We start from the raw sequence: 57,671 nt of genomic DNA on the forward strand, positions 1-57,671 counted from the left end.
CCCGATGATATTTATGCCCATCCACACCTGGCCAGTTGATGCCCGCCCGCCACACACCGGGCTCATTACATACAAGCATCGGACGGATATCGCGGATCGTCTGATCGGCGATACCGATGTCACGCACAATCACCTGACCGCACAGAATGCGACCGGGCAAAAGATAGTGCCCCGGTTTCGGACGGCCGAATGTCACGGTGACGTTCGCCTTGACGGAAATACCGCGAACTTCGCCGGAATTGCCATCAACCCCGCTTGGCACATCAACCGCAACAACCGGCACGCCGGAATCGTTTACAGCCTGCACCAGACTGGCAAGATCACCCTCAATTGGCCGCGCAAGCCCCGCGCCAAACAGACAATCAACCACCAGATCGGCCCCGACCAGCAATGCAGGCGAAAGCCGCTCGACCGCCCCTTCCCAGCGTCCCGCATTCAGGGCGGCATCCCCGGTCAGCTTTTCAACATCGCCAAGCAGCCCCAACCGTACCGACCACCCGGCATTGCGTAAAAGGCGGGCAATAACAAAGCCATCGCCGCCATTGTTCCCCGGCCCGCATAACACCGTTGCGGCACGCGTCGTCCACCGCGACACGATTTCGGCAACAACAGACGCACCGGCATTTTCCATCAAAACGTCGCCAGATGTGCCAGCTTCAATGGTTTTGCGGTCGGCTTCGTACATCTGTTCAGTGGTGAGGACTTCGAACATTTTCACCTGTCACATTCGGTACCCGGAAAACGAACAGACACCGGTAGCTATTTGTTTTCCCGATCAGTATATTGCAAACGCAATCGCGAGTCAGAGACTAACGCGTACTTAACGATCCGTAACGAGGCTTTTCCTGTATGCATGTTGTCGTGATGGGCGCTGGCGTCATTGGGACGACGGCGGCCTGGTATCTTTTGGAAAACGGCCATCAGGTTACGGTCATTGACCGACAGCACGCCGCAGGTCAGGAAACCAGCTTTGCCAATGGTGGCCAGATTTCCGCCTGCCATGCCACTCCGTGGGCAAATGAACATACCCCCGCGCAGATACTGAAATGGCTTGGCCGCGAAGAAGCGCCGCTGTTGTTCCGGATGCGCTGGGATCCGCAACTGTTTTCATGGGGCCTCCGGTTCCTGCGCAACTGCACCGATAAACGGGCACGCGTGAACCTTGAAAAGGCACTGCGCGTTGCGACATACAGCCGCGCCTGCCTAAAAGACCTGCGCAGCAGCCTTGGCCTTGAATATGACCATCTCGAACAGGGTATTCTTCACGTCTGTCGAAACGAAGACGAACTGGCAACGGTCGAAAAGGCAACCCGCCAGATGCAGGAATTTGGCCTGAACCGTCGCATGGTCAGTGCCACCGAATGCCTTGAAATCGAACCAGCCTTGCGCGACAGCAATGCCAAAATCATCGGCGGCAGCTTTACCCCCGATGATGAAAGCGGGGATGCGCGAAAATTTACCGAACTTCTGGCAGACCGCTGCCGTGCACGCGGTGCCATCTTCAGGCTCGGCACCACCATCACCGGACTTAAACAGGATCAGGGCCGCATTGCCGCCGTCAGCACCGATCAGGGCGATATTTCCGGTGATCGTTATCTGATGTGTCTGGGCAGTTACAGCCCGCTTCTGTTAAAGCCGCTTGGCATCCATTTGCCGGTTTACCCGTGCAAGGGATATTCGATCAGCATCGATACCACTGGCCATAACGGCGCCCCCCGGGTGGCCCTGATTGATGACAGTGTGAAGATGGTCTATTCGCGGCTTGGAAACCGGCTCCGCGTCGCGGGAACGGCGGAACTGGACGGCTATAATCTTAGAATGTCGGAACGACGCCAAAAAATGATTGCCGACAAGGCATTCGAATTGTTTCCAAATTCCGGTGATCGTTCAACAATCGAGTTCTGGTCGGGACTTCGTCCTGTAACACCTGATTCTGCCCCTGTTATTAGTGATACCAAATATGATAATCTGTATCTTAATACGGGGCACGGGACTTTGGGGTGGACGATGAGTTGTGGTTCTGGAAAGGCTGTTGCCGATCTCATTGACGGACGCAAACCCGATATCTCGCTTCTTGGACTGGGTATCGACCGTTTTTAAACGATTGATTGCTGGATAACGATGGGACCAGGGGCCGACATGACCACAGACTCCCCGATTGACGCGGAAACCGCGCCATTGGCAGATCAAGTCGTTCTGAACGCACTGCCCTATGCCGCCGTCATCTGCGAGCGTAGCGGCAAGGTTTTGCAGTGCAATGACGCCATGGCGAACCTGATCGGTGTTGCCCGCGACCGAATGATAGGGCGCAAGGCGGGCTTTCTGTCTGCCGGACTTCTCAATGACATTGATGATGTCTTTGCATCCGGTCGGACATGGCGCGGCGATATCGTGCTGGTCAATGCCAGCGATGAAAGCCACATGTGCGATCTGTCCATCGCCCCGCTGGAATATTTCCGCGAAAACGAAACACGCACAGCTGTCCTGATGACACTGCTTGAAAATGACAGGCAGCAACAGGCCGAGCGCACCTTGATGGAACAGAATCGCGAACGCTCGGACGCCAATGCATCAAAATCCGACTTCATTGCCAATATGGGGCATGAACTGCGCACCCCGCTTAATGCGATTATCGGCAATTCCGAATTGATCGCCGAAGGCGTGCTGGGCGATATTTCCGACAGCTATCGTGACTGCGCTCGCGACGTGTACGAGGCTGGAACGCATCTGCTTGAACTCGTGAACAATGTTCTTGATGTCTCGAAGCTTTCGAATGGCTCGATGGCTTTGCAACTGGCAGAAGACGATATTGTTTCTGTAACGCAGGAAGCAACAAAACTAGTCAGCGACGACATCAAAAAACGGCATCACAAACTGATCCTAAATTTGCCGCAAAAACCATTGGTGATGCCATGTGATCGCCTGAAGCTGAAGCAAATCCTGATAAATATCCTCAGCAACGCCGCCAAGTTCACCCCCGACAAGGGAGAGATTTCCGTAACATTGACGGTCTTGGACGACGAAATCTGTTTTGCCATTCAAGATAATGGTGTCGGCATGAGTCCGAACGACATTCCACGTGCGCTTGCCCGGTTCTCCCAATTGCACCCATCAGGGGTCAAGGAAAGTGCCGGAACGGGACTTGGTTTGCCGCTGGCCAAGCTTTTGGTTGAATTGCACGGTGGACGACTAAGCATCGAAAGCGACCTTGGCAAGGGCACAACAGTACGAATCACCCTGCCCCGCGTTTAGGTTTTATGTCGTAAAAACATGAAGGCCCGGCAGAACATTGCCAGGCCTTGTGCTTTATTGGTCGGCCGACTTGTTCATCTGATCGTGACGCATCTGGATTTCTTTGGGCCAGCGGCTTTTGATATAGGACAGGGATGCTATGATTTCCTCATCCGTCAGAACTTTTTCAAAGCCGGGCATCGCAGACTGATAACCATCACCGATCATTTTCGCCGGACCATATTTGGTCAATGCAAACAGCAAATCATCCGGGTGATGCCAGGTATGGCCGGTTTCATCATGAGGAGGTGCAGGCAGCAAACCATCGTCGCGTCGTTCGCGCCAGTTTGCTTCCCCTTTAAAATCACGACCGTGGCAGGACGCACAATTGGCGTCATAGATTTTCTTGCCCATTGCAACCAGTTGCAAATTATCGGGTTGCAAGCGAACCTGCGCCGCATCTTTTTTAGGGTAGGCACCTGAAAAGACAACAGCAATCACCACGATTGCGGACACGGCCACAGCTCCGCCGAGGGCAAAAATCGTTTTCTTCTTCAACGAATGTCTTCCTTCTTCAGATTTAAGCAGGCTATCCCGCGAGATCGTTGATGATAGGACAATGAGGACGATGATCGCCTTGGCATTCGTCAACCAGATGCGACAAGGTCTTTTGCAGACTTTGCAGTTCTGCGATCTTGCGTTCGATTTCGATCAGATGTGTTTTGGCAATCTGCTTCACATCTGCCGAAGCACGGTTTCGATCCTCGTAGAGCGACAGTAACACCCGGCAATCCTCTACCGAAAAGCCAAGCCCCCGGGAACGCTGCAAAAAGCGCAATTTGTGCAAGTCATCGTCGCTGTAGTCCCGGTAGCCGTTTTCAAGCCGACCGGGCTTTACCAGTCCGATATCCTCGTAATAACGGATGGTTTTCGCCGGAAGACCGCTGTCGCGGGATGCATCGGAAATATTCATGGTTTTTCTCCGCGGACTTTCCAACCGCGCAGCAACAGCGAGTTGCTGACGACCGAAACCGAACTCAACGCCATCGCAGCCCCCGCAATCGCGGGGCTCAGGATACCGAACGCCGCCAACGGCACGCCGATCACGTTATAACCAAACGCCCAGAACAGGTTTTGGGCGATCTTGCGCCGTGTTGCGATCGACACATCAATTGCCCCCTCGACAAGTGCCGGGTCAGACCGCATCAGGGTAATGCCCGCCGTCTCCATGGCCACATCGGTACCGCCCCCCATCGCAATACCGACATCCGCCGCCGCCAAGGCTGGCGCATCATTGATACCATCGCCGACCATGGCAACATGACGGCCAGCCTTGCGCAGTTTTTCGACCTCGCGCGCCTTGTCCTGCGGCCGGATACGACCGCGGCCTTCTTCAAGACCAAGCTGCTCTGCAACATAGGAAGCAACATCTTCACCGTCTCCAGACAACATGATGCTGTTGATCCCACGCGCTTTCAGATCGGCTATCGCCTGCTTTGCCGACACACGAATCCGATCTTCCAGCGTGATGAACCCGGCGAACCTGCCGTCAATCGCAACCAGAATGACGGTCTGGCCGCGCCCTTCGTAATCGGCAATCTGGCTGCCAAGATCACCATCTGGCAATCCAATACCAAGATCGGCAAGCATTGCCTCATTGCCTATAACGACATTGAGGTCTTCAACCTTTGCCTGAACACCGGCACCGGTTTTGCTGCTAAAATCAGTGATGTCAGGAATTTTAATTTCCTGTTTGCGTGCGGCATTGACGATTGCACGCGCCAGCGGATGTTCGCTTGCGGCCTGCACGGCGGCAACCATACGCAGCAGTTCGGCTTCATCTGTGCCCTCTGCGGGTTTGATGTCTCGAACTGTTGACTTGCCTTCGGTCAGGGTACCGGTTTTATCAAAAATGACGGTATCAACATTGTGTGCCTGTTCCAGCGCATCGAAGTTCCGGATCAGGATACCGCTTTTCGCCGCGGCCCCCGTGCCCGCCACCAGTGCGGTTGGTGTCGCAAGCCCCAATGCACAGGGGCAGGCAATAACAAGAACCGAAACAGCGGCCACAATCGATGCTTCCATCGTGGCACCGAATAAAAGCCATCCGCCAAAGGTAACCATGGCAATCAAGACGACCACGGGCACAAAAATCCCGGAAACTTTATCGACCAGTTTCTGAACCGGTGCCTTTCCGGTCTGGGCATGTTCAACCAGCCGAATGATCCGCGACAGTGTTGTATCTTCGCCGATTGCGGTGACTTCGACATCAAGCCGCCCGGTACCATTGACCGCACCACCAACGACCATATCCCCTGCCACACGCGCGACCGGGCGTGTTTCTCCGGTGATCAGGCTTTCATCAAGCTCACTTTCACCTGCTGAAACCTTGCCATCAACGGGAACACGTTCACCTGGCAAAACCCTGACGGTGTCACCGATAACAAGCTGGGCGATATCGATTTCAATTTCGCCTTTGGTTTCGTCAAGTTTACGCGCACGGCGCGGACGTAGCGCCATCAGTTCACGAATAGCCGCCGACGCACCGCGTTTGGCGCGTTCTTCCATGATTTTACCGGCAAGGATCAGGGTGATGATCGCGGCGGATGCCTCGAAATAAAGATGCGTCTGCCCGTCATGATCAGCCACAATCATGTTATAAAGGCTCAGGAAATAGGCGGCCGACGTGCCAATTGCGACCAGCACGTCCATATTGGCACTGGCGTTACGCAACGCCATCCAGGCGCCGCGATAGAACCGCCAACCGATCAGGAACTGCACCGGGGTCGCCAGCGCCAGTTCGACCCAAGGGCTCAAATGAAAATCGACCCCCAGATACATCCAGATCATCTGGGCCACCAGCGGCGCGGTCAGGACAATCGAAGCCGCCAGCCACCAAAGCGACTTGTCGGAATTCTTTTGGTCTGCGGGATCCTGCCCGTTTTCCTGACCGGATTTGCCTCGTGAAACAGCGTGATAACCGGCCTTTTCAACAGCCGCGATGACATCGGCGTCACAAACCTGTCCCGGTAAGGTATGAATATCGGCCCGCTCCAGTGCGAAATTGACACTGGCTTCCGTAACGCCGGGCAGTTTGCTCAATGCCTTTTCGACGCGAAGCGCGCAATTGGCGCAGGTCATGCCATCAATATCAAAAGACCGGCTTTCATCGGCAACAGAATAGCCCGCAGAACGGATGGTATCGGCCAGTTTGCTAACTGATGTCTGATCACGATCAAAGGTGACATGGGCAGAATTCAGCGCAAGGTTCACCTCGGACGATACACCGGGCAGCTTGCCCAATGCCTTTTCAATCCGACCGGTACAGGATGAACAAGTCATCCCGCCGATTTGCAGGGTCACTTCGCCACGCGCCCCTTCGTCCGTCGGTTTTTTCAAACCGGGGGCACCATTGCCACGAATTTCAGGGATGTCGGGTTCTGATCGCCTGTCCATTTAGGTCACCATTCCATGATCAATAACTTGATATGGGCGACCATAGAGGTTCCAGCAACTGGAAGGTCAAGCATAAAACGGGCGGATTGATTTTGCGTTATCAATTCACCCGCAAATATCTGATAAAAATAAAAAAACCCCGGACAATACCGGGGTTTTCAAATGACATTTGGCAACCTTAACCGTGCGGGTTCGGCTCGCCAACAGCGCGGAACTGGATATAGTTCGGCAAGCCCATCATATCGATCAGACGGATCTGCTGTTCAAGCCAATATGCATGGTCCTCTTCGCTGTCATCCAGCAGCGTGGTCAGCATATTGCGCGTCTGATAATCTTCTTCCTTCTCGGCAAGTTTAATCGCCTTTTTCAGAAGATCGATCACATGATATTCGTGTTCGAGATCGTTTTTCATCATCTCGGGCACGGTTTTGCCGATCTTGATCGGACTGCGCGACGCGGTATCGGGCACCCCTTCAAGGAACAGAATACGTTCGATCAGGCGTTTTGCATGTTCGAGTTCTTCGTCCTTTTCATGATGCATACGAGCATAAAGTGCATGCAAACCCCAATCGAGATACATCTCGGCATGGGTGTTGTACTGGTCGGCGGCGGACAATTCAGCCGTAAGCTGCTTGTTCAGCGCGTCGATAACCTTCTTGTTACCCTTCATGGCGTTTAAGCTCCTGATGTGTTAGTCGCCGTCGCCAGAACGGCTTTGAATATAATTCTGCATACCGACATTTTCGATCTGCCACTGCTCCGTTTCCAGCCAGTCGACATGTTCTTCCTGATCTTCAAGGAATTTGACCAGCAGATCGCGGGTTACAAAGTCTTCGGCCTTTTCGCAGGCGCTAATCGCCTCGCGCAGAAGCGGCAGGCTTGCCAACTCGAACTTCATGTCGCAGGAAACGATTTCCTCGACATTCTCGCCGATCATAAGCTTGTTCAAATTCTGAAGATTGGGCAGACCTTCAAGGAACAGAATGCGCTCGATGGTGTCATCGGCACGTTTCATTTCCTTGATCGAAAGTTTGTATTCGTACTCGCCCATTTCTTCCACGCCCCAGTCGCGGAGCATACGGGCATGCAGGAAATACTGGTTAATCGCCGTTAACTGGTTGGTCAGCACGCGATTAAGATAACTGATGATCTTGGGATCACCCTTCATGGTGGCACTCCTGATGATTGGGCTGTCCAAATAGTGGGATCGACCATTCCCCTTTTCAAGGGAAAACCGCGCCTTTGATTACCATTATCAATAATTTAGCCGATTTTTTTGCAAATTTTCAGATCATGGCACACAAGTAAAAATCATTCGCGCAGCAACCATTGCGAATGAAAATCGGTCCGCCCGTTTTCGGTTGTTTTTGTTTGCTTCAACCAATCTCTGGGACCTTTTTTCACGTACGAGTCGGAAATATGATTTTCGCTGCCGGAGGTCGCCCGTTAAATGTCTGCCATCAAATCAATCCGTTTCATACTTGGTGATCAGCTGTCTGTTTCACTGGCAAGTTTAAGGGATGCCGATCCTGATCACGACTTGATTGTAATGGCGGAACCGAACAGCGAGGCAAACTATGTCGCCCATCACAGGCAGAAAATTGTCTTCATTCTGTCTGCGATGCGCCATTTCGCTCATGAATTACGTGAAAAGGGTTTCGCGGTTTGTTATTTCGATTATGAGAACCAGCCGACCAATAGCTTTAGCGATGCCCTGAAACTGGCATTGAAAAATCATCCGGTAAAACAGGTAATCAGTACAGAGCCCGGCGAATGGCGGATACGCACGGAAATCGAAACATGGGCGGACAAGTTCGGTATCGTCCTTGATGTTCGCGACGATGATCGTTTCTTTGCCCCACTTTCGGTATTTGCGGAATTTGCTGAAAACCGCAAGGAACTCCGTATGGAGTATTTCTATCGGCAACTGCGACGTACAACCGGTATCCTGATGGAACCGGATGGCAAACCGGTTGGCGGTCAGTGGAATTTTGATCACGATAATCGCAAACGCCTTCCCGATGATCGCAGGCCGCCAAGCCCCCTGACTTTCAAACCGGATAGCATCACGCAGGCATTGCTCAACCGGGTTAAACAGGATTTCCCGAATGCCTGCGGGGATCACGAAAGTTTCGGCTGGGCGGTTACCCGACGCGATGCGCTTACAGTCCTTGATCACTTTATAGAACATCGATTGCCGCTATTTGGTGACTATCAGGATGCGATGACTGTAAAAAGCAGCACTGTTTATCACTCTCTTCTAAGCGGCTATATCAATGTCGGCCTTTTGCTCCCCGATGAAGTATGCCGTGCCGCTGAAAATGCCTATCGCGTCGGCAAGATACCAATCAACGCCGCCGAGGGCTTTATTCGTCAGATCCTTGGCTGGCGCGAATATGTGCGCGGGCTTTACTGGCATATGGGGCCCGATTACGGAAAAGGCAGTTATTTCGATGCCAGACGCCCCCTACCCGCCTTTTTCTGGGATGGGAATGTTGGGATGAACTGCCTGCATCACGCCATCACCGAAACGCTGGACAATGCCTACGCGCATCACATTCAGCGATTGATGGTGATTGGCAACTTTGCGCTTCTATCCGGTCTGGATCCAAAGGAAGTCTGTGAATGGTATCTGGCAGTTTATATCGACGCATTTGAGTGGGTGGAACTTCCCAACACCTTTGGCATGGCACTTTATGCCGACGGGGGAAAAATGGCGTCCAAGCCCTATGCTGCGAGTGGAAAATACATCAACCGGATGTCTGATTACTGTACGGCTTGCCAATACAGTCCCAATAAGAACACAGGGCCCGATGCATGCCCCTTTAATGCACTTTACTGGCACTTCCTGGATCGTAACGTCGATAAACTCGGCAAAAATCCGCGCCTTGCTATGCCATATCGCAATTGGTCGCGTATGAATGGGAACAGTAAAACGGCACTAATCGAACAGGCCGAGCATTTCCTGACACAGATGGATACCGGAAAAATCCCAAAGCCATCACATCAGGCAAGCCTGTGGTAGCCGGGATCATCTGAAATACAGCGGCGTATTCAGAAGACAGAAAAACAAAAAGCCGGACGAAATGTCCGGCTTCTGCTTACACAGCTGCCTACAAACTGGCGCTGTCGAAATTCAGTCTGGCTTAAGCGATCACGTCACGAGCAGCTTTGCGCGCTACGTCTTTGATCTGCCAGTGGGAAATCCCGACATCATCCAGATCACGCTTGTCGAGATTGTAGAGTTCGTTCGCGACAGAGCGTGCATAGGCCCAACGGCGAACAGCAACGAGAATACTGGACAGGAACATGTTGAACCTCCTTGGTTTAAGAATAAGAACGCTAGCCTGCGGGTCTTCCGCTTTTGGTCGGCGCGTTCATCACTTCGCTTTCTGCAATGCAATATGCTCCCAAGTGCCATATATCTCAACCGCCAAAGATTGCACATCATCTATTCCAAAACGTCACAATTGAATGGGTTCAATTGTGAAACTTGTAGCCTTCATCACAGGAAAAATTGAAATGAATCATATATTTCAGCCTTCGCCCCCATGCGGCAACGCAACATAGCCACGCACGGCAAAAATCTCATTTCGCCATTCCCGCGGCAACCACACATTTATCACCCGCTAGCTGATCACGTACCCCCATTGCCAATTCAAAGAACTGTTCCCGCACGGCACCGGCATAGGGGTTCTCGTTTTCAATCGCCCAGAAAACGCTGGGCGCGTCGTAGCGCACCATTTCGGTGGCCTTGACCAGCAAGTCAAAGCTTGCTGTTGTCATGCGCACAGGCAATGGATCCATCCGGGCAAGAACCTTGGCAATGAGATGCGTTACACCCTGCACGACCGCGGCCTCGCGGTCATGGACCTCCGGAGTAACAACAAAAACCTTGAGCCGCAGAACAAGGCGCAGGAACGCGGCAATCCGGCGAAATTTGTATCCCCGCACAGGGCATATCGCAATTTTGAGCCCGGAAATACCGTCCCGCGCACTTTGCGGACCAAACAACGGATGGGTACCGATGATCTCGACATGATCGGGAAGCCCTTCAAGCATTGCCTGCGCTGGTTCCATTTTCACGGACCCGACATCCGGAACAATCGCCCCCTTACGCAAATATGGTGAAATCGTCGCGATCACAGATCTCATTTCCGTAACGGGGACGGCCAGAATGACGATATCGCATTTCGCCACGCTTAGAATATCAGCCGCCCGAATGTTTCCATGCGCTGCTTCCGACACGTATGCCGAAACCGCATCAGGATTAACATCATGTACCAAAACCGGAAAATGATCTGCCAGATGCCGGGCGGTCAAACAACCAAAGGCGCCGAACCCGAAAATCCCGATGGTCGGGTGATCTGGAAATAAAAAAGGCATCGTCTGTCTCCGAAGAGCTGCGATGCCGGTGCCTGCCTTATAAATCAACCGCCGACGACGCAGCGGTTGAACATAGAAAAACGCTCCCGCCTTATGTGGCAGGGCCGTAATAGAAATCAGCAAACAGGCAAATAACGTTTTTCATGGCGGCGATTAATAATGCCAAACCGCTCCATGTCAAGGCATCTTGGCATCTCTGGCACGATGCCAAGAGCAGCACAGTATCAATACTAAAGTCCCTCACCCTCTCGCAGAGCTTTTCCCGCCTTCTCCGGAGGACGCATGCTGAATTCAAATTGCACCGGCACGCCTTTTCCAAGCTGTTACAAATACGGACACATTTCATTCAGTTGTGCATCATTGGAATAACTGTCTTGCGGCGAAGTACGCTAATTTTTCTTGCTGCCATGCAATATAATTCAGGACTATCATGCTATTTTTGTAACAGTTTGTTTCAGTTCGCATTCTGGAAACGCCCTGTTACAGTTTTGTGAGTGCAAAGGGTCCCCCTTGGCAGCATGTTGTCGCTGCAATTGGTTTAAAGCCAGGGAGGAAACCTAAATGAATCTGCGCAAAACCATTCTCGCCACCGGTGTGGCGTTCTCTGCTCTCGCGACTGCAAGCTTCGCACATGCCGAACCGACTGCCGAAGTCCTGCATTGGTGGACCTCGGGCGGTGAAGCCAAAGCGGTCTCTGCCCTGAAAGAAGATTTCGAAGCACGTGGTGGCAAATGGGTTGATAGCCCGGTTGCCGGTGGTGGCGGTGACGCAGCTATGACCGTACTGCGTTCGCGCGTTCTGTCGGGCGATGCCCCGGCCGCTGTTCAGCTTAAAGGCCCGGCTATCCAGGACTGGGCAGAACAGGGTGCACTTGCCGATCTGAATGACGTTGCCGAAGCAGAAGGCTGGGACAAAGTCATTCCGCCAGCTATTCAGAGCGTCATGAAGTATGAAGGCGATTATGTTGCCGTTCCTGTAAACATTCACCGTGTTGACTGGATTTGGGCAAACCCGGAATTGCTGGCCAAAGTTGGTGCCACCGAAGCGCCGAAAACCTGGGACGAATTCAACGCCCTTGCTGACAAGCTCAAAGCGGCCGGCATCACGCCTGTCGCCCATGGTGGTCAGCCGTGGCAGGATGCAACTGTCTTTGAAACCGTCGTTCTTGGGCTTGGCGGCCCGGAATTCTACCAGCAAGCCCTGGTTGATCTCGACGAAGACGCGCTGAAATCCGACACGATGAAAGCCGTGTTCGACCAGATGCGCAAAATCCGCGGTTATGTCGATGCCGACTTCCCGGGCCGTGACTGGAACCTTGCAACAGCTATGGTCATGAATGGCGATGCCGCCATGCAGATCATGGGGGACTGGGCAAAAGGCGAATTCCTTGCTGCGGGCAAAGTCCCGGGCAAAGACTTCATCTGTTCGGCAACCCCGTCCGAACACGGTTACCTGTTCAACGTTGACAGCTTTGCGATGTTCAATGTTTCGGGCGATGACAAGGTAGAAGGCCAGAAACTGCTTGCAGAACTGATCGTTGGCCAGAAATTCCAGGAAACCTTCAACCTTCTCAAAGGCTCGATCCCGGCACGTCTTGGCGTTCCGCTCGACAAATTTGACGATTGTGCGAAGAAATCCGAGGCTGACCTTCTGGCTGCCCAGGACGCAGGCGGGTTCCTTCCGTCGATGGCACACGGCATGGCTCTTCGCGGTCATCTTTCGGGTGCGATCATTGACGTCGTAACCGCACATTTCAACTCCGACATGTCGTCTGACGAAGCCGTCTCGCGGCTGGTCGAAGCTGTTGAACTGGCCAAAGACTAATCTCATCTGACCTGTACAGTCACATTGACTGACGACGCACCGGCCCCGGACATTTCCGGGGCCGGATTCCCGCTACTTTAATTGTTTGAGGCAAAGGGTATGGGGGCTTCTTCAAGCACCGAAAGCAACCTGACGGCCAGCATCCAGCGTCATCTTTCCAAGATCGTTGTTGCACCGTCCTTTGCTGCGTCCCTGTTTTTCGTCTACGGGTTCATCCTGTGGACAGGCTATATGGCGTTTTCGAAATCGCGCATGCTTCCGGTCTGGGATTGGGCCGGTCTGCGGCAATACGAACGTCTGTGGCAAATGGAACGCTGGCATGTTGCCATCGAGAACCTGCTGATTTTCGGCGGTCTCTTTATTGTTATCTGCCTGTTTCTTGGCTGCCTGCTTGCAGTTCTTCTTGATCAGCGCATCCGCGCCGAAGGCGTCCTTCGCACAATTTTCCTGTATCCGATGGCCCTGTCCTTCATCGTGACGGGCACCGTCTGGAAATGGCTTCTCAATCCGGGCCTTGGCCTGGAAAGCATGATGCATGACCTTGGCTGGACCAGTTTCAAATTCGACTGGCTGGTCAATTCGGACATGGCGATCTACACGGTCGTGATCGCAGCCGTCTGGCAGGCATCGGGTTTTGTTATGGCAATGTTCCTTGCGGCATTGCGCGGCGTCGATCAGGACATCATTCGCGCAGCCTATATGGATGGTGCCAGCCTGCCCCGCATCTATTTCGGCATTATCATCCCGTCGATCCGTCCGGTTTTCCTCAGTGCGATCGTCGTTCTGGCCCATCTGGCCGTTAAAAGCTTCGACCTCGTCATTGCACTTACCGGCGGCGGCCCCGGCTATTCGTCCGATCTTCCGGCAACCTTCATGTACACGATGGCCTTCCAGCGCAACCAGCTGGGCGTTGGTGCAGCAAGTGCCATGATGATGCTGGCGACCGTGATGGCGATCATTGTGCCGTATCTGTATTCCGAACTGCGCGGAGGCAAGAAAAATGGCTGATATTCAGCATTACAGCCACGACGCAGGCTGGAAACATACCATACTGCGCGGGTTGCTATATCTCGTTCTGATCCTGTTCGCAGCCTACTATCTGTTCCCGCTTTTCGTGATGATTTCGACCTCGTTGAAGTCGCTCGATGAAATCCGGGAAGGCTCACTCATTTCGCTGCCGCGCGTCATCACGTTCGATGCCTGGAACTATGCGTGGAATGAAGCCTGTGTCGGCGTTGAATGTTCAGGCATCAAAATTTACTTCTGGAATTCGGTCAAAATGGCGGTTCCGGCGGTTCTGATTTCGACATTCCTTGGTGCGATCAACGGATATGCCCTGACCAAATGGCGTTTTAAAGGGGCTAATATCGTCTTTGCCCTGCTGCTGTTTGGTTGCTTCATTCCGTTCCAGGTTGTGCTGCTGCCGATGTCACAGGTTCTGGGGTCACTTGGCCTTGCCAGCTCGACCACCGGTCTTGTTCTTGTGCATGTCGTTTACGGCCTGTGCTTCACCACCCTGTTCTTCCGCAATTACTATGTTTCGATCCCGGATGAACTGGTGAAGGCAGCCACCATCGACGGCGCAGGTTTCTTCACCATTTTCTGGCGTATCATTCTGCCGATTTCGACACCGATCATCGTCGTGTCGGTCATCTGGCAGTTTACCCAGATCTGGAATGACTTCCTTTTCGGTGCTTCCTTCGCCTCTGGCGATAATGCGCCGATGACTGTCGCACTCAACAATATCGTCAACACCACGACCGGCGTGAAACAGTACAATGTCGATATGGCCACAGCCCTGCTGACCGGCCTGCCGACCCTGCTTGTTTATATTCTGGCCGGAAAATACTTCGTCCGCGGCCTGACCGCCGGTTCGGTGAAGGGATAAGCAAATGGCATCACTCACCCTTGATAAAGTTCGCAAGGCCTTCGGTCCTGTCGAGGTTCTCAAAGAAATCAATATTGCTATTGAAGACGGCGAGTTCCTGGTTCTGGTCGGCCCGTCGGGTTGCGGCAAATCGACCCTTCTTAACCTGATCGCAGGTCTTGAAGGTTCCAGCGACGGGGAAATCCGCATCGGTGATCGCGTGATCAACGATGTCCACCCCAAGGACCGAAACATCGCCATGGTGTTCCAGTCCTACGCGCTTTATCCGAATATGACGGTTCGCAAGAACATCACCTTCGGTCTTGAAATCCGTGGTGTTTCGGCAGCAGAACGTGACAAGGCTGTCGCCGACGTCGCCAAACTGCTACAGATCGAAGCCCTGCTGGATCGCAAACCATCCCAGCTTTCGGGGGGACAGCGCCAGCGCGTTGCGATGGGCCGTGCACTGGTTCGCGATCCGGACATCTTCCTGTTTGACGAACCTTTGTCGAACCTTGATGCCAAGCTGCGCGTCGATATGCGTACCGAAATCAAGAAACTGCATCAGCGTCTGGGTGCCACCATCGTTTACGTGACCCACGACCAGATCGAAGCCATGACCCTTGCCTCGCGCATTGCTGTCATGAAAGACGGCATCCTGCAGCAGTTCGATACGCCGCAGAACATCTATGAACGCCCAAACAACATCTTTGTTGCTGGCTTTATCGGTTCGCCGTCGATGAACTTCATCAACGCAACCCTGATCAATGACAATGGCAATCTGGCCGTATCGATCAAACGCGATAACGACCCGATCATTCTGCCGCTGAAAGATGCGCCGGAAAGCTATCAGAGCTATGTCGGGAAAGATGTCGTTTTCGGCATCCGTCCGGAAGGTTTGACGCACAAGCGTACCGGTTCTGATGAACCGGGCAGCCAGTATGTCAATTTCGACTGCAAGGTCGAGGTTATTGAACCGACCGGTGCTGACACCATGACCGTTGTCGAAATCGGCGGAAAGGAAATCGTTGCACGTGTCCGGCCTGACCGGGCACCGCAACCGGGCGAGATGATGACATTCTCGGCCGACATGTCTCAGATCAGTCTGTTTGATCCGGTAACGGAACTTCGGATCTGATCTGATCGGCGGGCGGTTCTGGGGGCCGTCCGCCGTTCTTGTCTTTATAGGATTCTTAAAAACGGCCCGGAATTCCCGGGTCGTTTTGTTTTCAACCTTTGTCGACGCGCCGCGGCAAAGCAATCGTGACCTCCAACCCACGTCGGGGCAGATTGCGTAATCGTATCGTCCCGTCATGGGCATCGATGACCGTTTTTACAATCGACAGACCAAGGCCGCTGCCACCGGTGGTGCGTGCCCGTGATCCTTCTACACGGAAGAACGGCAGAAAGACATCCTCCTGATGTTCCGCGGCGATTCCCGGTCCTTCGTCCCGAATGGACACCAGCACCGTGTCGGCCGTCGCATCCAGACTGACATAAGCGCGATAGCCATATTTCAGCGCATTCTCGATCAGATTGGTGAAGGCACGTTTTAATGTTCCGGGTCGGCAGGTCAGACGGATGCTGCGCTTGTCACCAAACGAATGCGCCTCGTCCCCGCCGCCAAATACGGTGTGAACCGAACTGAAACGAAGCGGCTGCGGTCCCTCGAAACTTACCGGACGGCCAAGATCGGCATAATCGTCACAAATCGCTTCGAGAACCGATGTGAAGTCAACTGTGCGCTCTTCTTCCTTGCTAATCCAGTCACCAAGGAAATCGAGTGCATCGTTGAGAAGCCCGTCCATTTCGTCAAGATCGCGCAACACGGTTTCACGCAATTCTTCATTTTCGATAAATTCTGCACGCAGGCGCAGGCGCGTGCTGGGCGTGCGCAAATCGTGTGAAATTGCGGCCAGCATACGGGTTCTGTCACCCAGCATCCGTGAAATCCGTTCCCGCAATCCATTATATGCTGCGGCCATTGACCGGGCTTCGGTCGGGCCCCGCTCCTCCACCGGGGGGCCTTCAACTTCATCCCCCTGGCGAATGATCGCCTCGGTCAAATTCTTGAAGGGACCGGCCAGAAGATCGGCCAAAGCGGCAAACACCGCCAACACGGCAACAACCCCGACCAGAAAGATCAGAAAAACCATGGATGGCGATGCATAGTCGGACCACAGCACCGGATGAGACAGCAGCATTCGCATGCCGGATGGCAACATGATTTCAACGCGAGCCTCAAGTCCCTGACGCGCTATTTCGCGCGATAGGCCGGCAAAAAACAGACTGGGATTTTCGGCGGTTTCAATCAGGTGGCGCTGTTCCGCGCCAAGACGCCCGCGCCGAAAATGGACCTTTACCGATGTCGGCCAGCCCGTATCGGCCAGACGTGCGGGCATTGCGATATGTTGTGCCGGGCGCGAAAACAGAAGAATTGTACCAATATCGTCAGATGGCAGAACACGAACAGAAAGCCCGTCACGCGCGGCTATATCAACGATATTTCCCTGTAACTCCGGACTTTCGGCAATCAGGATCAATTCGCGAATGGTAAAGCCCAAAGTATAGGCTCGGCTGATCCGCTCGCTCCGTTCGATGATGTATTTCGATGCGATTGAACTGATACCCGCGATGATGACACCGCCGACCATCATGATCATAAAAATGCGTCCGCCTAGCGTGCGGGGCTTGAAACGCCGCATATATTCGGAAAACGCACCAATCTGAACTGCCATCGATCGAATTCCTAGACGGTCCTCGTATCGGCACAGAACTGATAGCCAATGCCGCGCACGGTTTTGATCAGCTTGGGGTTTTTGGCATCTTTTTCAATTTTGCGGCGCAGGCGACTGATCTGGATATCGATACTGCGGTCAAACGGGATCGAGCTCTGACCGCGCACGATATCGACAAGCTGTTCACGCGACAGCGCACGCTTGTTATGCTTGACCAGCGCCAGCAACAGCGAAAATTCCCCGGTCGACAAATGCACCGCCACATCATCAAGATCGCGCAATTCGCGTGATCCGATATCGAGCGTCCAGTCAGCAAACAGGATTTTCTGGGTTTTGGTTTCTTCGTGATGAACCTGTGTCACGGTACCGGTTTCAAAACGGCGGAACACGGCACGAATACGGGCCAGCAATTCACGCGGATTGAACGGCTTTGTCAGATAGTCATCTGCACCCAGTTCAAGACCAAGAATACGATCTGTATCCTCGCCCACCGCAGTCAGCATGACAATCGGTACCTTGGAATTGCGGCGCACATCCCGGCAGAGCGCAAAACCATCTTCGCCAGGCAACATGATATCAAGGATCACCAGATCGATATTCCAGTCACGAAGCGCACGATGCATCTCCGCCCCGTCGGAAACGGTGGTGATACGAAACCCGTGCTGGAGCAGGAATTTTTTCAGGAGCTTCTGGATTTCCTGATCGTCATCGACAACCAGAATATGGGGTTCACGTCGCGTACTCAGTCTCCGCCTCCCTTCGGTCGACAAGCCCGAAACCGGACCGTGGCGCGGAGTTTAGTGCATAACGTTACAGGATTGAACCATTTTACCAAGCACCGGACACAATTGAAAAAGCCGAGGACAAAATCCCCGGCTTTTCAAGTAAAATCTCTTTATATACAGCAGCTTAAAAACCTATTTCAGGTCATAAACTTTTGTACTGCCCGATACTTCGCTTGCCACGATCAGCATGGCATTGCCGGTGGGGCTATCCTTTGCTTCGACAAACAGCATACCTTCCGGGGCAAGTTCGCCTGCGGTGTCTGCTTCCGGATTGCCGGAAAAACGACGATCTGAATGATAGGTGACAAATTGCGGATTAGTCGGATTGGTCAGATCATAGACCATAAATCCGCCCTGACGTTCCAGACCGATAAAGGCATAAGGTGTGCCATTAACGTAGCCGGTTGCCAGACCTTCGGGTTCCGGGCCCTTGTCATCCGAGCGGTTATCGCGGCTATAGTTTTCGGTGTTCGATGCGTTGAAAACTCTCCCGTAATTGGCCGCCATGAACTGTTCGAACTTGTCGCCACTGTCAAAAACCATGTCGCCATTCGCATTCAGGACCGAGAACGAACGTGCCCCATAGCTGTAGATCACATCGAAATCGCCATCACCATCCGTATCGCCCTGCGCAGTAGTCGTTTTCAAGCGACCGAGGTTTTCATCTTTTTGCAGGGTTGCGGCATTCGGGAAGGCGACCGGATCAAGGGTCAGTTTTCCGACGCGGGTTTCTTCGCTGTAGCCGTCATAGTCGCGTGAGTCGCCCTCGTTTGCCGTCAGGACCCAGGTTTTGCCGCCGATTTCGATAGCATCGATCGTGTCTGGCATATACATGCCCATCACAGGCCATGTACGGATGTTGATTTTGCCGTCCTTGTCGCTGGCATCAAATGCGTTGACCGAATGGTCCTTGAAGCCAAGACCGGCAACCCGGACAACGTTTGCGGTTTCAATATCAATGATCGCCACCGCATTGTTTTCCTGAAGTGAAACATAAGCCGTTTTGCTGTCTTTCGAGACGGCGATATATTCCGGCTCGACATCCTGTGCCACGGTCGACGTTCCCGGGTTTGATGTCCGCATGCCATAAGGCAGGTCCACATCATTCAGGAAGCCAAAGTTTACCGTGCGAACATCGGCATCTGACAGATCGGTGAGATTTCCCGATACCGGGATAATCGAAACACTCCCTTCCGGGTCGTTGTCAAATGCGTCGTTCGGCTCGCCTTCGTTCGCGACCAGAACGTGCTTGCCATCCGGAGTAAATTTGATCATGTCGGGCAATGCACCGACAGTTACAGCCGCAATGAAATCACCATCCGTGTTAAAGAACACGGCCTTGCCCGGTGCCTGTTTGTCGTCATTCTCGACAGCCACTGCGACAATATTGCCATGAACGGCAACGCTGTTTGCCGCCTTACCCCATGTCGAAAGCTTGACCGAACCGACTTTTGCAAGTGTTTCAGGGTCCGACATATCAAGAATATCAATCGACTTGTCGCCACCATTGACCACGAATATGCGTTTGGTCACCGGGTCAAAAGCCGGAATTTCCGCGGCCCCTTCGTCAAACATGCCGGTGCGATAGTCGCCCATCGGCACGATTGAAAGCGGCTTGGCGGCAGGCGACGCCGTATCAACGGCCATTACCATGTTTTTTGACGTTGTCGTGGTGCCGCAGGCACCGAGCATAACCGAAAATGCCACCGTGGCCATCAAAGAATAACGCATATTTCCCCCTGAAAACTGGATGAACCGTGGCAGACAAACTGCGGACAATGCGTAACGGTTTAATGACCTGACGATGACAGTTTCATAAATATCTTCGGGGTGTTGATGCTCCAAACAACGACTTCTGACGTAAGGAGGAAAAGGTTCACAAGGTTCGAACAGGAACAACAAAATGGCCCCAATGAATATTGCCGTGATCGGTGCGGGAATGGCCGGCCTTCGGGCGGCGGCCACACTTCATGCAGTCGGCTTTTGCGTAACGGTTTTTGAAAAAAGCCGTGGTGCCGGAGGGCGACTTGCAACACGTCGTACCGAATTGGGCAATTTCAATCATGGCGCCCAATATGTCACGGCACTGCATCCGGAATTTCAATCATTCCTGCAACAGGCCGAACATCAAAAATCCGTTCGGAAATGGCAACCACATCTCCTTCGTGGCGAAAAAGCAACCGCTGGGGCACCGGCATCGGCTTTGAAACGTACAAATACGGCCGCAGATATCTGGTATCAGGGTTCACCGCAAATGAACAAACTGATCACCCCGCTGCTTGATCCGTTTGAAATCCGCAAAGAACACCGTATTACCTGTATCGAAACCGCCGGACCACGCAGCTTTATCCTGCATGACGATCTGGATGGTGAATTCGGGCCATTTGACGGTGTGATTATTACCGCCCCTGCCCCGCAAACCGCAGAGCTTCTGCAACCACTTGCCCCAAGATTTGATCCCATTGCGGATGTGGAAATGGCACCGTGTTGGGCAGCAATGATTGCATTTGCCAAACCGTTGCCCACGGCATTTGATGCCATGATCCATCCCGATCCTGCGATCAGCTGGGCGGCACGCAATGGCGACCACCGTGATCTGATCCATCGACCTTCACCTGATCTTTGGGTTCTGCACGCAAGTCCGGAATGGTCACGTGATCACCTCGAAGAAGACAAGGAACGCATCGCATTCCTTCTGCTTGAAAAACTGCATAAAGCTAGCGGTGCTAAGCTTCCCGATGTGGTGTCCATAAACACGCATCGCTGGCGATATGCCCGCACGATCAAACCGCTTGGAAAAAGTCATCTTAGCGGCATGAACGGGCGCGTCATTGCCGCGGGCGATTGGTGTCTTGGTGCAAGGGTGGAAGCCGCATGGCGCAGCGGAAAATGCGCGGCCCATGCCATGATCGAGACACTGATCGGGTAATTTGGGATGCGCCGAAATGCCAATGGTCAAAGGCCGACAAAATCAGACCTGCCACACAAAACCTGCCTGACCTGTAATCGACCGTTTGTCTGGAGGCGCAAATGGCGTGATTGCTGGGACGATGTCAAATATTGCTCTGCCCGTTGTCGGGATCATCGCGCAAACAACAAGGGCGGTGCCAGTTAGGCTGACACCGCCCCATAAATCCACAGATTTGTCGGATCAAAATTAACCCCGAAGGGCATGCAACTGATGGATCAGACCGGCGGTTGAAGCGTCACGGCTATCGGCAGTTTCATTCCCCTGAACCATTGGCAGCAATTCCTTGGCAAGCTGTTTGCCAAGTTCGACCCCCCACTGGTCATAGGAATTGACGTTCCAGATAATCCCCTGAACAAAGATTTTATGTTCATACATTGCAACCAGACGTCCCAGCGTAAAGGGATCAAGCTGCTTGTAAAGGATCATGGTGCTGGGTTTGTTCCCGGCAAAGACCTTTTGCGGTGCCAGCACATCAATCTCGGCCGGGGTCAGATTGCCACCGGCAAGTTCGTCACGTACTTCGGCCTCGGTCTTGCCGCGCATCAGGGCTTCGGCCTGGGCAAAGCAATTCGCCACCAACTTGTCATGATGGTTTGCCAATGGATGCAGGGCATTCGCCGCAACGATGAAATCAACCGGGATCAGTTCCGTGCCCTGATGGATCAGCTGATAAAAGGCATGCTGGCCATTGGTACCCGGTTCACCCCAGATGATCGGGCCGGTTTCGTAATAGATCGGCTTGCCATCGCGGGTAACCGACTTGCCATTACTTTCCATATCGGCCTGCTGCAAATAAGCCGGCAGACGCGAAAGATGCTGATCATAAGGCAGGATTGCCTGACTGGATGCGCACAGAACATTGCGATACCACACCCCGATCAATGCCAGCGTCACCGGAATGTTGCGGTCAAGCGGGGCTGAACGAAAATGATTATCCATCGCCTGCGCGCCGCGCAGCAATTCTTCGAATTTCTCGTAACCAACCGACAGAATGATCGGCAAGCCGATAGCCGACCAAAGGCTGTACCGCCCACCGACCCAGTCCCAGAAACCGAACGCATTATCGGTATCAATACCGAATTCAGCAACCTTGTCCAAGGCAGTCGATACCGCGACAAAATGCTTGGCAACCGCGCTCTCGTCTTTCAGCAAACCAACCAGCCAGTCGCGCGCCGAATAGGCATTGGTCAGGGTTTCGTCGGTTGTGAAGGTCTTGGATGCAATGATGAAAAGCGTCGTTTCCGCATCAAGGTCTTTGAGCGTATCAACGATATGCGCGCCATCGACGTTGGAAACGAAATGGCAGCGAATACCGTCGATATGATACGGGCGGAGTGCCTCGTTCACCATGACCGGGCCAAGGTCGGAACCGCCAATCCCGATATTGACCACATCGGTGATCGCCTTGCCGGTATGGCCTTTCCAGTCGCCGGTATGCACACGCGCGGCAAAGCGTTTCATGCGTACCAAGACGTCCTTGACATCGGGCATAACGTCCTTGCCATCGACCATCACCGGATTGCCATCCAGATTGCGAAGGGCTGTATGAAGAACAGCGCGATTTTCGGTGATATTGATCCGATCACCGGCAAACATCCGTTCGCGCCAGTTTTCAACATTGGCAGTTTCCGCCAATTCACGTAATGCGGCCATCACATCATCGGTGATCAGATTTTTCGAATAATCGATAAACAGATCGTCCTGCGTGACATGGAAACGCGCAAACCGCGCCGGATCATCGGCAAAGGCTTTGCGTAAATTAAGGTTCTTGGAAACTTCCGCGCCCAGTCGATCAAGCTTTTCCCAACAGGTCGTCAGATTTTCTGTGGACATTCCACCCTCGGCTTCAAACAGATAGCAAACAATATCGACGTCATGTCAAAACACTAACACGCCGATGCGACCATTTGTGGGACAGTTTGTGGGACATTTTGATGGCAATCCGGCGGGAACAGGATTGCCATCACCACGGATATTAACCGGTTAATCCGTTTGCAGAAAGAAACTCCGAAACCTGCGCTTCGGTCGGGAGGGCAGCAATCGCACCGCGTTTGGTGGCTGTTATTGCACCTACCGCATTGGCAAAACGGCAGGCTGCCTCGACCTTTTCCGCAGATTCCAGCAATTGCGGATCTTTCAACAAACGCGACAGGAAGCCGGCAGTAAAACCGTCCCCTGCCCCGGTCGCGTCGACAGCCGTGACCTTGAACGGATCGGCCGAACCTTCGAAATCAGGTGTAAAGAACCGGCTGCCTTTCGGGCCCGACGTCACGATCATCAGTTTCCAGTGATCGCACCACAATTCACGAACGCCTGCTTCAAGATCATCCTTGCCGGTGATAAAGGCGACTTCGTCGTCGGAGATTTTAACAACATCCGCCTTGGTAATCGCAAGACGCAGCATATCACGCGCGGCATCGGCACTTGGCCAAAGTGGCAGGCGCAGGTTCGGATCACATGAAATGATCGCGCCGTTTTCACGTGCAATGTCGATGGCCGCAAGCGTCGCCGCGCGCGGATCGTCATCAATCATGCAAAGCGTGCCATAGTGAAACAGCGCGCATCCCTTCAGCATGTCCTGATTCAGATCGGACGGCGACAACAGCATGTCGGCCGACGGGCTGCGATAGAAAGAAAATTCGCGTTCGCCATCGGCCCGCAATGAAACAAAGGCAAGCCCTGTCAGGGCTTCTTTGGTCAGGACAATGCCCGATGTATCGACATTGTCGGCTTTGAGCGTATCGACCAGAAAATGACCGAATGCATCATCGCCAAGCTTGCCGATAAAACCCGTTTCAATTCCAAGCCGCTGCAATCCCACAGCCACATTGCCCGGCGCACCACCTGCGGCCTTGGCAAATGCCGGGGCATCAGCAAGGCCGGTGCCGGTTACGGTCGGAACAAAATCGATCAGCAATTCCCCAAGGCAAACTGCTTTTGCGCTCATAGCGTTTCTCCGTTTATATCGCCCGGCAATCGGGTTGCGGGCATTATCATTTGCTGTGGGACGCGACGTTTTTAAATCGATTCAATTCATCAGGCAAAGGAAAAGCCACTTCGCGAACAAAGTGGCTGATTTCCGGGCATTATACTGCAACTTCAGGCAGCTCTTCCAAGTGCCACTTCACGCGCACGGCCAAGCGATGTCATCCATTCATCGAAATGAACGTCATGTTCAAGCTGATAGCGATAATGCCGGTTAAGGGCTGCCGTCAGCTTACCGTCCCGACCAAGCAGATTATCAGCAAAGGCAATCATGCGCGAATTTGGCCAGGCAATCGGACGAATGGCACGAAGGGTTGCAAAAAGTTCATCCTCGTTTGCATCGGGCTGGGTTTGCGCCATGAGCGTCAGCATCGCTGCTGTCGAACGTGAAACGCCCATATGGCAATGCACCAGCAAATGGCCGTCCTTACGAGCATCGACGGTGTTTTTGAGTCCCTCACCAAAGGCGAGAACCTCTTCGACATGGGCGACCGTCGGAGCCATCTGACCGGGCAGTTCATCAATGATATCGTGGAACCGCAAAATGGTACGTTCATGCGGGGCATAAGCCGCGAATGCATCCGGGTCCGGTCTTTCCGGATCAAGGACCGAAAGCACATGCGAAACCGACCGGGTTTGATGGGTTGGCAGTTCATCAATGCCACAAATCGTCAAAAGCGAAATAGAAACCGGTTTCATGTCTTTCCTCCAATACACTGATTAAGCGCAATAACATCACAGCAGCCGTAAAAAGCAAAGGGCCGGTACTGTTAAAATACCGGCCCGCTTTGAAATCTTTGTGATCTTGCTATTACGGCTTTCGGTTCACCGCATGGATATTCAGCATTTCCCAAGCAATCGTCGCACCGGCAAGCGATGTGATGTCCGATACATCATAAGGCGGGGAAACTTCCACCACGTCCGAGCCGATCAGATTAATCCCCCCCGCAAGACCGCGCAGGATCGAAACCGCCTGATGGCTGGTCAGGCCGCCCAGAACCGGCGTGCCGGTGCCCGGTGCATAGCACGGGTCAAGCCCGTCGATATCAAAGGTGATATAGGCGTGATTATCACCCACCACGTCCTTGATTTTGGCCACGATCTGATCAATCGACATCGCCTGCACATCCGGCCCGTAAAGGATGTTGTATCCGTGGGTCGATTCATTGTGCGTACGGATGCCGACCTGAATGGATTTCGACGCATCGACAATGCCGTTCTGCGCCGCATGCCAGAACATGGTCCCGTGATCGATCCGATCACCATCGTCTTCCCAAGTGTCGGAATGGGCGTCGAACTGAATAAGCGATATACCCTTACCGTACTTTTCGGCATGGGCCTTCAGGATCGGATAGCTGATGAAATGGTCGCCGCCGATCGTCAACATCTTTGCCCCAGAACTGACGATATCGCGTGCGTGATCCTCGATCATTTCCGGGATTTTATGCGGATAACCGGGATCGATGACCATATCGCCATAGTCAATCACGGCCAGTTCGCCAAAGATATCGCGCCCGGACGGAAAATGTGGTGCCCATGCAAGATTGACCGACGCACGGCGCACCCCCTGCGGGCCAAGGCGAGTTCCCGGGCGGCTCGACGTTGCAAGATCAAAGGGAATACCGGTTACCGCAACATCAATGCCCGTAAGATCACGGGTATATTTGCGGCGCATGAATGACAGCGCACCGGAATACATCGGCTCGCTGGTATTCTGATGCACGGATTTTGCAGTAAAAGCGTTGTCGCCGCCTTTGGTATCAATAACCCCGGTACTGCTCATAATTCGTCCCCTTGTCCTTTCCGAACCTCAGGCGTCGCCCAGTGCAATCCAGGTCGACTTGATTTCACAATATTTGTCCATCGCATGCAGCGAACGGTCGCGACCGGTGCCTGATTGCTTGTAACCGCCAAACGGCATGGTGATGGATCCACCGTCCCAGCAATTGACCCAGACAAGACCGGCACGCAGTTTTTTCGCGGCCAGATGGGCCTTGTTGATATCGCGCGTCCATACGGCTGCGGCAAGTCCATATGGCGTATCATTCGCCGTCTGAACAGCCTCTTTCCAGCCCTTGACCGAAATCACCGACAAAACCGGGCCAAATATCTCTTCCTTGGCGATTGTCATGTCGTTTTTGACCGCATCAAAAACGGTTGGTTCAACATAATAGCCACCGGACTCGGTGCGTGCACGCTTGCCGCCGGTGCAAAGTTTTGCACCCTCTGCCGCCCCCTTCTCGATATAGCCCAGAACGCGGTTCATCTGATTTTCATCGACAATCGCGCCCATCTGACTGTTCGGGTCCAAGGGGTCACCCGGCTGCATTTTGCGGCCTGCTGCAACCACTTTCTCGATGAATTCGTCCTTGATGCTTTCTTCGACAATCAGGCGCGAACCGGCCGTGCAAACCTCGCCCTGATTATAGAAAATTCCGCCTGCTGCCGCTTCGGCCGCCGCGTCCATATCCGGACAATCGGCCAGAACGATATTGGGGCTTTTTCCACCACATTCCAGCCAGACGCGTTTCATGTTCGACTGACCGGAATATTGCAAGAACAGTTTCCCGACCTCGCCCGAACCGGTAAAAGTCACGCAATCGACATCAGGATGCAGACCAAGCGCCTTACCCGCCGTCGGGCCAAAGCCGGGCAGAACGTTCAGAACACCAGCCGGAAGACCGGCTTCGACCGCCAGCTCCGCAACACGGATCGCGGTTAATGGCGACTGTTCGGCTGGTTTGAGAATGATCGAGTTCCCCATCGCCAGTGCCGGGCCAAGCTTCCAGACCGCCATCATCAGCGGGAAGTTCCATGGCACGACTGCCGCCACCACGCCCAGCGGCTCACGCGTGATCATACCGATTGCGCGTGCTTCGCCCGGTGAAATCTCGTCATAAATCTTGTCAATCGCCTCTGCGTACCAGCGAATGCATTTATAGGAAAGCGGAATGTCATCACCCGCCGCAAGGCTGATCGGTTTGCCCATATCAAGACTTTCAAGCAGCGCCAGTTCGGCTGCATGCTTTTCCATCAGATCGGCAAATTTCATCATGACGGCCTTGCGCTTGCCCGGTGATGCTTCCGACCAGCTGCCTTTTTCAAAGACCGCACGCGCGGACTGCACCGCGCGATTGACGTCTTCAACATCGCATTCGGCGACCTGGGTCAAAATCTTGCCGTCGCGCGGGCTGATGCAATCAAACGTTTTACCCGATGCCGCATCGACATAAACGCCATTGATAAAGGCCTTGTTGCGGATCGTCAGGCTGGTGGCCTGTGCTCTAAGCTGTTCGAAATTCAACTGGTTTGTCATCGGAAATCCTCCTGACGGATCGCGCGTGCTGTTTGTTCCGCGCGATATTCAAACATGATGATTGTGCAATCAGTATGACGGTGGTGTCGCGGCACTGACGACTTCGCATTCAATGTCGCCCGCGTTACGAAACCGGTGCGGGATTTCCGCATTGAAGTAATAGGCATCACCCGGTCCAAGAACCTGAACCCGTTCGCCCACCGTGACCTCAAGCTTGCCACGGACGACAACACCAGCCTCCTCACCCTTCTGGACGATCAGATTGTCGCCGGTATCGCCGCCGGGCGGATAGATTTCATGAAGGACGCGCAAATTGCGGTCCTTGCGTGTTGCGCCGACAAGACGCATCGACATGGTGCCATCGGAAAGCTCGACGAGGTCTTCCTTGCGAAAGAAAATCTCCTCGCCGTTTTCCAGATCAATCGTAAAGAAGTTGATCAGGCTCATAGGGATGCCTGCCAGAACCTTGGCCAGACTGTCGACCGACGGGCTGACCCGGTTCTGTTCAATCGTCGATATCGTGCTGTTGGTGACACCGGCGCGGCGCGCCAGTTCACGCTGGGATAGCCCGTACATGGTACGTACTGCTTTCAGGCGATCCCCAACCTTTTGTGACATCCGGTCTCTTCCCTGTCGGTCGCTCTTATCGGCGACCATTTTGCAAAAGTGGCGTTATACCGCGTCAAGATACCAGCGGTATTCAAGCGGTGTGACCTCCGAGAAGAATTCGTCATATTCGGAACGTCGGCAGATATCGAACACCTCGACAAACCGTTCCCCCAGATATTCCTTGACGATGTCACCCTCGACAAAACGATCAAGTGCAGAAATCATGCTGCGCGGGACGATCTTGCCGCCATGCTGTTCATAGCCGTTACCAACAATCGGATCACCTGGATCAAGCTTGTTCTTGATGCCGTAATGCATCCCTGCAAGAACGCAGGCCAGAACCAGATACGGGTTGGCATCCGCGCCCGACACACGATGTTCGATACGCGCGGCCTGCGGGCTACCGGCTGGGATACGCAGGGCAACCGTACGGTTGTTAAGCCCCCAGTTTGGAGACATCGGCGCATAGGCCTTGTTCTGGAACCGGCGGTAGGAATTCGGATTTGGCGCAAAAATCGCCATGCTTTCAAACATCGACGCCTGCAAGCCGCCAATAGCGTTCAACAGGAGATCCGAAACATCCTCGTCGCCCTTGGGCGACAGGGCGTTGTTTCCTTCCTCGTCACGTAGCGACACATGAACGTGCAATCCGTTACCCGCCTGATCGGAATAGGGTTTTGCCATGAATGTCGCGGTCACACCATGATCCCAGGCAATACCTTTGACAACGCGCTTAAGCTGCATCGCGTGGTCTGCCGCCTGCATCGGATCATTGACATGCCCCAGATTGATCTCGAACTGGCCTGGACCTGCTTCGGCAACGATTGTATCAGCAGGAATGCCCTGACGGTTCAGTTCGGCAACCGCGTCGTGAAGGACTTTTTCGAAATCCTCGATCTGCTGGAGGCCATAGACCTGCACACCATCCGACGCGATCCCGCCGCCAAGCGGTGCGGGTGGCAAGGGTGCGGCAGTTTGTTCGTTCTGATCGGCAAGATAGAATTCAAGTTCCAGCGCCACGGTCGGATAGAAACCATCCGCTGCCAGACGATCCACAACCGCCTGCAAAACGTTGCGCGGATCGGCAAAGAATTTTGTACCGTCCAAGTTATACAGGCTCATCATGACCTGCGCCAACGGCAGCTCACCATAGGGAACCGCATGCAGGGTTCCTGGGATTGGCTTGGCGATATTGTCCTGATCACCACTGGACCAAAGCATGCCGGTACCTTCCGGGTTGTCGCCGGTGATATCCACCAGACACACAGAACCCGGCATGTTGATGCCTTCATGGAAGCTTTTAAGAAACTTCTGCTTGCTGATTCGCTTGCCCCGGAACACCCCGTTCACATCAGGAATGAGTAATTCGACAAGTTCTATATCCGGATTTGCTTCAAAGAATCGTTGAGCTTCCGCCCTACTGTCTTCGACGAACGACTTGTTCATCGTCTAATACTCCCAGAAAAGCCTGTTTATTTCACTTTTCATCGTGCCCCGCCCAATGATTGCGGTCAAGCCCCTCGTTCGATATATCGTGCAAATAATGCACTGCAAAATAAACGTACGACATCATTGCATTGGATATTAAGAATGGTTTGAAACAACCAGTGCATATCAAATTTGGTACCAAGACGACAAAATTGTTTCATAAAATTTCCCCTTGCAAAGGTGTTCAAAAAAACGAACACTTGTCTCAGATGTTCAACATATCGCACAAAGCAGGCGACTATCGCTGTCAGGAGACGTTATGAATAATTTCGACAAAACCGCCTATTGGCAGGATATCGATCAGCAGCACCACATTCATCCGTTTACCGATACGGCCGACCTTAACAATCGTGGTACACGCGTGATTACACGCGCCAAAGGCGTATTCATCGAAGATTCGCATGGTAAACAGTATCTGGACGGCATGGCTGGCCTGTGGTGCGTCAATGTCGGTTATGGCCGCAAGGAACTTGCCGAAGCCGCCTATAACCAGATGCTGGAATTGCCCTACTACAACAACTTCTTCCAGTGCGCGAACACGCCTGCGATCGAGCTTTCCAAAGTTCTTGCAGAAATCACGCCCGATGGTTTGAATCACGTATTTTATGCCAACTCCGGGTCGGAAGCGAACGACACGGTCGTGCGCATGGTGCGCCAGTACTGGAAGCTTAAAGGCCAGCCGGAACGCACCTACATCATCAGCCGCAAGAACGCCTATCACGGCTCGACCATTGCCGGGGCATCGCTTGGCGGGATGGCCGGGATGCATTCACAGGGCGGGCCGATGCTGCCTGATGTTGTGCATATCGATCAACCGTACTGGTACGGCGAAGGCGGCGATCATACCCCCGAAGAATTCGGCCTGATTGCCGCACGCAAGCTTGAAGAAAAAATCGAAGAACTCGGTGCCGACCGCGTCGGCGCCTTCATCGGCGAACCGATCCAGGGTGCCGGTGGCGTGATCATTCCGCCATCAACCTACTGGCCGGAAATTCAACGCATCTGCAAAAAATACGACATTCTTCTGATTGCAGATGAAGTCATTTGCGGATTTGGCCGTACCGGGAACTGGTTTGGCTCCGACACGTTCGATATCAAGCCGGACCTGATGCCAATGGCAAAGGGCATGTCGTCGGGTTACCTTCCGATTTCGGCCGTTATGGTCGGTGAACGGGTTGCTGACGTCCTGATCAACGAATGCGGCGAATTTACCCACGGCTTCACCTATTCCGGCCACCCGGCAGCCGCCGCCGTAGCCTTGGAAAACATCAGGATCATTCGCGATGAAAAGCTTGTTGAACGTGTCCGCGATGATATCGGTCCGTACTTTGCCGAAAAACTTAAAACCCTTGCCGATCATCCGCTGGTCGGGGCAGTTGAAACCGTCGGCCTGATTGCCGGTATTCCGCTGGTCGATAACAAGGCGACCCGCAAACCGTTCGATAAACCGGGCACGGTGGGCACGATCTGCCGGGATGCCTGTGTTGAAAATGGCGTTATCATGCGAGCCTGCGGTGATCGCATGGTGGCATCACCTCCGCTTTGCATCACGCACGGCGAAGTCGATGAGCTGGTCAAACGCGCACGTGCCGCGTTTGATGCAACAGCCAGGAAAATCGGCAAAATGTAGGTTCCGATTTAAATCAAGACATTACACAAACACCCGGCGGGATATATCATTCGCCGGGTGTTTGTGATTTTGCCTCGAAACACTGCTGAAATGCCCTATCTCAAAAGAGTCCGCCATGCTCAAACGCCTTTATCAATCCCCCGCCTATCAAACCGCCACCCTGCCCGACAGCTATTGGGTTGCCAGTGCTGGCCATCTGCCCGAATGTGATCAAATGCCCGATGAGGGCACCATCACGGCCGATGTCGCGATCATTGGTGGTGGTTATTGCGGCCTGTCAGCTGCACTGGAACTGGCAGAAAGCGGCATTGATGTTGCGGTATTCGATGCCGGGCGTTCCGGATGGGGCGCATCAGGGCGCAATGGTGGATTTTGCTGCATGGGCGGAAGCGGCAAAAGCTATGCACAGCTTTCAAAGAAGTTTGGTGATGACCAAACACGCCATTTTGCCAAACTTCAACGCAGTGCGATTGACCTTGTCGCATCGCGGCTTGAAGAGTGGAATATTGATGCTGATCGTCATTCGGACGGGGAAGTCATACTGGCGCACAAAGCCAATCGGGTGGCGGAATTGCGCAAAGAGGCCGAGGAAAATAATCATTTTACCGGTATCGAAAGCGAATTCCTGACCAAGGACGAGCTTCGCGAACGCGGTCTTTGTGCGCAGGAAACCCATGCAGGATTACACGTCAAAAAAGGTTTTGGCCTGCATCCGTTGAAATATCTGGCCGGACTGCATAGTGCCTGTGTAACCAAAGGTGTTCGGATATTTGAACAGGCGACCATTGAAGACCTCCAAGACACCGGGGACGGTTACATCCTGACCTGCAAAAATGTGCGAATTTCGGCAAACAAAGTCGTCATCGCAACGAATGGATACAGTGCCGAAAACCTGCCAGACTGGATCGGCGGGCGATTGATGCCGGTCTTTTCGGGTATTCTTGTCACCCGACCGATGTCAGATCATGAGCTTGCAGTGCAAGGCTGGACCAGCGACCTGATGGCGTTTGATACCCGCATCTTGCTGCACTATTTCCGTAAACTCCCTGATAATCGGTTCATGTTTGGCGGCCGCGGCGGCATCACGGCAACCCCCGCCGCATTTGATGATGCAAAACAGCATCTGTTGGCGCATTTCCGCCGGATGTTCCCCGCATGGCAGGATGTCGAAATCACCCATCACTGGAACGGTCTTGCCTGCCTTTCGCAGTCGTTCCGCCCCTATCTTGGTCGGGTTCCGGGGCATCGGGACGTCTGGACGGGACTTGCATGGCATGGCAACGGCGTCGCACTTGGAAGTCTGGCCGGGAAAATGCTGGGTCAGCAAATTCTGGGCACCAAGGGCCCGGATGACGTCGGTGCCATCATGGGGACACCGCCGGATCGTTTCCCGTTATCAAGGTTTCGCCGGATCGGCCGCAGTCTTGCCTATCGCTATTATGGTCTGCGTGACGAGTTTGCGTAATCAGTAAAACTGACCTATGTCATGTCGCGGATATGGCCTTTGCGCTATTGCCCGGATTAATCCTTATCGAGCACGAGACGAGCATGTCAGATCAACCGACCCTTGCCGAAATCAAAGAACGGCGTGAAATCGCGACCCGCAAAATCCGCGAGGAAACCGGTATTGATCACCAAATGATCAAAGATATCGTGCATGGCTTTTATGCCAAGGTACGCGACGACGCGATGCTGGGCCCGGTATTTGCCGAGAAGATCACGGATTGGGATCACCATCTGGAAAGGATGTGCATGTTTTGGGCATCTGTGGCACTGGCCAGTGGCGCCTATGACGGTCGCCCGATGCAAAAGCACCTGACACTCAGGATCGACCGCACCCATTTTGATCGCTGGCTTGAATTATTTGCCGAAACACTGGCAGAGCATTGCGAAACATCTGCCGCGCGTCATTTCATGGAACGCGCCCTTCGGATTGCATCCAGTTTCGAAATCGGGATTGCTGCGCATAACGGCGTCATTCTGGGTAAAGGCGAACGTTACGATCCGGTTTCGGCATGGTCCCCGAAATAGGCCAGAACTTATAGTAATCAGCACACTGCAAAACTTTTTGTCAGCTTTCTTAAGACCGACATGTTGACAACATTGTCCTGCTCTGAACAAAATATTTTTAAGTGTTATTACTAGACGGGGGCAATCTTCGCGCGCACTGAACTGGCAAATCAAAGGGCTTATATTGGCAGCCCTACAAGATTGCTATGTGCCAGACCGATTGCAGAGTACGACGGACGAGAGCGGAGAAAGACGATATGTGGTCTTGGATTGGCGTCAGCGCAGTCATCATTCTAGCCCTGATTACCTATACAATTTATGGTCACAAACGTCATCTCAGCCCGACAAAGGGTAAGAAAATCGATCTTTCTCAACGCCCAAACAGCGCGCTTCTAATCATTGATCTGCAAGAAGACTTTACGCTGGCCACCGGCAAAAACGCCTATGAACCTGCCGCGGTCGAAAAAACGATTTCCGCGATCAATGAACTTGTTGAAATTGCCAACAAAACCGGTCAATCGGTGATCTCTGTCCGTCAGATATTCAAAGGCTGGTACATCAATCTTCTGGTTAGTCTGTTCAATAAGGGGCGCGGTAGCTCGAAATCACCGGGCCTTGATCTTGATGCCCGCCTGAACGGCGATATTGATCATGACATTACCAAAGCCCGCGCCGATGCCTTCAGCGCGCCTGAACTTGAACGCGTTCTTGAACGCCAGAAAGTCGGCAAACTGCACATCGTCGGTCTGGATGGAAATTACTGCGTCCAAGCAACAATTCAGGCCGCAATCAACCGCGGATATGATGTTTCATTCACCGATGCTGGCATTTTGGCGGTCAATCCCGGCATTTGGCAAGAAACCAAGGCCCGCCTCGCGGCGAGTGGTGCCAAAGGCACCAGCACACAAGCCCCCGCCAAGGCATCCTGAAACTTTACAGTCTGTCGCGGATTGAATACCAGGTCATGGCAAGCACCAAAAACGGATAGCGCAACGCCTTCCCGCCCGGGAAACTTGGAATTTTGATGTTTGACATCACATCAAACCGCTCCATCGTGCCCGATATCGCATCGGCCATGATCTGCCCGGCCAGTGTCGCCATAGCAACCCCATGCCCGGAATAACCCGTCGCGGTATAGACGCGGTCCTCTACCTTGCGGAAAAACGGCATGCGATTCATCGTAATCGCCAATGTCCCGCCCCAGCCATAATCGATTTTCACATCCTTAAGCTGCGGATAGACTTCCAGCATATGCGGCGCAACAAAGGATTTTATATCCTTGGGGAAGTGATAGCTGTATGTCTCCCCCCCGCCAAACAACATGCGTTTATCAGCCGACAGGCGATAATAATTGATCACGAATTTTGAATCCGCCACCGCCACATCATCGCGGATCAGTTCACGCGCCAGATCATCGCCCAATGGCTCGGTCGCAATAACGAAATTGTTGATCGGCATCACCCGTCTGGCAACCCGGTCTTCCAGCCCGTCAAGATACCCATTGCAGCCCAGCACCATCATATCCGCCGTCACCCGATGCCCGCCCGCCGTTGTGACAACGACCTTTTCAACATTTTCATAGCCGGTAACCGTCGCGTTTTCAAAAATCCGCGCCCCGGCGGCACGTGCCGCATCCGCAAGTCCAAGCGCGAAATTCAGCGGATGAAGATGCCCCGCCTCCATATCAAGCGAACCGCCATGATAAAAATCCGACCCCAGCATGTCGCGGATTTCATCCCGGCCAACGGCACGAATGGCGTCGTAGCCATATTCGGTCCGGAGTTTTTCGGTATATTCATGCGTGCCTGCAACAAATCGTTCGCGATGATCGGCATGCAGAATGCCCGGTTTCCAGTCGCATTTGATGTCATGCTTGCTGATCAGGCTTTTGACGATATCCTTGGATTGCTCGGCAATATCCCATAGCTTTCTGGCATCGTCGCGACCGATCATCTTTTCAAGGTCGTCCTGCTCGCGGCGCTGTCCCGAACCGACCTGTCCGCCATTGCGTCCTGATGCCCCCCAACCGACCCGATGCGCTTCGAGCAACACCACACTATATCCGCGTTCCGCCAGATGAAGTGCCGAGGACAGTCCGGTAAACCCGCCGCCGACAACAACAACATCGCAAACCTGATCCCCATCCAGTTCGACAAAGGGTTCGGTCTTGTTGGCCGTCGCGGCGTAATAGGACGACGGATATGCACCGGACTTGTCATTTGCGGTCAGGAAGCTTGGGGTAAACACGCGATGCCTCGGATTGGTTGTCTTGAGATTTATAATCCTCTCATGGTGCCGGAATTGATCGGACCATCAAGGGAAAACTGGCTAGAACCAGCCTTCGCACATGCTTTTCACCGATTATGTCAAAACAGGCAACAACCGGAACAAAGGATTGCGCAAAAACCGGTTTATAAGGGTAATTCAGCGCACCTGCGTTACCGCTTCAACCATCCTAAGGGCTGTTTTGGTGGCCGCACATCCACCACGTGCCGTGCAACGCAAATCCGGATGCATCATGGCCCCGATTTTAACCGTCTGATCGACCAACTCGTCATATCCCAACACGGCATCAAACCCGGCCAGAACCGCCATTGCCGATGAAAAGGCGTGTGATACCCCGGCGACATTGCGCGCATGGCACGGGATTTCAACATCCCCGCCAACCGGATCACATACAAGGCCCAGCGTATTCATCAAACACATGCTGGCAGCGTCAAAACATTGTACAGGTGTTCCGCCAAATGCCTGCGCCACACCCGCGGCCGCCATTGCCGCCGACGCACCGGTTTCCACCGAACACCCCCCGCATTCGGCGGCAAAGGTTCCGCGCGCGGCAAACACGGCACCCACCAGCGCCATCACCTGCAACGCATCGGTCGCCCCATCCAGATCAATGCCATGCCGGATAAGGCCATACAGTGTGCCCGGAACCACACCAGCACTGCCCGCCGTCGGCGCGGCACAGACCAAACCACGATTGGAATCCCGTTCCATCGCCGAAAGGGCACCTGCAATCGCATCCTGCAAAACCGCCCCGCCCAGCCCTGCGGGCAAATTGGCATCGCGAACCTTCCGCGCACGCAGGGTTAAAAACCGCATCACATTGTCTTCGGGCTTGGCATCGAACCCTTCGGCCACCACACGCAACATCAATTCGCACCGTTCACGAAAAAGCGCGCGCGTTGCATCACGAGAAAGACCAAGGCGCCTTGCTTCCAGAACCAGGCCCGCCTCGGCAAGCGATCCTCCCTGTTGCTCGGCCACCGCGATGACCGCATCGCGGGTCGAAAACAGATCATCAGTGGCACACACCGGATATTGCGAGGCAGCAGCGAAACGAACGTCTTTGATACCGTCCTGATCACGTAAAGAGGCAATCAGCTTTGTATCGGGCAAGGTCTGCAGGGCGATTTCGGAGCGATCATGATCCGGATCGACCGATATTCCGAGCAACCTGTTGCCATTCAAAGCAAGCCCGGCCGCAATGTTATCTGCCCGCGCACCGATATCAGGCCCCCAGACAAACACACTTGCGGTTTTGCCAGTCAGAAAGACCGGTTCGCCGTTCATCGCATCGATGTAATACATCCCGCCACCAACCGATGCACCGGCATACAGATCGGCACGATCCGCGCCATTCCGCTCGGTTACGGTCAGTTCAAGTTCAACACGGTTGGGATGGTTGTTGTTTTCAAGTTCAATGATTTCAACGCCAAACTGAAATCCCTCACCGCGCGTCACACGCGGTAAAATGTCACGGTAATCTGTATCCGTCAGCGCCGCCCCGGCAAAACCGGCGGCAAAATTTTCATCCGAACTTTGTGCCTGATACACGGGCGCAAACGACCCGCGCGGATCAAACCGAACAATCGCCTTTTTCAAAACCTCGCCATTGCTGCACGATAATTCGCGCGTGACCTTCGCCATCATATAAGGCGCTGCGCAATGGGAACTTGATGGGCCGCGCATCACGGGACCAATAACGGAATTAAGCAGACTGATTTCTTGCATGGCGGGGCAATCCGGGAAAATTGCGTGTTATTTTCCCCGATGATCGCGCGCAAGATGGACGAAAGCAATGACCGAAACGAAAAATCCCCGGTCATGAAAGATCAAAGACCGGGGATGAGCAGTATCAGCGCTGTTTGGTTTCCCATTCAGGATGGACGAAATATGGCGCATTTGATGGTGGCAACGGATCGCGTCCGCGAATGATATCTGCGGCCTTTTCCCCGATCATGATGGTCGGGGCATTCAAATTGCCCGATGCGATTGTCGGCATGATCGAACTGTCCACCACGCGCAGGCCTTCGATACCATGCACGCGCGTTTTTTCATCCACCACTGCCATATCGTCGCTGCCCATCTTGCACGAACAGGACGGGTGATAGGCACTTTCGGCGTGATCGGCGACCCATGCATTGATTTCATCATCGGTCTGGATGTCCCTGCCCGGCGAAATTTCAATACCGCGCAGGTCCTTGAAGGCATCCTGTGCGAAAATCTCGCGGGTCAGACGCACGGATGCGCGCATTTCTTCCCAGTCTTCCGGATGGCTCATGTAATTGGGATCAACAATCGGGCGCTTTGCCGGATCGTTTGATGCCAACCGGACCGTGCCGCGCGATTTGGACCGCATTGGACCAACATGCGCCTGGAAGCCATCCTTTTCGGCGGCTTTGGATCCGTTATAGTTAATCGCAGCCGGTATAAAGTGATATTGCAGGTCAGGATGCTGAACACCCGCTTTTGACCGGATAAACCCACCGGCTTCAAAATGGTTGGTCGCACCAAGCCCGGTTTTGAAAAGATACCATTCCAACCCGATCTTGAATTTGTTCCAAGGATCAAGCTTGCTGTTCAGACTGATCGGCTGGGTGCATTCCATCTGGACGTAAAGTTCCAGATGGTCCTGAAGGTTCTCCCCAACACCGGGGATATCGGCAACCACATCAATCCCGTGTTCGCGCAAATGTGCTGCCGGACCAACTCCAGACAACATCAAAAGCTTGGGCGAATTAATTGATCCTGCCGAAATAATCACCTCGCGCTCGACCGTCGCGCGTTTGAGTTCACCACGGTGGGTGAAATCAAGTCCGATGGCGCGTTTTCCATCAAAAACAACGCGCTGCGCCAGTGCCTTGTCATGAACTGTCAAATTCGGACGTTTCATTGCCGGATGCAAATAGGCCCGTGCGGTTGACCAGCGGCGGCCCTTGTAAACCGTCATATCCATCGTCCCCAGACCTTCCTGGCGATAGCCATTCTGGTCGGGAGTAAATTCATAACCCGCTTCCTGCCCGGCCTTGATCCAAGCCTTGTGCAACGGGTTTTTGCAAGCCCCCGTGGTGACATGCAGCGGGCCATCTCCGCCATGATATTCGTCACCATTGGTGTCTTCGTTGCGCGTATCGGCCTTGCGGAAATACGGCAGGCACCGCGCATAATCCCATTCTTTCAGCGCCGCATCCTGTTCCGCCCAGCGATTGTAATCAAGCGCATGACCACGAACATAGGCCATGCCATTGATTGAACTGGAACCACCAAAGACCCGCCCGCGCGGTGTTTCCATACGGCGATTGTTAAGGTTCGCCTGCGGTGTTGTCCAATAGGCCCAGTTATAGGTTTCGGACTGCATCGGATAGGAAAGTGCGGTTGGCATATGAATGCGCCAATCCCACCAATGATCAACCGGTCCGGCTTCAACCACCAGAACGCTGACCTCCGGGTCCTCGGTCAGGCGACTGGCCAGAACGGCACCGGCAGAACCGGAACCGACAATAACGTAATCGTACTTTTCCGTGGTGGTCGGCGTATTCATGCTTTTTCCTTATCTTCAACAGGTTGCAGGCAGCCATTCACAGTTCGGAACCGTGATCAATAAGGCGCCTCGACGTCACCGGTTTCGACATAGACGGATTTGATCCGGGTATAATGTTCAATCGCGGCCCGGCCATTTTCGCGGCCCACCCCGGATTTCTTGACCCCGCCGAACGGCATTTCAATCGGGGTGATGTTATAGGTATTGATCCAGCAAGTTCCTGCCTCAAGCCGCGCGACAACGCGGTGCCCGCGCGACAGGTCCCTGGTAAAGACCCCCGCAGCCAGACCATACTGGGTATCATTGGCGCGTTTGATGACTTCGTCTTCATCCCTGAAAGTCAGGACCGACATCACCGGACCAAAGATTTCCTCACGCACAATAGCCATATCATCGGCGCAACCGGTAAAGATGGTCGGGGCCACAAACAGGCCGCCTTCGGGCATGTTTTCGGTAACCGCATGACCGCCAAGAACACATTTCGCGCCCTCGCCCTTGCCTGCCTCGATATAAGACATGATCTTGTCGAATTGAGCTTTGGTCACGATCGGACCAACCTGGGTTTCCGGTTTTTCCGGATTACCAAGAACAAGATCCTTGCTGCGCGCAACCAGTTTTTCGATGAAGGCATCGGCAACGGTTTCATGGACGAAAACGCGCGTGCCGTTTGAACAAATCTGCCCGGATGAATAAAAGTTCGCCATCTGCGCGCCCGATACGGCGTTATCCAGATCGGCATCCTCGAACACGATCATCGGCGATTTGCCGCCAAGCTCCATGGTCACGGCCTTCATGCCGCCTGCGGCAACTGCGGCGACCTTGGCACCGGTCTCGGCCGAGCCGGTCAACGAGATTTTATCAACGCCCGGATGTTCGACCAGTGCCGCACCACAAGCTCGCGCGCCCTGAACCACGTTGTAAACCCCATCGGGAAGGCCTGCTTGCTGCAATGCCTCGGCCACCGCAATCGCCGAAAGCGGCGTGACTTCGGAGGGTTTGTAAACAACCGCGTTTCCGCACGCCAATGCCGGTGCGGCTTTCCAGCAGGCAATCTGGATAGGATAGTTCCATGCACCAATGGCACCGCAAACGCCAACCGCCTCGCGCCGGGTATAGGCAAAATTGCCGCCAAGATCGATATGCTCTCCCGATAGGCTTCCGGCCACACCGGCAAAATATTCAAGACATTCGACACCGGAAATCACATCCACGATTTCAGTTTCCTGAATGGCACGGCCCGTATCACGGGTTTCTACCAGCGCCAATTCATCGTTACGGTCCCGCAGGATTTGGGCCGCCTTGAACAAAACGCGCGCCCGTTCAGCCGCGGGCGTGTTTTTCCAGATTTCAAAACCGGCACGTGCGGCCTTCACTGCAGCATCAACATCGGCAGCGGTGCTTTCCTTACCCTTGGCAAGGACCTTATTGGTCGCGGGGTTCAGCGTAACCATTTCCGCACCCGAACCGGCAACTTTTTTGCCGTTGATAAAGTTCTGGATCTGATAAAGGCTCATGTCGAAACTCCTGCAGGCCACACCGGAAACGGGCAGCCCTTTTTTTAAGTGTATGTCTCTTGACTAGCGCGCGGGCGAACTCGCCAGATGCAGGTGCATGGTATCAAGCACCATTTTCCGCGCCGCCGCGACATTGGCGCGTCCCGGTGTCAAACCGGACCGCACCCAGATGCCGTCGATCATGGCAGCAGTCACCGCCGCAATTTCTTCGGCCCGCTGATCGGTTGTCAGCCGGCGCAACTCATGGCGTAAATTCGATGCCAGTCGCTTGAAATAAACCGCATTCAATCGGCGCAGCGGATCGGAAAACGGCACCTGCGACCAGAATGACAACCACGCACCAATCACCTGCGGCGTGAATTGTTCTTCGTTGAAGTTGGTATCAACAATCGCTTCAAGACGTTCGTGGGGCGTTTTCGCCTTGGCAACGCGGCCCAGAAAATCGCTACGCAATTCCTGCATCAGAAAGCGCATCGTTGCTTCCAGAAGCGCATTCTTACCGCCAAAATAGTGCGAAATAATTCCTGACGACATCCCCGCCGCCCCGGCAATCCGACTGATCGTGGTATCGGCAAAACCAAAGCGGTGAATGGTCTCGATCGTGGCATCGATCAGTTGCCTGCGGCGTACAGGCTGCATTCCAACCTTGGGCATTACTAATCCAATTCTAAGCGATCCGAAGGACTTAGGCCTGTTTGATGACGCAAATGCGACTTTTTCGCCCTTCGCAATTGACCTCGGGGGAATATGCTGTATTTTAATTGAACAATCAATCAATAAAAAACGCCGTCTTTTGTGGCGCGACGTTAACAGGGAAAGTGCCTTGGTTGCGCGGCTTTATGGCTGTTTTTATGATTATTCCGGTCTATGTGACCGGGTTCAGGGGACCCGATCACATGGTTTTGGACGGGTGTTGGCGGTGCCAGATGCGCATCGTTTGACATGCGTCTGGCCTCCGGAACCGAAAGTCTGATGGCGGCGATATTGCCACCATCAGTAACCGCTAGGTCCACACAAGGGAGAACCATAAACATGACCACACGTTCCACCATTGGCCGTCTTCTTGGCACCACTGTCATTGCCACCACCCTTCTGGGGGCGGCCGGTGCACAGGCGGCTGATAGCGATGCTTGCAAAACCGTAACATTTTCTGATGTTGGCTGGACCGACATCACCGCGACCACGGCAACCGCATCGGTTATTCTCGAAGCACTTGGCTATGACGCTGAAACCGAACTTCTTTCCGTTCCTGTCACCTATACCAGCCTTGCCAACGGGGACGTGGACGTCTTCCTCGGTAACTGGATGCCGACAATGGCAGCAGACATTGCGCCTTACCTGGAAAAGAAAACCGTCGTCAGCACCGGTGCCAACCTTGAAGGCGCTAAATATACGCTGGCCGTTTCGAAAAATGCTTATGACGCGGGCCTCAAGGATTTCGCCGACATCGCCAAATTCAAGGATCAGCTTGATGGTGAAATTTACGGGATCGAGCCGGGCAATGATGGCAACCGCCTGATCCAGGACATGATCGACAATGACCAGTTCGGCCTCAAGGGCTTTGAACTTGTTGAATCTTCCGAACAGGGCATGCTGGCCGAAGTCAAACGCAAATCGGCACGTGACAAATTCATCGTTTTCCTTGGCTGGGAACCGCACCCGATGAATGCCAAATATGACATGGCCTATCTTGATGGTGGCGATGACGTATTTGGTCCTAATTTCGGTGGTGCCACGGTTCATACCAATCTGCGTGCCGGTTACACCGATGAATGCCCGAATGCCGGTAAATTCGTCACCAACCTGAAATTCAGCCTCGATATGGAAAACCAGATCATGGATGCCATTCTGAACGAAGGCACCGATCCGGAAGATGCCGCAACCGCATGGCTTAAAGCCAATCCGGATGCCGCGATGGCCTGGCTTGACGGTGTCACCACCTTTGACGGTGGCGATGCCAAGGCAGCGCTTAAAAATGAACTCGGTCTCTAGGGTCCAGCTTCAAATACATAATGCCGGTACGTTGCCCCATCACAGGCAGCGTATCGGCACATTTTCTTTGTTCAAATAATGGAAAAATCCAATGGAATGGCTCACGGAAACTAAAATTCCGCTGGGACGGTGGATTGCATCCCTCATGGATGCGCTTAACGAGCATGCCGACTTCGTGTTTTACACCATCTCGGACGTTCTTGAATTCATTATCGAAAACACGGTCGATCTGCTGGTCTGGTTACCGCCGTTTCTGATTATCGCGCTATTTGGCGTGCTGGCTGCATGGCTGCACAGATCATGGAAACTGACGGCCTTCACTGTTCTTTCCCTGCTTCTGATCGTCAATCTTGGCTATTGGGAAGCCACCATGGAAACGCTCGCACTTGTAATCTATGCGACGCTGTTCTGTATGGTGATCGGGGTACCGCTTGGCGTAGCATCGGCACATCGCCCCTGGCTTTATCAGGCATTGCGTCCGGTTCTTGACCTGATGCAGACGATACCGACCTTTGTCTATCTGATCCCGACCCTGATCCTGTTTGGTCTTGGCGTGGTTCCGGGCCTGATTTCGACCGTGATCTTTGCCATCGCCGCCCCGATCCGCCTGACGCATCTTGGCATCGCCAGCACGCCAAAGGCGCTGATTGAAGCTGGCAGAAGCTTTGGCTGCACGCCGCGGCAATTGCTTTTCAAGGTCGAACTGCCATCTGCCATGCCATCGATCATGGCGGGCCTTACCCAATGCATCATGCTGTCACTGTCCATGGTGGTGATTGCCGCTCTTGTCGGGGCTGATGGACTTGGCAAACCGGTTGTTCGCGCCCTTAATACGGTCAATATCGCCCAAGGCTTCGAGGCCGGCCTTGCAATTGTGATCCTGGCCATTGTGCTGGACCGCATCTGCCGCCGCGACAAATCAGAAAATACGGGGCAGTAATCATGAGCAATGCTGTTGAATTTGATAATATCGACGTCATTTTCGGGGATAAGCAGGCTGAATCGCTCGCCCTCCTCGACGCCGGTAAAAACCGTGACGAAATAGCCAAGGAAACCGGAAATATCCTTGGTGTTGCCAATGTCAGCTTTGACGTCCCGCAGGGTGAAATCTGCGTTCTGATGGGGCTTTCGGGCTCGGGTAAATCCTCGTTGCTGCGCTGTGTAAACGGGCTTAACCGCGTTTCACGCGGATCGCTTCGGGTGCATGACGGGGACTGGATGGTCGATGTCACCAGTTGTGATGCCAATACGCTACGCGATCTGCGTCGTAAATGCGTTGCCATGGTCTTTCAGCAATTCGGCCTGTTCCCTTGGCGCACCGTCGAAGACAATGTCGGATTTGGTCTTGAGCTTGACGGCATGGGACCGAAGGAACGCCGTGAAATCGTCCGGGAAAAGCTGGCCCTTGTCGGGCTGGATCAGTGGGCCGGAAAATATGCCCACGAACTTTCAGGCGGCATGCAGCAGCGGGTCGGCCTTGCCCGTGCCTTTGCCACCGATGCACCGATCCTTTTGATGGATGAACCGTTTTCGGCCCTTGATCCGCTGATCCGTAACCGCCTGCAGGACGAGCTTCTTGATCTTCAGGAAAAGCTTAATAAAACCATCCTGTTTGTCAGTCATGATCTGGACGAAGCCATGAAGCTTGGCAATTCAATTGCCATCATGGAAGGTGGCTATGTCGTACAGCATGGCACGCCCGAAGACATCGCCCTGCGTCCGGCCAATGAATATGTCGCGGACTTTGTTGCCCATATGAACCCGGTCAATATCCTGCGCGGTCGCGCCATCATGCACCGCATTGACCGCGATCAGCGCAACACGACCGGCGAACTTTCCGTCGAAGACGAAGATATCCGCATCACGCTTCAGGACGGCATCATTCGTGCCGCCAATAGCGGCGAACATGGCGAGTTGAAGCTAATCCAGTATGACGGCAACCTGCCGGACGATCTGGACGGGACCGACAATTCGGTCATCTTCGTTGCCGATGATACCGTGCTTCTCAAAGACCTGATCGAAATGCGCAGCATCACCCAGAATCCGGTGCTTCTAACCCGCGAGGGACGCATTTCCGGCACATTGGGCCGCAAGGAATTTTTTGAAAGCCTGACGCAAACGGCAACCGTCGCAGACTGATCATCAAAAAAGGCGCCCTGCAAACCGGGCGCCTTTTAAATACCATTTCAATTTCGTCTTTTATCCCCCGGTTACCGGCGGAAACAGCGCGATTTCGCTGGCACCACGAACATCACGTTCGCCTTGCGCATATTCCTGATCAACCGCAACCCGGATAATCGCCGGATCAGCAAGCGCATCAGCGAAATTCGCCCCCCTGCCCGGCATCCATGCCAGAAGGTCGGCAACGGTTTTCACATTTTCCGGCAGTTCAACCTCTTCCTCGGCCATGCCGATACGATCCTTGACCCAGGAAAAATAAACCAGCTTCATCTTCTATCCCGTTCGCTTGAAATCCGTGTTTGGCCGCATGCTTGCGCAAACACCCACAATCCGCAAGCCCCGATCACGCCCTGTTTACGGATAAACAAAATAACCATGCGGCGCATTGCCAAGCCGCCCGGTCAGATTATCGATGAAAAACCGCTCCGCCCGGCCAAGCGACATGCGCGGATTGGTCACCAGATAGATATCAATTGCGGGCGGCGCATCATAGGGTGGCAGGCGCCATAACTGCCCGCGCTCCATCGCGTTTTGCACGACATGGATCGGCAACGGGCCAATACCAAGCCCGGCATTGATCAGGCGGCGCACTTCTTCAAGATGCGGGCTGGTGGCGATCACCTTGCCTTTCATGCCTTCGCGCGCGCGCAATACCGCAACCGGGGCCAGCGCATCGGAAAGCTGATCGGTGGAAAACGATACAAATGCTTCGCTACGCAGATCGGCAAGTGTCAGGTTTTCCCGACCAAACAAATGATGTGTCGGCCCGCAAAAGAACCCGAAATGTTCGCGATACAGTTTGCGATATTCCAGCCGGGGGTGCTGTTCATTCACCAGACAAATGCCGAAACTTGCCTGCTGGGATAAAACCTGGCTTGTGACATGGCCCGAGGTCGCGACATTGATTTCATAGGTGACTTCGGGATGTTCCCGGTTGAATTCAAACAACGCATCGTCAAGCGGCGGAAACACCACGTGACTTGCCAGCCACAAATGCAAGTGCCCGCTTAGCTGATTGCCACTATCCGACATCACATCGGAAAGTCGGCCAATCGCCCCACAAATCTCACGGCATTCATGATAAAGCGCCAATCCCTGTTCGGTGACTTCAAATCGTCCACGATCACGATCAATCAGGCGCGCACCGATCTGATCTTCAAGCCGTTTAAGCGCATTGCTGACACTGGGTTGGCGCAAAAGCAGCCGGTTGGCCGCCCCGGTGATCGACCGTTCTTCGACAATAACCGTAAAGGTATGCAACAGGTTCCAGTCGAATTGCCGTTTTAAAAGGTCGCTCATTTCCCCACCCATAGCAATTGGCTATGCGATCCATTCTACTTATCTATTTGCGCTATGCGCAAGTCTGGGGTGAAATGATCAGACATATTCATTCACGGCCAGATAACCGCGCATGGCAAGCAATTGCCAGAGCAAAATAACGGGAGGCAAAAATGGCCGCAGATGTAGCCGGGGCACGCAGAACGCCCTGGGTCCTGCTATCGCCGTCACTGGCGACGATATCGCTGTTATTGATCGTCCCGATGATGTTCATCGTGGTTTATTCGTTCTGGCTGCGCACCGCGACCGGTGCTGATCAGGTCGGATTTTATCTTGATAACTGGATCGAAGTACTTGGCGACCGGTTTTACCGCGATATCCTGTTTCAGACCTTTGCCATTGCCTTTTACACCACGGTGATCTGTGCGCTGGTTGGCTATATCCCGGCCTATTTCGTTGCCAACACCCCGATGAAATCGAAGACTTTCCTGCTGTTGATGCTGATGCTGCCCTTCTGGATCAGCTACATCATCCGCACCATGTCGTGGATCAACATCCTTGGCACATCGGGCGCGCTCAACACATTGATGATCTCGCTTGGCATCATCGATGAACCGATCCAGATGCTCTACAATCAGACCACGGTTATTCTGGGTCTTGTGCATTATCTGCTGCCCTTCATGATCCTGAATGTCTATGTCAGCCTGGATGGTATTGAAAAAAACCTTACCGAGGCCGCCCAAAGCCTTGGCTGCACCGGCTGGCAGGCCTTCCGCGAAGTCACCCTGCCCCTGTCCTTCCCCGGTCTCGCCGCCGGATCGCTTCTGTGCTTTGTTCTGGCCGCGGGCACCTATATCACCCCGATCGTTCTGGGCGGGCCACGCGACGCGATGTTTGCCAATCTCGTGTTCGAGGCCATCGTGACACAGCTGAACTGGCCACTGGGCTCCGCCCTTTCGCTTGTCCTGCTGGCGCTTCTGGGTGCGCTGGTTGTCATTTACACCCGTTATCTTGGCGTCGATCAGATCGCCAAAAGCTTCAAATAGGGGAATGTAATGATGTCCGGCTGGTCCCTGATCCGTATCGCCACAATCCTTGTTTATCTGTTTCTGTTCGCGCCGGTCGCGGTCGTCATCCTGTTGGCATTCAACGCCAACCAGTTCGGCAGTTTCCCGATTGAAGGTTTTTCGACACGCTGGTTCGAAGCATTGTGGAACAACGATGCCATTATCCGTGCATTCAAAACATCTCTGTTGCTGGGCGCGCTGACCAGTGCGATTTCAACGACGTTTGGCACGCTCGCGGCCCTTGCCATGGTCAGGTACGATTTTCCGGGAAAGCGTTCAATATCAACGCTTCTGGTTGCTCCAATCCTGATCCCCGAGGTCGTCCTGGCTGTGGCTCTTTTGCTGTTTTTGCAATTCCTCTCCATGCCCAAAAGCTTTGGCCTGCTTTTGATGGGGCATGTCGTTTTCACCCTGCCCTTTGTGGTTCTGGTGGTTCAGGCGCGCCTTGTATCGATCCGGCGCGACGTCGAAGAAGCCGCCATGAGCCTTGGCGCTACTCCGATCCAGACTTTCTTTGAAATCACCCTGCCGCTGATGATGCCGGCTGTCATGGCCGGGATGCTGTTTTCATTCACCATCTCGTTTGACGACATTACCGGAACCCTGTTCTGGAAACCGGGCGGGGTTGAAACCGTCCCAACCCAGATTTTTGCCATGCTGCGCAATTCCATCAGCCCGGAAATCAATGCACTGGGCGCTGTGATGGTGATCTTCACCATCGCGCTGCCATTGATTGCCACCACCATTGTACGCATCACATCAGCACGGAAGATACGGGCACAAAAAGCCGCTGCCTAACAAACAACAGATACCGCGGGAAACCGCCAAACCCAACAACAAGACCATAAAAAAGAAGACCACAAGACCGACAAGAAAACGGATAAAAACCTTTATCAGGAGGCCTTAAATGGACGAGACGAAACGCTATGAACGCCTGCTTACCCGCCTAAAAGACGGCGATATCAACCGTCGCACTTTTCTAACCGTTCTGGGGGCTGCGGGTGTCACCGCCGGGATCACCGGTGGCCCGATGGGCATGCTGACCCGCAACGCCCTTGCCGCAACACCAGAACAGGTCCGCTTTGACGGCTGGGGCGGTGTGGTATCCGAGGCATTTGAAAAATACGCATTTGCCCCCTATACCGAGAAAACCGGGATCAAGGTCGTATCGGGCACCTTTGGCGGGGCGGACGAATATATCGCCCGCGTCAAGGCGGGCCAGCCGGGCGAGTTTAACCTTGCCCACCTGTCGGGTGTGTTTGACTATGCCCGATATCATGGTCTGGAACTGACGTCCGAGCTGAACGAAGCCAATATTCCGAACCTCAAAAACGTCATTCCCGGCCTGATCGAACCGCTGCGCAAAATCACCGGCGGTACCATTTCGGCGGTTCCCTATGATTACGGCACCACCGGCATTGCCTATAACCGCAAATATATCAGCGACGATGAAGCCAAGGCCAAAGGTGCCAAGCTGATGGTCGATGAAGCTTACAAAGGCAAGATCGGCGGCTGGGGCGAATGGAAAACCCGCGTCTGGTACGGTGCCCTGCAATCCGATCAGGACCCGAATGCGATCAAGGATATCGACGCCGTCTGGGACATGATCCGTGCCCATCGCGATCTGGCCCTGAAATACTGGAGCTCAGGGGCCGAACTGATGAGCCTTCTGGCCGAAGAAGAAATCTATGTCACCGAAGGCTGGTCCGGGCGCATCAAGGCATTACAGGATCAGGGCCACGATATCGGCTATCACGACCCGAAAGGCGGTCTTGGCTGGCAGGAATGCCTGTTCGTTCTGCGCGGAAGCCCGATGGCAGCCTGTGAAGAACTTCTGAACTTCATGCTCGAACCCGAAGTCGCGATTGCGGTTGCCGAAGGCCAAAGCTATCCGCCTGCTCTTGATCCGCAGAAAGTCGAACTCGGCAAAGTCATCCCGACCCTGCCCGCGTTTGATCCATCCGGCACGCTCAAGGAACTCAGCTTCTTTGATCCGGCCTATTGGAACGAAAACGAAGCCGACTGGTCGAAAACCTTCTCGCGGGTTCAGCGCGGCTACTAAGCCGGACTGATCGCATAAACCGGAACCCCGGTCGTTGTTTTTAAATAATGGCCGGGGCACCACCGCCTTTTTCTGACAGGGTTATTTGTGATGGCTGACATCGAAAATGCGGTCGAACTGCAAAATGTCGTCAAGCGTTACGGCGAATTTACCGCCGTGCAACGCATGGATTTGACCGTGCCTGACAACAGCTTCGTGACCTTTCTGGGTCCATCGGGCTGCGGCAAGACCACGACACTTCGTATGATTGCCGGACTGACCGACATTACCGAAGGCGATTTGCTGATCCGTGGCAAACGGGTCAATGCCCTGCCGATCCACAAACGCAATCTGGGGCTGGTGTTTCAGAACTACGCCCTGTTTCCGCACAAATCGATTTACGACAATATCGCCTTTGGCCTGAAATACCGCAAAGTGTCCAAATCCGATATCCGGGAAAAGGTCAATCGTGCCCTTGATCTGGTGCAACTGCCCCATGTTGCGGATCGTTTTCCCAACCAGCTTTCCGGCGGGCAGCAGCAGCGCATTGCCCTTGCGCGCGCCATCGTGATCGAACCCGATGTACTGTTACTTGATGAACCGCTATCTGCCCTTGACGCCAATCTGCGTGAAGAAATGCGGGTCGAACTGAAACGTATTCAGCGCGAGCTGGGCATTGCCACCGTTTTCGTCACCCACGATCAATCCGAAGCCCTTGCCATGTCCGATAAATTGGTGGTGATGAATAACGGTGTCGTCGAACAGGAAGGCGCGCCTGAAGACGTCTATAACAATCCCGCATCGGCCTTTGTTGCCGATTTCCTTGGGCATTCCAATATCATTCCTGCTGCCCTTGGTGCACCGGATGCGGCCTTTACCAAGGTTGCCCTGCAAAGCGGCGAAACATTGCTGACCACATCCGAACAAACCGCCAAAACCAATGGTTCAAAAGACGTCCGCGCCGTTATCCGCGCTGAAAAAATCGGCCTGTCGGATAAGAACGGTGCGACGGACGGTGTGATCGCCATCCCCGGCAGGATCAAAACGGTCGACTATCTGGGGCAGCAGGCCCGCTATTTCGTCACGGCCAATGGTCGTGACTGGCAGGTGATCAACCCGATTGATGCCCGCCCCCATCACGAAGGTGCCGATGTGTTCATGCACATTGCCGCCCGAAATTGTGTGTTGTTGCCCGGTCATCACGACTGACCGGATCTGGAGTGCCACCCGAAGTGACGCATGATAACCCCAAAACCGGCCATAACCGGGAATCCCGCCTGTTTTATCAAAGCCGTTCGCGCCGGCCACTGATCGACCATGCCAAGGGCGTCTATATGTGGGATGTCGATGGCAAACGCTATATCGACGCCTCCAGCGGTGCGATGGTCAGCAATATCGGCCATAGCGACCCACGCGTGATTGCCGCGATGAATGCGCAGCTTGAAAAGGCCAGTTTCGCCTATCGCCTGCATTTTGAAAATGATGCGGCCGAAAATCTGGCATTCCGCCTTGCCGAACGCGCACCGGGCGATCTTGAACGGGTATTTTTTGTCTCTGGCGGGTCAGAAGCCGTCGAAAGCTGCATCAAGCTTGCCCGTCAATATGCCCTGGCAAAGGGGCAAGCCCAGCGGACCAAGATCATTTCGCGTTTCCCCAGCTATCATGGCTCAACCCTTGGTGCGCTTGCCATCACCGGCTATACGCCAATGCATGCACCCTTCGCCCCGATGATGGTGGACCAACCCAAAATTCCGGCCCCGACCTGCTATCTGGATCGCGATGATCTGAGTAATCATGAACGCGGCCTGAAATACGCCAACATGCTAGAATCCGAAATACTCAAACAGGGCCCTGAAACCGTTCTTGGTTTCATCATGGAACCGGTTGGCGGGGCTGCGACCGGCGCACTGGTTGCGCCTGACAGCTACTATGCCCGTATCCGCGAAATCTGTGATCAATACGGCATTCTTCTGATCTATGACGAGGTCATGACGGGTGCCGGGCGCACTGGCAAATATTTTGCTGCCGAACATTGGGGCATCACCCCCGATATTCTGGCCGTATCAAAGGGACTGGCGGCGGGTTATGCCCCGCTGGGGGCGATGATTGCGCCTGATCGTATTGTCGGCCCGGTTCTTGATCATGGTGGCTTTATCCATGGTTACACCTATGCCGGCAATCCGATGGCCTGTGCAGCGGGCAATGCGGTCCTTGATGTGATTGATGAAGACAACCTTCTGGAAAATGCGGCCCAAAGCGGTGCGGCATTAAAGGCCGAACTTGGCAAACTTGCCGATGAATTTCCGATCATCGGCGATGTGCGTGGCCTTGGATTGCTTCTTGCGGTCGAACTGGTCAAAGACCGCGAAACCATGGAACCGATTGATCCCAAACATCTTGCGGCTGCCCGCCTTGTTGATATTGCCTATGACAAGGGCCTGATCATTTACTGGCGTCGCACCCGCGGCGGGTATCGCGGTGATCATGTGATGGTCTGCCCGCCCATGACGATCACACCCGATCAGTTTGACGACATCCTCATTCCGTTGCGCGCCGCCCTTGGCGAGCTTCAGGACGAACTCACCCGTGCCGGAGCCTTCGCATGAGCCGGAAAGTCATCATCACCTGCGCCATCACCGGATCGGTTCATACCCCGTCCATGAGCCAGCACCTGCCAATCACCCCCGACCAGATTGCCGATCAGGCGATTGCGGCGGCAAATGCCGGGGCTGCCATCCTGCATCTGCATGCACGCGATCCCGAAACCGGCTTTCCAAGCCCGGAACCCGCAATTTTCAACCAATTCCTGCCGCGCATCAAATCGGCCACCGATGCGGTGATCAATATTTCGACCGGCGGCGGCATGACCATGACGGTCAAGGACCGTATTCGTGCGGCAAAGCAGGCAGCACCCGAAATGGCGTCATTGAATATGGGGACGATGAATTTCGGCCTGTTCCCGGCGCTTGCCGGGCGCAGCGACTGGAAACACGACTGGGAACCGAAATTTCTCGAAGACAGTCGTGATTTTGTTTTCAAAAACACGTTTTCCGATATCGAAACCATTCTGGCAGATCTCGGCGATGCCAATGGCACAAGGTTTGAATTTGAATGTTATGACGTCGGGCATCTTTATACGCTGGCCCATTTTGTTGATCGCGGCCTGATCAAAGGGCCGATTTTCATTCAGTTCGTTCTGGGCGTTCTGGGCGGTATCGGGGCCGATCCCGACAATCTTGCCCATTTGAAACGCACCGCCGACAAACTTTTTGGCGATCAGTACCAGTTTTCGGTTCTGGGTGCCGGCCGTCATCAGATGCCGCTTGCCACCATGTCGGCCACCATGGGCGGTCATGTCCGGGTCGGTCTTGAAGATAATCTGTATTTGCGCAAGGGCGAACTCGCCCCGGACAACGCATCGCAAGTTCGCAAAATCCGCGACGTTCTGGACGGGTTATCGCTTGAAATCGCAACACCGGACGAAGCCCGCGCCATGCTGGGTCTGAAAGGTGCCAATCTGGTCGCCTTTTAGGAAACAACAAACTGCCACCAACACCACGACGCAAAGCCAACGAAAGGCGGCACCCATGATGCATGCCTATTTCTCAGCCGATCAGCTTCGCCATCACGGCCAGACATTCATGGTCGCGGGCGAAGCACGGCCAATCCCCGAAGTCCCCGAACGGGCGGAAATCCTGACCACTGCCATAAAACGGCTTGGGCTTGATTTGCGCACCCCCGATGATTTCGGCATGGGTCCGATTGCCGCCATTCATGCGCCGGAATATCTGAAATTCCTGCAAACCATCCATGCCGAATGGAAGGCTGTTGGTGGGTCTGATCTGGTGGTGCCCGGTATTCATCCGTTTGACCGGCTTGGCCCCTATCCGAGATCACCGGCGGGCAAGGCCGGTTTTCATATGGGCGATACATCCTGCCCGATATCGGCAACCACCTGGCAATCGGCCTATGCCAGTGCGCAAACCGCCATTGCCGCCGCGTGCCAGGTCCGCGATGGCAATGCCAGATCGGCCTATGCCCTTTGCCGTCCCCCCGGCCACCATGCCAGCCGCGATATCGCCGGTGGTTTCTGTTACCTGAACAACAGCGCGATTGCCGCACAGGAACTGCGCCTCAAATACGACCGCGTTGCGATCCTTGATGTCGATCTGCATCATGGCAACGGCACACAGCATATTTTCTATGCCCGTGATGATGTCATGACGCTGTCGATCCATGCCGACCCGCGTGATTTCTATCCGTTTTTCTGGGGCCATGCCGAAGAACGCGGACAGGATGCCGGGCTTGGTTTCAACCACAATTATCCCCTGCCCCTTGGCAGCGGCGATGACGCATTTCTGGCCGCCCTTGATCGTGCGCTTGCCATGATTGATCATTTCAGCGCCGATGCGGTTGTGATTGCACTGGGTCTGGATGCATCATCGGATGATCCGTTTGGCGGACTGGCTGTCACACCCGGCGGATTTGCCAAAATCGGCGAAAAAATTGGCGGCATCAATCTGCCAACCGTGCTAGTGCAGGAAGGTGGTTATGTCAGTAACACACTGGCTGAAAACCTTTTTCAGTTTATCAGCGCCTTTCAAGCCACCACCGCAGGGAGCCCCGAATGAAAACATCCGATATCCTGATCATTGGCGGCGGTATTGCCGGCATGTCAGCAGCCTATTTTCTCGCCAAACGTGGAAAATCCGTCACGGTTCTCGAACGCGAAGATCAGCCCGGCTATCACAGCACCGGCCGGTCCGCCGCACTCTATAGCGAAACCTACGGCCCGAAAATCATCCGCAAGATGTCGACCGCCAGCCGGGACTTTTTCCTGAACCCGCCCGAAGGTTTCACCGAAAATCCGATCCTGACCCCACGTGGTGTGATCCTGACCGCCGCCCACGGCAATGAAGGCGCGATTGACGAACTGCTTACCGAAGGCCGCGCGAATGGCGCGAATGTTGTCGCCCTGACAGCCGATGATATCAAAAAACTGATCCCGATCCTTAATACCGATCTGATCGCGTGTGGCGCACTTGAAACCGATGCGATGGATATTGATGTTCATGCGCTGCATTGGGGCTTTATCCGCCATTTCAAAAAGCTTGGCGGTGATCTGGTGGTCAAGGCCGATGTCACCGCAATTGCAAAAACCACAACCGGCTGGCAGGTCACGGCAGGCGGCGAAACCTATGAGGCCCAAATCCTCGTTAACGCATCCGGTGCATGGGCCGATGAAATCGCAAAACTGGCTGGCGTTACCCCATTGGGCATCACCCCCAAACGCCGCACGGCGGTGATGGTTGATTTGCCATCTGATGTCAATGCGCATGGCTGGCACATGGTATCTGATGTCGGCGAAGGCCTGTATTTCAAGGAAGATGCCGGTCGCCTTCTGGTATCGCCATCCGATGCAACGCCGACGGTTCCCCATGATGTCCAGCCCGAAGAACTTGATATCGCCATCACGATTGACCGCCTGATGACGGCAACCACGCTTAAGGTCAATCGCCCCGGCGAAGCATGGGCCGGCCTGCGCAGCTTCTTTGCCGATGGCGATCCGGTATCGGCATTCGACCCAGATGCGGATGGCTTTTACTGGCTTGCCGGTCAGGGCGGCTATGGCATTCAAACCGCCCCCGCAATGGGTGAATATGCCGCCAGCCTGATTTGCGGCGATGGCGTTCCGGACCGGATGGTGAAACTTGGCGTGACCGAAGATGCCCTTGCCGCCACCCGTCCCGGCCTTGGCCAAACCGCGTAAGGATTGAACGGAAATCGTGCCATGACCCATTTTGATCGCAATGAACTGCGCAGTGCCGTTGCCAATCGCCGGGATCGTGCGATTGACGACCTTTGCGCTTTGGTTCGCCATGACAGCCTTCTGGGCAATGAAACATCCGCCCAGAACTGGGTCGCGGATCGTTTCGCCGATATGGGGCTTTCGGTCGAACGGGTTGCGATCAATATTGACGCATTGCGTGATTTACCGGGCTTTTCCCCACCGGTTACGACGGAATATAACGGACGGGAAAATATCGTCGGTATTCATCAACCGGCCAAACAAACCGGACGCAGCCTGATTTTAAACGGGCATATTGATGTCGTGCCGACCGGGCCAGTGGCGCAATGGCGACGCGGACCGTTTGATCCCTATGTCGAACGCGACTGGCTTTATGGCCGTGGGGCTGGCGATATGAAGGCCGGCATCATTGCCTATTGTAACGCCCTTGCCGCCCTTCATGATCTGGGGCTTGAGCCCGCCGCCCCGGTGATCCTGCAATCGGTTGTCGAAGAAGAATGCACCGGCAATGGTGCCTTAGCCTGCCTGCATGCCGGATATCGGGCCGATTGTGCGATCATTCCCGAACCGTTCAATCAGACGCTGATGACCGCCCAGCTTGGCGTGATGTGGTTTCAGCTTCACGTCACCGGAAGTCCGGCACATGTGCTTGATACCTCAGCCGGAAGTAACGCCATCGAGGCCGCCTTTGGCTTTTTCGAAACCCTGAAAGAAGTCGAAGACATCTGGAACCACCCCACCCACCGTCATGCGGCCTATGGTGCGCATATCCATCCGGTGAACTTCAATCTGGGCAAGATCGAAGGCGGTGAATGGGCATCAACCGTGCCGCCGGTTTGTTCGGCCGATATCCGTGTCGGGTTCTATCCCGGCATGGAATTGGCCAAGGTCCGTGAAACCATCGAAGAAGTTGCAAAAAGTGCGATGGAAAATCACCCGGCCTGCAAGGGGGCAAAATTCGACATCACTTATCGCGGTTTTCAGGCCGAGGGATGCGTCATGGACGAAACCCATCCGATGATGACCATGATCGGCGACATTCACCACGAAGTCACCGGCAATACGATCAAAAACTATGCTTCCACCGCGACGACGGATGCGCGGTTCTTCCAGATTTACGGCAATATCCCGGCCACCTGTTATGGCCCGAAAGCCGAACGAATTCATGGCATTGACGAACGGGTCTCGATTTCCAGCATGATGGAAGTCACCGAGGTCCTTGCCCTGTTCATTGCCGACTGGTGCGGCGTTACCAAACGTGATAATCACGCCGCATAATCATACCAAAACCCAATCATATCTTGATATCAGGAGACTTTGATGACCGTTCAGCGTTTTCACACCGGCCCCCGCATGAGCCAGGCCGTTGTTCATGGCAACACCATCTATCTTGCTGGCCAGGTTGGCGAACCGGGCAGCGACGTCACCAACCAGACCAAGGAATGCCTTGCCAAGGTTGATGCGCTTCTGGCCGAATGCGGCGCGTCAAAGGAAAACATCCTGTCGACCACCATCTGGCTTGCCGATATGGCTGACTTCGCCAAAATGAACGAAATCTGGGATGCATGGGTCCCGCAGGGGCACACCCCGGCACGTGCATGCGGCGAAGCCAAACTTGCCACCCCGGACTATCTGGTTGAATTCATCGTGGTTGCGGCAAAACCGTAATCCGGCCACTTCCGACCCGAATGCAAAACGCCCGGCTGATTTCGCCGGGCGTTTTTATTTTGGCCATTTGCACGGGAATATGAATTCTACCGATCCCGCTCGTCCCGTGTCACGATCAATGACTTGGCTTCCAATGTCCGATGTACCGGGCATTTATTGGCAATCGCGATCAGCTTTTCCCGGACTTCCTCGGTAAAATCACCATGCAGGGTAATGATCCGTTCAAACCGGTCGATCTTGCCGCCCTTTTGCTCGAACTCTGCCCCGCATTCCATACAATCGCTTGCGTGGATTTTATCATGTCGGACTTCGACCCGAATGCCATCGACCGGTATCTGTTTCTGATCGGCATACATCCGCATCGTCATCACCGTGCATGACCCAAGGGCGGCCGCCAGAAAATCATAAGGTGACGGTCCGCTGTCAAACCCGCCAACATCTTCGGGCTCATCGGCCAACATACGATGATGCCCGGCCAGAACCATCGCCTGAAACTTGCCAAGCCCGGTTTCACGCACCACGACGGCACCGTCTGGCACTTCGTCATTGACCGGGTCTTCGTCGGTAATATAACGCTTGGCCCAGGCGCTGATCACCTCGGCGGCATAGGTCGCATCATCGGGATCGCGTAACAAATGATCCGCACTATCAAGCGACACAAAACTTTTCGGATGCTTGGCGGCATCAAAAATCCGTGCGGCATTTTCAATACCCACCGTCTGATCCATCGGCGCATGCAGCACCAGCAACGCCTTGTGCAATCTGCCGACCGATTTTTCAATATTGTGGGCACGCAGATCGTCAATGAAATGCTTCTTGATCACAAAGGGCCGCCCGCTTAACGAAACTTCGGCCTGCCCGTCCCGTTCGATATCTTCAAGGTAATCGGCGAAATTATGGGTCACATGCTCGACATCGGCGGGCGCACCAATCGTTGCAACCGCGGTTGCTTCGGGCACGCTATCGGCAACGGCCAAAACCGCCGCCCCGCCCAACGAATG

General features: G+C 54.1%; 52 protein-coding genes (2 of these 52 cut by a window edge). 26 read left to right on the plus strand and 26 right to left on the minus strand.

Translation table 11 applies throughout. From position 1 onward, the window contains the following. On the minus strand, positions 1-712 hold the 5' end (the start) of the coding sequence (locus tag P8T57_RS20105; RefSeq protein ID WP_341364093.1) for an NAD(P)H-hydrate dehydratase. Its footprint begins 746 nt before the window's first position; only the first 712 of its 1,458 coding nucleotides appear in the window; its start codon is at positions 710-712; its stop codon lies off the left edge, out of view. Positions 713-849: 137 nt separating this feature from the next. On the opposite strand from P8T57_RS20105, the gene P8T57_RS20110 reads away from it, so the two are divergent. Both P8T57_RS20110 and P8T57_RS20115 read left to right on the plus strand, forming a co-directional pair. Beyond that, on the plus strand, positions 850-2,100 hold the full coding sequence (locus tag P8T57_RS20110; protein WP_341364094.1) for a D-amino acid dehydrogenase: 1,251 nt from the start codon (positions 850-852) through the stop codon (positions 2,098-2,100). Positions 2,101-2,139: 39 nt separating this feature from the next. After that, positions 2,140-3,252, plus strand: a complete 1,113-nt coding sequence (locus P8T57_RS20115) for a PAS domain-containing sensor histidine kinase (RefSeq protein ID WP_037991336.1) — start codon at positions 2,140-2,142, stop codon at positions 3,250-3,252. Between the two features lie 54 nt (positions 3,253-3,306). On the opposite strand, the gene P8T57_RS20120 is transcribed toward P8T57_RS20115, so the two are convergent. From P8T57_RS20120 to bfr (P8T57_RS20140), 5 genes are all read right to left on the minus strand, one after another. Beyond that, the gene (locus P8T57_RS20120; protein WP_341364095.1) at positions 3,307-3,882 is read right to left on the minus strand and encodes a cytochrome c; all 576 of its coding nucleotides are present in this window, start codon (positions 3,880-3,882) and stop codon (positions 3,307-3,309) included. After that, entirely contained in the window at positions 3,821-4,204 is a 384-nt protein-coding gene (cueR, locus tag P8T57_RS20125) for a Cu(I)-responsive transcriptional regulator (RefSeq protein ID WP_007089394.1), read from the minus strand. Before cueR ends, P8T57_RS20120 begins: the two co-directional genes overlap by 62 nt. Next, complete coding sequence (locus P8T57_RS20130) at positions 4,201-6,687, minus strand: heavy metal translocating P-type ATPase (protein ID WP_341364096.1); 2,487 nt, start codon at positions 6,685-6,687, stop codon at positions 4,201-4,203. The genes cueR and P8T57_RS20130 overlap by 4 nt, the downstream gene beginning before the upstream one ends. A 178-nt stretch (positions 6,688-6,865) precedes the next feature. Beyond that, positions 6,866-7,357: a bacterioferritin gene (gene bfr / locus P8T57_RS20135; protein ID WP_007089392.1), complete on the minus strand. Its 492-nt coding sequence runs from the start codon at positions 7,355-7,357 to the stop codon at positions 6,866-6,868. Positions 7,358-7,378: 21 nt separating this feature from the next. Continuing rightward, the gene (bfr, locus tag P8T57_RS20140; protein WP_037991343.1) at positions 7,379-7,855 is read right to left on the minus strand and encodes a bacterioferritin; all 477 of its coding nucleotides are present in this window, start codon (positions 7,853-7,855) and stop codon (positions 7,379-7,381) included. 282 nt (positions 7,856-8,137) lie between these two features. On the opposite strand from bfr (P8T57_RS20140), the gene P8T57_RS20145 reads away from it, so the two are divergent. Then, positions 8,138-9,712, plus strand: a complete 1,575-nt coding sequence (locus P8T57_RS20145) for a cryptochrome/photolyase family protein (RefSeq protein WP_341364097.1) — start codon at positions 8,138-8,140, stop codon at positions 9,710-9,712. Positions 9,713-9,833: 121 nt separating this feature from the next. Here P8T57_RS20145 and P8T57_RS20150 read toward each other — a convergent pair whose 3' ends face one another. Together P8T57_RS20150 and P8T57_RS20155 are read right to left on the minus strand one after the other, a co-directional pair. Beyond that, positions 9,834-9,998, minus strand: coding sequence for a hypothetical protein (locus P8T57_RS20150; protein ID WP_341364098.1), 165 nt, complete (start codon positions 9,996-9,998; stop codon positions 9,834-9,836). 277 nt (positions 9,999-10,275) lie between these two features. Further along, positions 10,276-11,073 (minus strand): prephenate dehydrogenase, encoded by a 798-nt coding sequence (locus tag P8T57_RS20155; protein ID WP_341364099.1) that lies wholly within the window; start codon positions 11,071-11,073, stop codon positions 10,276-10,278. 561 nt (positions 11,074-11,634) lie between these two features. Here P8T57_RS20155 and P8T57_RS20160 point away from each other — a divergent pair. The 4 genes from P8T57_RS20160 (at position 11,635) to ugpC (ending at position 15,902) form a co-directional block, all read left to right on the plus strand. Then, complete coding sequence (locus P8T57_RS20160; RefSeq protein ID WP_037991354.1) at positions 11,635-12,897, plus strand: ABC transporter substrate-binding protein; 1,263 nt, start codon at positions 11,635-11,637, stop codon at positions 12,895-12,897. Positions 12,898-12,996: 99 nt separating this feature from the next. Beyond that, positions 12,997-13,905, plus strand: a complete 909-nt coding sequence (locus P8T57_RS20165) for a sugar ABC transporter permease (RefSeq protein WP_007089386.1) — start codon at positions 12,997-12,999, stop codon at positions 13,903-13,905. Continuing rightward, positions 13,898-14,785, plus strand: a complete 888-nt coding sequence (locus P8T57_RS20170; RefSeq protein ID WP_063091903.1) for a carbohydrate ABC transporter permease — start codon at positions 13,898-13,900, stop codon at positions 14,783-14,785. The genes P8T57_RS20165 and P8T57_RS20170 overlap by 8 nt, the downstream gene beginning before the upstream one ends. Before the next feature lie 4 nt (positions 14,786-14,789). Beyond that, the gene (gene ugpC, locus P8T57_RS20175; protein WP_007089384.1) at positions 14,790-15,902 is read left to right on the plus strand and encodes a sn-glycerol-3-phosphate ABC transporter ATP-binding protein UgpC; all 1,113 of its coding nucleotides are present in this window, start codon (positions 14,790-14,792) and stop codon (positions 15,900-15,902) included. A gap of 91 nt (positions 15,903-15,993) precedes the next feature. Here ugpC and P8T57_RS20180 read toward each other — a convergent pair whose 3' ends face one another. The 3 genes from P8T57_RS20180 to P8T57_RS20190 form a co-directional block, all read right to left on the minus strand. Then, entirely contained in the window at positions 15,994-17,502 is a 1,509-nt protein-coding gene (locus tag P8T57_RS20180) for an ATP-binding protein (RefSeq protein ID WP_341364100.1), read from the minus strand. An 11-nt stretch (positions 17,503-17,513) separates the two neighbouring features. Further along, complete coding sequence (locus P8T57_RS20185) at positions 17,514-18,272, minus strand: response regulator (protein WP_240478846.1); 759 nt, start codon at positions 18,270-18,272, stop codon at positions 17,514-17,516. A gap of 147 nt (positions 18,273-18,419) precedes the next feature. After that, the gene (locus P8T57_RS20190) at positions 18,420-20,018 is read right to left on the minus strand and encodes a choice-of-anchor I family protein (RefSeq protein ID WP_341364101.1); all 1,599 of its coding nucleotides are present in this window, start codon (positions 20,016-20,018) and stop codon (positions 18,420-18,422) included. A 172-nt stretch (positions 20,019-20,190) separates the two neighbouring features. On the opposite strand from P8T57_RS20190, the gene P8T57_RS20195 reads away from it, so the two are divergent. Together P8T57_RS20195 and P8T57_RS20200 are read left to right on the plus strand one after the other, a co-directional pair. Then, positions 20,191-21,216 (plus strand): FAD-dependent oxidoreductase, encoded by a 1,026-nt coding sequence (locus tag P8T57_RS20195; protein WP_341364102.1) that lies wholly within the window; start codon positions 20,191-20,193, stop codon positions 21,214-21,216. 6 nt (positions 21,217-21,222) lie between these two features. Then, entirely contained in the window at positions 21,223-21,402 is a 180-nt protein-coding gene (locus tag P8T57_RS20200; protein ID WP_341364103.1) for a DUF2256 domain-containing protein, read from the plus strand. Between the two features lie 42 nt (positions 21,403-21,444). On the opposite strand, the gene pgi is transcribed toward P8T57_RS20200, so the two are convergent. The 7 genes from pgi to P8T57_RS20235 form a co-directional block, all read right to left on the minus strand. Continuing rightward, positions 21,445-23,091 carry a glucose-6-phosphate isomerase gene (gene pgi / locus P8T57_RS20205; RefSeq protein WP_341364104.1) on the minus strand — a complete coding sequence of 549 codons (1,647 nt, stop codon included), beginning with the start codon at positions 23,089-23,091 and terminating at the stop codon, positions 21,445-21,447. 142 nt (positions 23,092-23,233) lie between these two features. Then, positions 23,234-24,205 carry a PfkB family carbohydrate kinase gene (locus P8T57_RS20210; RefSeq protein WP_085643425.1) on the minus strand — a complete coding sequence of 324 codons (972 nt, stop codon included), beginning with the start codon at positions 24,203-24,205 and terminating at the stop codon, positions 23,234-23,236. A gap of 152 nt (positions 24,206-24,357) precedes the next feature. Continuing rightward, positions 24,358-24,942 (minus strand): dual specificity protein phosphatase family protein, encoded by a 585-nt coding sequence (locus tag P8T57_RS20215; RefSeq protein ID WP_071239915.1) that lies wholly within the window; start codon positions 24,940-24,942, stop codon positions 24,358-24,360. 112 nt (positions 24,943-25,054) lie between these two features. Continuing rightward, positions 25,055-26,026 (minus strand): agmatinase, encoded by a 972-nt coding sequence (speB, locus tag P8T57_RS20220; RefSeq protein WP_341364105.1) that lies wholly within the window; start codon positions 26,024-26,026, stop codon positions 25,055-25,057. A 27-nt stretch (positions 26,027-26,053) separates the two neighbouring features. After that, positions 26,054-27,559, minus strand: a complete 1,506-nt coding sequence (locus P8T57_RS20225) for an aldehyde dehydrogenase (RefSeq protein ID WP_341364106.1) — start codon at positions 27,557-27,559, stop codon at positions 26,054-26,056. Positions 27,560-27,628: 69 nt separating this feature from the next. Next, entirely contained in the window at positions 27,629-28,177 is a 549-nt protein-coding gene (locus P8T57_RS20230; RefSeq protein WP_007089374.1) for a cupin domain-containing protein, read from the minus strand. A gap of 54 nt (positions 28,178-28,231) precedes the next feature. Next, entirely contained in the window at positions 28,232-29,614 is a 1,383-nt protein-coding gene (locus P8T57_RS20235; protein WP_007089373.1) for a glutamine synthetase family protein, read from the minus strand. Between the two features lie 301 nt (positions 29,615-29,915). Here P8T57_RS20235 and P8T57_RS20240 point away from each other — a divergent pair, with 301 nt between their 5' ends. From P8T57_RS20240 to P8T57_RS20255, 4 genes are all read left to right on the plus strand, one after another. Next, positions 29,916-31,286 carry an aspartate aminotransferase family protein gene (locus P8T57_RS20240; RefSeq protein WP_037991374.1) on the plus strand — a complete coding sequence of 457 codons (1,371 nt, stop codon included), beginning with the start codon at positions 29,916-29,918 and terminating at the stop codon, positions 31,284-31,286. 115 nt (positions 31,287-31,401) lie between these two features. After that, the gene (locus P8T57_RS20245) at positions 31,402-32,751 is read left to right on the plus strand and encodes an FAD-dependent oxidoreductase (RefSeq protein WP_341364107.1); all 1,350 of its coding nucleotides are present in this window, start codon (positions 31,402-31,404) and stop codon (positions 32,749-32,751) included. 83 nt (positions 32,752-32,834) lie between these two features. Beyond that, the gene (locus P8T57_RS20250; RefSeq protein WP_341364108.1) at positions 32,835-33,317 is read left to right on the plus strand and encodes a group III truncated hemoglobin; all 483 of its coding nucleotides are present in this window, start codon (positions 32,835-32,837) and stop codon (positions 33,315-33,317) included. A 236-nt stretch (positions 33,318-33,553) separates the two neighbouring features. After that, a complete protein-coding gene (locus tag P8T57_RS20255; RefSeq protein WP_341364109.1) occupies positions 33,554-34,225 on the plus strand; it encodes a cysteine hydrolase in 672 nt (223 codons plus the stop codon). A gap of 4 nt (positions 34,226-34,229) precedes the next feature. On the opposite strand, the gene P8T57_RS20260 is transcribed toward P8T57_RS20255, so the two are convergent. The 5 genes from P8T57_RS20260 to betI all read right to left on the minus strand — a co-directional run bounded on the left by P8T57_RS20260 (position 34,230) and on the right by betI (position 41,288). Further along, a complete protein-coding gene (locus tag P8T57_RS20260) occupies positions 34,230-35,543 on the minus strand; it encodes an FAD-binding oxidoreductase (RefSeq protein WP_341364110.1) in 1,314 nt (437 codons plus the stop codon). A gap of 177 nt (positions 35,544-35,720) precedes the next feature. Then, positions 35,721-37,310: an L-serine ammonia-lyase, iron-sulfur-dependent, subunit alpha gene (locus tag P8T57_RS20265; RefSeq protein ID WP_341364111.1), complete on the minus strand. Its 1,590-nt coding sequence runs from the start codon at positions 37,308-37,310 to the stop codon at positions 35,721-35,723. Positions 37,311-37,434: 124 nt separating this feature from the next. Further along, positions 37,435-39,120, minus strand: a complete 1,686-nt coding sequence (betA, locus tag P8T57_RS20270) for a choline dehydrogenase (protein ID WP_341364112.1) — start codon at positions 39,118-39,120, stop codon at positions 37,435-37,437. Between the two features lie 56 nt (positions 39,121-39,176). Next, entirely contained in the window at positions 39,177-40,634 is a 1,458-nt protein-coding gene (gene betB, locus P8T57_RS20275) for a betaine-aldehyde dehydrogenase (RefSeq protein WP_341364113.1), read from the minus strand. Between the two features lie 63 nt (positions 40,635-40,697). Then, positions 40,698-41,288, minus strand: coding sequence for a transcriptional regulator BetI (gene betI / locus P8T57_RS20280; protein WP_007089364.1), 591 nt, complete (start codon positions 41,286-41,288; stop codon positions 40,698-40,700). A gap of 378 nt (positions 41,289-41,666) precedes the next feature. Here betI and P8T57_RS20285 point away from each other — a divergent pair, with 378 nt between their 5' ends. The 3 genes from P8T57_RS20285 (at position 41,667) to choV (ending at position 44,765) form a co-directional block, all read left to right on the plus strand. After that, the gene (locus tag P8T57_RS20285) at positions 41,667-42,626 is read left to right on the plus strand and encodes a choline ABC transporter substrate-binding protein (protein ID WP_341364114.1); all 960 of its coding nucleotides are present in this window, start codon (positions 41,667-41,669) and stop codon (positions 42,624-42,626) included. Positions 42,627-42,717: 91 nt separating this feature from the next. Continuing rightward, entirely contained in the window at positions 42,718-43,566 is an 849-nt protein-coding gene (gene choW / locus P8T57_RS20290; RefSeq protein WP_037991385.1) for a choline ABC transporter permease subunit, read from the plus strand. 2 nt (positions 43,567-43,568) lie between these two features. Next, positions 43,569-44,765, plus strand: a complete 1,197-nt coding sequence (choV, locus tag P8T57_RS20295) for a choline ABC transporter ATP-binding protein (protein WP_037991387.1) — start codon at positions 43,569-43,571, stop codon at positions 44,763-44,765. 60 nt (positions 44,766-44,825) lie between these two features. Here the strand turns inward: choV and moaD are convergent, their stop codons facing one another. Together moaD and P8T57_RS20305 are read right to left on the minus strand one after the other, a co-directional pair. After that, entirely contained in the window at positions 44,826-45,077 is a 252-nt protein-coding gene (gene moaD, locus P8T57_RS20300; RefSeq protein WP_037991388.1) for a molybdopterin converting factor subunit 1, read from the minus strand. Between the two features lie 84 nt (positions 45,078-45,161). Beyond that, positions 45,162-46,106 (minus strand): LysR family transcriptional regulator, encoded by a 945-nt coding sequence (locus tag P8T57_RS20305; protein WP_341364115.1) that lies wholly within the window; start codon positions 46,104-46,106, stop codon positions 45,162-45,164. 152 nt (positions 46,107-46,258) lie between these two features. Here P8T57_RS20305 and P8T57_RS20310 point away from each other — a divergent pair, with 152 nt between their 5' ends. The 10 genes from P8T57_RS20310 (at position 46,259) to P8T57_RS20355 (ending at position 56,670) form a co-directional block, all read left to right on the plus strand. Further along, complete coding sequence (locus P8T57_RS20310; RefSeq protein WP_341364116.1) at positions 46,259-47,131, plus strand: ABC transporter permease; 873 nt, start codon at positions 46,259-46,261, stop codon at positions 47,129-47,131. Between the two features lie 9 nt (positions 47,132-47,140). Further along, positions 47,141-47,950, plus strand: coding sequence for an ABC transporter permease (locus tag P8T57_RS20315; RefSeq protein WP_341364117.1), 810 nt, complete (start codon positions 47,141-47,143; stop codon positions 47,948-47,950). A 109-nt stretch (positions 47,951-48,059) separates the two neighbouring features. Beyond that, positions 48,060-49,214 (plus strand): extracellular solute-binding protein, encoded by a 1,155-nt coding sequence (locus P8T57_RS20320; RefSeq protein ID WP_114121039.1) that lies wholly within the window; start codon positions 48,060-48,062, stop codon positions 49,212-49,214. A gap of 90 nt (positions 49,215-49,304) precedes the next feature. Then, positions 49,305-50,402, plus strand: coding sequence for an ABC transporter ATP-binding protein (locus P8T57_RS20325; RefSeq protein ID WP_341364118.1), 1,098 nt, complete (start codon positions 49,305-49,307; stop codon positions 50,400-50,402). 23 nt (positions 50,403-50,425) lie between these two features. Then, positions 50,426-51,799, plus strand: coding sequence for an aspartate aminotransferase family protein (locus tag P8T57_RS20330; protein WP_341364119.1), 1,374 nt, complete (start codon positions 50,426-50,428; stop codon positions 51,797-51,799). After that, positions 51,796-52,725 carry a 3-keto-5-aminohexanoate cleavage protein gene (locus tag P8T57_RS20335; RefSeq protein WP_341364120.1) on the plus strand — a complete coding sequence of 310 codons (930 nt, stop codon included), beginning with the start codon at positions 51,796-51,798 and terminating at the stop codon, positions 52,723-52,725. Before P8T57_RS20330 ends, P8T57_RS20335 begins: the two co-directional genes overlap by 4 nt. Positions 52,726-52,780: 55 nt before the next feature. Further along, on the plus strand, positions 52,781-53,824 hold the full coding sequence (locus P8T57_RS20340; protein WP_341364121.1) for a histone deacetylase family protein: 1,044 nt from the start codon (positions 52,781-52,783) through the stop codon (positions 53,822-53,824). Continuing rightward, positions 53,821-54,963, plus strand: a complete 1,143-nt coding sequence (locus P8T57_RS20345) for an FAD-binding oxidoreductase (protein ID WP_114093334.1) — start codon at positions 53,821-53,823, stop codon at positions 54,961-54,963. Before P8T57_RS20340 ends, P8T57_RS20345 begins: the two co-directional genes overlap by 4 nt. 21 nt (positions 54,964-54,984) lie before the next feature. Continuing rightward, positions 54,985-56,280, plus strand: a complete 1,296-nt coding sequence (locus P8T57_RS20350; protein WP_341364122.1) for an ArgE/DapE family deacylase — start codon at positions 54,985-54,987, stop codon at positions 56,278-56,280. Between the two features lie 42 nt (positions 56,281-56,322). Next, positions 56,323-56,670, plus strand: a complete 348-nt coding sequence (locus P8T57_RS20355; protein WP_037991412.1) for a RidA family protein — start codon at positions 56,323-56,325, stop codon at positions 56,668-56,670. Positions 56,671-56,756: 86 nt separating this feature from the next. On the opposite strand, the gene P8T57_RS20360 is transcribed toward P8T57_RS20355, so the two are convergent. Beyond that, on the minus strand, positions 56,757-57,671 hold the 3' portion of the coding sequence (locus tag P8T57_RS20360; protein WP_007089348.1) for a bifunctional alpha/beta hydrolase/OsmC family protein. The gene runs 324 nt beyond the window's last position; 915 of the gene's 1,239 nt are visible here — the last part of the coding sequence; the start codon falls outside the window, past its right edge; it ends in the stop codon at positions 56,757-56,759.

It is taken from the genome of Thalassospira sp. SN3W, assembly GCF_038070535.1.
Lineage (GTDB): Bacteria > Pseudomonadota > Alphaproteobacteria > Rhodospirillales > Thalassospiraceae > Thalassospira > Thalassospira xiamenensis.

What these genes read in the sequence shown, in the direction of transcription:
- bfr (WP_037991343.1), bottom strand. Translation starts at nt 7,855, where the DNA reads ATGAAGGGTGATCCCAAGATCATCAGTTATCTTAATCGCGTGCTGACC.
- P8T57_RS20150 (WP_341364098.1), bottom strand. Translation starts at nt 9,998, where the DNA reads ATGTTCCTGTCCAGTATTCTCGTTGCTGTTCGCCGTTGGGCCTATGCA.
- ugpC (WP_007089384.1), top strand. Translation starts at nt 14,790, where the DNA reads ATGGCATCACTCACCCTTGATAAAGTTCGCAAGGCCTTCGGTCCTGTC.
- P8T57_RS20155 (WP_341364099.1), bottom strand. Translation starts at nt 11,073, where the DNA reads ATGCCTTTTTTATTTCCAGATCACCCGACCATCGGGATTTTCGGGTTC.
- P8T57_RS20310 (WP_341364116.1), top strand. Translation starts at nt 46,259, where the DNA reads ATGGCCGCAGATGTAGCCGGGGCACGCAGAACGCCCTGGGTCCTGCTA.
- choV (WP_037991387.1), top strand. Translation starts at nt 43,569, where the DNA reads ATGAGCAATGCTGTTGAATTTGATAATATCGACGTCATTTTCGGGGAT.
- P8T57_RS20285 (WP_341364114.1), top strand. Translation starts at nt 41,667, where the DNA reads ATGACCACACGTTCCACCATTGGCCGTCTTCTTGGCACCACTGTCATT.
- P8T57_RS20235 (WP_007089373.1), bottom strand. Translation starts at nt 29,614, where the DNA reads ATGAACAAGTCGTTCGTCGAAGACAGTAGGGCGGAAGCTCAACGATTC.
- betA (WP_341364112.1), bottom strand. Translation starts at nt 39,120, where the DNA reads ATGAATACGCCGACCACCACGGAAAAGTACGATTACGTTATTGTCGGT.
- P8T57_RS20160 (WP_037991354.1), top strand. Translation starts at nt 11,635, where the DNA reads ATGAATCTGCGCAAAACCATTCTCGCCACCGGTGTGGCGTTCTCTGCT.
- speB (WP_341364105.1), bottom strand. Translation starts at nt 26,026, where the DNA reads ATGAGCAGTACCGGGGTTATTGATACCAAAGGCGGCGACAACGCTTTT.
- P8T57_RS20325 (WP_341364118.1), top strand. Translation starts at nt 49,305, where the DNA reads ATGGCTGACATCGAAAATGCGGTCGAACTGCAAAATGTCGTCAAGCGT.
- P8T57_RS20320 (WP_114121039.1), top strand. Translation starts at nt 48,060, where the DNA reads ATGGACGAGACGAAACGCTATGAACGCCTGCTTACCCGCCTAAAAGAC.
- betB (WP_341364113.1), bottom strand. Translation starts at nt 40,634, where the DNA reads ATGAGCCTTTATCAGATCCAGAACTTTATCAACGGCAAAAAAGTTGCC.
- P8T57_RS20165 (WP_007089386.1), top strand. Translation starts at nt 12,997, where the DNA reads ATGGGGGCTTCTTCAAGCACCGAAAGCAACCTGACGGCCAGCATCCAG.
- P8T57_RS20145 (WP_341364097.1), top strand. Translation starts at nt 8,138, where the DNA reads ATGTCTGCCATCAAATCAATCCGTTTCATACTTGGTGATCAGCTGTCT.
- P8T57_RS20230 (WP_007089374.1), bottom strand. Translation starts at nt 28,177, where the DNA reads ATGTCACAAAAGGTTGGGGATCGCCTGAAAGCAGTACGTACCATGTAC.
- P8T57_RS20225 (WP_341364106.1), bottom strand. Translation starts at nt 27,559, where the DNA reads ATGACAAACCAGTTGAATTTCGAACAGCTTAGAGCACAGGCCACCAGC.
- moaD (WP_037991388.1), bottom strand. Translation starts at nt 45,077, where the DNA reads ATGAAGCTGGTTTATTTTTCCTGGGTCAAGGATCGTATCGGCATGGCC.
- P8T57_RS20115 (WP_037991336.1), top strand. Translation starts at nt 2,140, where the DNA reads ATGACCACAGACTCCCCGATTGACGCGGAAACCGCGCCATTGGCAGAT.
- choW (WP_037991385.1), top strand. Translation starts at nt 42,718, where the DNA reads ATGGAATGGCTCACGGAAACTAAAATTCCGCTGGGACGGTGGATTGCA.
- bfr (WP_007089392.1), bottom strand. Translation starts at nt 7,357, where the DNA reads ATGAAGGGTAACAAGAAGGTTATCGACGCGCTGAACAAGCAGCTTACG.
- P8T57_RS20210 (WP_085643425.1), bottom strand. Translation starts at nt 24,205, where the DNA reads ATGAGCGCAAAAGCAGTTTGCCTTGGGGAATTGCTGATCGATTTTGTT.
- P8T57_RS20195 (WP_341364102.1), top strand. Translation starts at nt 20,191, where the DNA reads ATGGCCCCAATGAATATTGCCGTGATCGGTGCGGGAATGGCCGGCCTT.
- P8T57_RS20355 (WP_037991412.1), top strand. Translation starts at nt 56,323, where the DNA reads ATGACCGTTCAGCGTTTTCACACCGGCCCCCGCATGAGCCAGGCCGTT.
- P8T57_RS20130 (WP_341364096.1), bottom strand. Translation starts at nt 6,687, where the DNA reads ATGGACAGGCGATCAGAACCCGACATCCCTGAAATTCGTGGCAATGGT.
- P8T57_RS20190 (WP_341364101.1), bottom strand. Translation starts at nt 20,018, where the DNA reads ATGCGTTATTCTTTGATGGCCACGGTGGCATTTTCGGTTATGCTCGGT.
- P8T57_RS20200 (WP_341364103.1), top strand. Translation starts at nt 21,223, where the DNA reads ATGCGCCGAAATGCCAATGGTCAAAGGCCGACAAAATCAGACCTGCCA.
- P8T57_RS20305 (WP_341364115.1), bottom strand. Translation starts at nt 46,106, where the DNA reads ATGAGCGACCTTTTAAAACGGCAATTCGACTGGAACCTGTTGCATACC.
- P8T57_RS20345 (WP_114093334.1), top strand. Translation starts at nt 53,821, where the DNA reads ATGAAAACATCCGATATCCTGATCATTGGCGGCGGTATTGCCGGCATG.
- betI (WP_007089364.1), bottom strand. Translation starts at nt 41,288, where the DNA reads ATGCCCAAGGTTGGAATGCAGCCTGTACGCCGCAGGCAACTGATCGAT.
- P8T57_RS20245 (WP_341364107.1), top strand. Translation starts at nt 31,402, where the DNA reads ATGCTCAAACGCCTTTATCAATCCCCCGCCTATCAAACCGCCACCCTG.
- P8T57_RS20240 (WP_037991374.1), top strand. Translation starts at nt 29,916, where the DNA reads ATGAATAATTTCGACAAAACCGCCTATTGGCAGGATATCGATCAGCAG.
- P8T57_RS20170 (WP_063091903.1), top strand. Translation starts at nt 13,898, where the DNA reads ATGGCTGATATTCAGCATTACAGCCACGACGCAGGCTGGAAACATACC.
- P8T57_RS20110 (WP_341364094.1), top strand. Translation starts at nt 850, where the DNA reads ATGCATGTTGTCGTGATGGGCGCTGGCGTCATTGGGACGACGGCGGCC.
- P8T57_RS20335 (WP_341364120.1), top strand. Translation starts at nt 51,796, where the DNA reads ATGAGCCGGAAAGTCATCATCACCTGCGCCATCACCGGATCGGTTCAT.
- P8T57_RS20215 (WP_071239915.1), bottom strand. Translation starts at nt 24,942, where the DNA reads ATGAAACCGGTTTCTATTTCGCTTTTGACGATTTGTGGCATTGATGAA.
- P8T57_RS20255 (WP_341364109.1), top strand. Translation starts at nt 33,554, where the DNA reads ATGTGGTCTTGGATTGGCGTCAGCGCAGTCATCATTCTAGCCCTGATT.
- pgi (WP_341364104.1), bottom strand. Translation starts at nt 23,091, where the DNA reads ATGTCCACAGAAAATCTGACGACCTGTTGGGAAAAGCTTGATCGACTG.
- cueR (WP_007089394.1), bottom strand. Translation starts at nt 4,204, where the DNA reads ATGAATATTTCCGATGCATCCCGCGACAGCGGTCTTCCGGCGAAAACC.
- P8T57_RS20350 (WP_341364122.1), top strand. Translation starts at nt 54,985, where the DNA reads ATGACCCATTTTGATCGCAATGAACTGCGCAGTGCCGTTGCCAATCGC.
- P8T57_RS20180 (WP_341364100.1), bottom strand. Translation starts at nt 17,502, where the DNA reads ATGGCAGTTCAGATTGGTGCGTTTTCCGAATATATGCGGCGTTTCAAG.
- P8T57_RS20250 (WP_341364108.1), top strand. Translation starts at nt 32,835, where the DNA reads ATGTCAGATCAACCGACCCTTGCCGAAATCAAAGAACGGCGTGAAATC.
- P8T57_RS20315 (WP_341364117.1), top strand. Translation starts at nt 47,141, where the DNA reads ATGATGTCCGGCTGGTCCCTGATCCGTATCGCCACAATCCTTGTTTAT.
- P8T57_RS20340 (WP_341364121.1), top strand. Translation starts at nt 52,781, where the DNA reads ATGATGCATGCCTATTTCTCAGCCGATCAGCTTCGCCATCACGGCCAG.
- P8T57_RS20265 (WP_341364111.1), bottom strand. Translation starts at nt 37,310, where the DNA reads ATGCAAGAAATCAGTCTGCTTAATTCCGTTATTGGTCCCGTGATGCGC.